The sequence below is a fragment of the Nocardia farcinica genome, from assembly GCF_001182745.1.
Classification (GTDB): domain Bacteria; phylum Actinomycetota; class Actinomycetes; order Mycobacteriales; family Mycobacteriaceae; genus Nocardia; species Nocardia farcinica.
Map to the genome: position 1 here is coordinate 1,080,122 of NZ_LN868939.1, position 56,859 is coordinate 1,136,980.

Sequence of the window (56,859 nt, forward strand, 5' to 3'; positions counted from 1 at the left end):
ACGATGCGGACGCCGCCCTTGGTGCGGATGGGATCGCGGGTGAGTCCGACGGTGCGGACCTCGAAGCTGCCCGGGTTGCGCTGCCACTCGGGGTTGTTGATGTGCGCGATGGCCGCGCCGACCTCCCAGTCGGCGAGCGTGTCGTAGACGGCGGTGTGGACGGTCCTCGTTTCCATGACAGCATCCTGTCATCCTTGACAGGATGCTGTCAATAGCTGCGGGGAGGTTCACCCGGCGGCGCGCGGCGGGCTCACTAAGCTCGGGGCCATGGTCGAATCCGCTCCGTCCACCGTGTACATCGCCTCCCCGGAAGGAGACACCGGGAAGTCGACGGTCGCGCTCGGCGTCCTGCAGATGCTGTGCGCCACCACGGCGCGAGTCGGGGTGTTCCGGCCGATCGCGCGCTCGACCACCGAACCCGACTACATCCTCGAACTGCTGCTCGAGCACAGCACCGCCGATCTGGACTACGCCCAGTCCATCGGCGTCACCTACGAACAGGTGCACGCCGACCCCGACGCCGCGATCAGCGAGATCGTCATGCGCTTCCACGAGGTCGCCGACGCCTGCGACGCGGTGGTGGTGATCGGCAGCGACTACACCGATGTCGCCAGCCCGAGCGAGCTGCGCTTCAACGCCAGGATCGCGGTGAACCTCGGCGCGCCGGTGCTGCTGGTGGTGCGCGGCTCCGGCCGCACCCCGGTGGAGGTCAAGCAGCTGGTCGAACTGTGCATGAGCGAGTTGCACGCCGAGCACGCCGCCGCCGTCGCGGTGATCGCCAACCGTTGCGATCCCGACCAGCTCGACGAAGTGTGTTCGGTCCTTGGCGCGTTCGACGTCCCGTCCTGGGCGCTGCCGGAGGTGCCGTTGCTGATCGCGCCGACGATGGCCGAGCTGTGCGAGGCGGTGGGCGGCGAGATGTACAGCGGCGACCCGGAACTGTTGCAGCGCGAGGCGCTGAAGATCATGGTCGGTGGCATGACCGCCGAGCACATTCTGGAGCGGCTGGTCGACGGCGTGGTCGTGATCGCACCGGGCGACCGGTCCGACGTGCTGCTCAGCGTGGTGAACGCCCATGAGGCCGAGGGCTTTCCGTCGCTGTCGGGCATCATCATGAACGGCGGGATGCGCCCGCACCCCGCGGTTGCCCGGCTGATGGCCGGTCTCAAGCCCCGGCTGCCGATCCTCACCACCGACCTGGGCACCTACGACACCGCCAGCGCCGCCTACCGCACCAGGGGACGGATGTCGGCGGGCAACCCCCGCAAGGTCAACACCGCGCTGGCGCTGATGGAACAGCACGTCGACGCGCCGGAACTGCTGAGCCGCATCCGCGTTCGCCGCAGCGACGTGGTGACCCCGCAGATGTTCGAATACCAGCTCATCGAGCGGGCCAGGGCCGACCGCAAGCGCATCGTGCTGCCCGAGGGCGACGACGACCGCATCCTGCGCGCCGCGGGCCGGGTGCTCCAGCGCAAGATCGCCGACCTGGTCATCCTCGGCGACGAGACCGCGATCCGGGCGCGCGCCGCCGAACTCGGCGTCGACATCGCCGAGGCCGAGGTGCTCGATCCGCGCACCTCCGGACACCTGGAGTCGTTCGCCGCCACCTACACCGAACTGCGCAAGCACAAGGGCATGACGCTGGAACGCGCGCGCGAAACCGTCGCCGACATCTCCTATTTCGGCACCATGATGGTGTACGAGGGCATCGCCGACGGCATGGTTTCCGGCGCCGCGCACACCACCGCCCACACCATCCGGCCCTCCTTCGAGATCATCAAGACCGTGCCGGGCGTGCAGACGGTCTCCAGTGTGTTCCTCATGTGCCTGGCCGACCGGGTACTCGCCTACGGCGACTGTGCCGTGGTGCCCGATCCCACCTCCGAGCAGCTCGCCGACATCGCCATCTCCTCCGCCCGCACCGCCCAGCGCTTCGGCATCGACCCGCGGGTGGCGATGCTGTCGTATTCGACCGGCGAGTCCGGCAGCGGCGCGGACGTGGAGAAGGTGCGGGTGGCCACCGATCTGGTGCGCGAGCGCGCGCCGGAACTGCTGGTGGAGGGCCCGATCCAGTACGACGCGGCGATCGAGCCCACCGTCGCCGACGCCAAACTGCCCGACTCCGAGGTCGCCGGGCGCGCCACCGTGTTCGTCTTCCCCGATCTCAACACCGGCAACAACACCTACAAGGCCGTGCAGCGCAGCGCGGGCGCCATCGCGATCGGCCCGGTGTTGCAGGGCCTGCGCAAGCCGGTCAACGATCTCTCCCGTGGCGCGCTGGTCGCCGACATCGTCAACACCGTGGCCATCACCGCCATCCAGGCGCAGGGCATCGCGGAACAGGAGGGCTGATGACCACCGCATCCGAACACCTCGTCCTCGTGCTCAATTCGGGGTCGTCCTCGATCAAGTACCAGCTGGTCGACCCCGAGACGGGCGAGGTGTCCGCCGCCGGGCTGGTCGAGCGGATCGGTGAGGACGACAGCGCGATCGAGCATCGCTGCGGTGCGCGCACCATCGGTCACGAGGGCCGCATCCCCGACCACCGCGCGGGCCTCGAGCGGGTGTTCGAGATGTTCGCCGAGACCGGGTTCGACCTGGCGGGCGCCGGCCTGCGCGCGGTCGGGCACCGGGTGGTGCACGGCGGGGAGATGTTCCACGAGCCCACGCTGGTGACCGACGAGGTGGTCGCCGCCATCGCGGATTTCGCCGAACTCGCGCCGCTGCACAACCCCGCCAATGTCACCGGCATCGAGAACGCGCGTCGCCTGCTACCGGGCGTCCCGCAGGTCGCGGTGTTCGACACCGCCTTCTTCCACGGCCTGCCCGACGCCGCCAAGACCTACGCCATCGACGCCAAGATCGCCGCGGAGTACGGCATCCGCCGCTACGGCTTCCACGGCATCTCGCACGAGTACGTGTCCGGCCGGGTCGCCGAGCTACTCGACCGCGACCCGGCGCGGCTGCGCCAGATCGTCTTCCACCTCGGCAACGGCGCCTCGGCGTCGGCCGTGCGCGGTGGCAGCCCGATCGACACCTCGATGGGCCTGACCCCGCTGGAGGGCCTGGTCATGGGCACCAGGGGCGGTGACCTCGATCCCGGCATCCTCGGGCACCTGGCCCGCGCGGCCGGCTTCGACGTCGACCGCATCGACAAGCTGCTCAACCGCGAGGCCGGCCTCAAAGGCATGGCGGGCGTCAACGACTTCCGGGAACTGCGCCGCCTGATCGACGAGGGCGACGCCGCGGCGAAGCTCGCCTACGACGTCTACGTGCACCGGCTGCGCCGCTACCTCGGCGCCTACCTGATCGCGCTCGGCGGCGTCGACGCCATCACCTTCACCGCCGGCGTCGGGGAGAACAGCGCCGACGTGCGCGCCGACGCCCTGGCCGGACTGGAGAACTTCGGCATCGCCGTCGATCCCGCCCGCAACACCGCGAAAGACCGCGGCGCCAGGGTCATTTCGCCGCCGGCGGCCCCGGTGACGGTGTTGGTGGTGCCGACCAACGAGGAGCTGGCCATCGCCCGCGCGGCCGACCGCCTGGTCGCCGCGGGCTGACGCCGGGCCGCCCCGCGGATCAGAACCAGGTCTTCGCCCGGATGGAGTTGGCCAGGTCGACCAGCGCGTAGCGATGGTCGCGCCCCGGGGCGGCGCGGGCCAGGGCGCGCAGGCCCGCCTCGGTGCCCGCGCGCAGGTCCCGTTCGGTGAACGGGGCGCCGAAGAACGTGGCGTCGGCGCGTTCGGGTTCGTGGCCCGCGCCGAGCCAGGCCAGCGCGGCGCCGAGCACCAGCACGCGCAGCTGGAGCGCCCTGGCCTCCCCGGCAGGCAGGGTCTGCACCCGGGCCGCGGCGACATGCAGGGTCGACTCGGGCAGTTCGTCGATCGGCGCCGCGGTGAGCAGCAACCACACGGCGGTGAGGCGGGCCGTGGTGTAGGCGCGGGAGGCGGCGGGCACCTCGTCGAGGGCGCGCACGGCCGCGTCCACCCGGCCCGCGGCGGCCAGTTGCCGCGCCAGGCCGAACGCCGCGCTCACCACCGCACGGTCGGTGCGCCACACGGTTTCGTAGTACTTCTCCGCGTAACTGCGCCACTGCTCCGGCTCGGCCGTCTCCCAGTGCTGCAGGACCAGTTCGGCGGTGGCGGCGAGGGCGAGCTTGGGCGCGATCTCGCCGGGCAGCACCCGCAGCACGTCCTCGAACGCGGCGAAGGCCGACTCGTAGTGCTGCTCGCGCAGTTCGGCGAGCCCGGTGTACCAGTGCACCCGCCAGTCACCGGCGCCGAGCCGGGCCAGCAGCCGCAGCGCGGCGGCCGCATCGCCCATGTCCAGCCGGATGCGGACCTCGGCCAGCGTCAGCTCGACGCCCAGGGTGTCCGGGGCGGTGTCCGGGTCGGCCTCGGCGCGGGCGCGGGCCTCGCCCAGCGCGTCGAGCGCCCGGGCCGGATCGGGTTGCATGGCGGCGGCCAGCAGCGCCGCGGCGGGCTCACCCGGATCGATCAACGGGATGGGCAGCGCGGCGGCCACGTCGGCCGCGGACAGGCGCGGATCCCGCCCGGCACCATCGGCGTAGGCGTCGGTCTGGCTGATCAGCTCCTCGGTGCCGAATCCGGCGCGCTGTGGACTGAACACTGTGGACAGCTGTGGATGTTCGGCGCCGGTGTCCAGCGCGAGGATTTCCCGCAGCACCCCGGCCAGCTGGGCCGACATCGCACGGGCGGACGGGAAGCGGCGGGCCGGATCGGGGTCGGTCGCGCACAGCAGCAGCCGGTGGAAGAACTCGTAGCGGCGCAGCACCTGGTGCTGGTCGGGATCGGGGATGCCGTCGCGGTAGCGGCCGTGCTCCATCGGCAGGTCGAGGGTGAGCACCGCCAGCGTGCGGCCGACGGTGTAGATGTCGGTGGCGACCGTGGGACCGGTGGTCGCGATCTCCGGCGCTTGGAAGCCCTTGGTGCCGTACAGGTTCCCGTACGCTTCCAGCGGAGTGACGGCACCCAGGTCGATGAGCTTCACCTGGTCCTCGGTGACCATGATGTTGTCCGGCTTGAGGTCGTTGTAGGCCAGCCCGATCGAATGCAGGTATTCCAGCGCGGGCAGGATCTCCAGCAGGTAGGCGATGGCCTCGGTGACCGGCATCCGCTGCGGCCGCCGGTAGTCGTCGAGCAGCGCGCGCAGCGACCGGCCGCCCACGTACTCCATCACGATGTAGCCGATCGGCACGCCGTCCCGGCCCGGGTGCTCGACGAAGTTGTGGATCTTGACGATGCTCGGGTGCGCGACCTCGGCCAGGAACTGCCGCTCGGCCACCGCGACCGCCTGCGCCTCCGCGTCACCGGCGTGCAGCAGACCCTTGAGCACCACCCAGCGGTCGCTCACGTTCCGGTCGATCGCCAGATAGATCCAGCCGAGCCCGCCGTGGGCGAGACAGCCCTGGATCTCGTACTGGCCGGCCACCATGTCACCGGCGTGCAGCGAGGGGCGGAAATCGTAGGGCGCGCCGCAGCGTTCGCAGAAACCGGTGGTGCTCGCCGCGTGCGCGGCCGTCGCGCGGCCGACCGGATTGGTGCAGCGCCCGCAGTAGCGCCTGCTCTCGGCGACGACCGGATCGGTGAGCACGGCCGCCAGGGGGTCGGCGGGCGGCACGGGCGGCACCGGCACCAGACCGCCGCCGAGCCTGCGCACCGTGGGCCGGGACCGGGACGTTCGCACGCTGCGGCCCGATGTCGTCCGGGCACCGCCGGAATCGGGGCGGTCCATCGCGCCCGTCGGCGCCACGGCCCGGGTGCCGGGGCCGTCGTCGTCCTCGAACGGGTGTGGGGTGTGCGAATCGTCCGCGGGGCCGGGCGTCCAGCCGGTCGCGGCCGGGTCGATGGGCACGGCATGCGGCTCGGGCGTATCGCGCGACGCGACGGGCCGGGCGGCGAGTGCGGTCACACCCGGGTCGAGTCCGGTCGGCGACGGTGGCGCGGCCGGTGCCGCGCCGAGTCGAGCGGCCGGTTCCGCGTGCACCGGTTCGGTCGGTGCGGCCGGATCCTCGGCGCGGTGTGGATCGTCGGCGTGGTGCGGTTCGACGGCGCGGTGCGGCTCGTCGGAGCGGTGTGGATCGATGGCGCGGTGTGAATCCTCGGCGCGGTGCGGTTCGTCGAGGCGGTGACGGCCGCCGGTGCCGGAGCGGTGCGGGACCGGGGGAGGCGCGGCGTCCGCGGGCTGGTCGGGTTCGGTCATCGCGGATCAGTCCTGATAGGTCGCGGCAGGCGGGGCGGGCGCGGGGCCGAGGACCGACAGCCACTGCCGGTACAGGCGGGTCCAGGTGCCGTCGGAGCGCAGGCGTTCCAGCGTGCGGTTGACGAAGCGCACCAGGTCGTCGGCCTCGCGCGGAATGCCGATGCCGTAGGGCTCGACGCTGATGCTCTCCCCGACCACCTCGGTGTAGGGGTCCTGCGCGGCCAGGCCGGCCAGGATCGCGTCGTCGGTGCTCACCGCGTCGACCTGGCGTTGTTGCAGCACCACCAGGCAGTCCGCCCAGCTGGGCACGGTCAGCACGGTCGCGGCGGGCTGCTCGCGGCGCACGTGCTCGAGCGAGGTGGTGCCGCGCACCACGCACACCCGCTTGCCCGCCAGGTCGGCCAGCCCGCGGATCCCGGAGTCCTTCATCGCCAGCACCCGCTGGTCGGCCCGCAGGTACACCGTCGAGAACGCCACCTTGCGCCGTCGCTCGCAGGTGATCGTCATGGTCTTGGCGACCAGATCCACGGTGCGGTCCTGCAACGCCTGCTCGCGGTCGGCCGAACCCATGGACCGGAATTCGATCAGATCGGGATTGCCGAGCAGATCGCGGGCGATCTCGCGGGCGATGTCGGCGTCGAAGCCCACCACCGCCCCTGTGATGGGATCGCGGAAGCTGAACAGATTGCTGCCGGTGTCCAGACCGACCAGCAACCGGCCGCGACGGCGGATCGCGTCGAGGGTGGGCCCGGTGGTGGCGCCGGTCGGCCGCAGGCTGGCGGTGGGATCACCGCAGTCGGCCTCCGGCTGAGCGGGCAGTGGCGATTCCGGGGGCAGCACCGTCGCGCCCGCGGGCAACGGTGTCTCGGTGTAGGTGCCTGCCGGTGGCCGCGCGACCGGGGCCGGGCCGTCGGCGCAGCCGGTCAGCGCGGCCAGCGCGACCAGCAGGGCGGCGGGCAGGCCGCGCCGGGCTCTCATCGGTACTCCCGCAGTCGCGGCCAGATGCCCACGCCGACACAGCCGATCGCCACCATGCCGAGCACCAACGCGCCGGGAGCGAGGAAATCCAGCGCGCGGGCGGCACGCGAAATCTCGCCGCGCAGCGCGTTCCTGGTCTCGGCCAGCCCGCTGTCGAGGGCCCGGTCCAGCGCGGCGACGGCCGCGGCCGACTCCTGCGCGCCCGGCCCGGTGGCCACCACGGCGGCGCCGGTGTAGTCGCCGTTGGCCAGGGCCTCGTTCATCCGCTGGTGCGCGGCCCGCCAATGGTCCAGCGCGGCACGCGCTTCGGCGAGCCGGTCGGTCGCGGGCGCCTCGGCCGGGTAGCCGTCGAGCAGATCGGCGAGGCGCGCGATGCCCTCGTCGTACACGCGGTCGTAGTCCCCGGAAGCGTCCCGGCGCACCAGCTTCAACATCTCCGCAGACCGGGCCTGCTGGGTGAGGATGCGGCTCTCGGTGAGCCGCGAACCCGGCACCGCGCCCTCGTCGCGCCCGTCGATCATGGCCAGCGCCGAGATCGAGCCGGCGAGCACCGTCCAGGCCAGCAACACCAGCACCGCGGCCGAGGCCGACAGCAGACCGGCGTTCAGGGTGCGCCGCCAGCGCCGCGCCAGCATCGCCTGCACCCACACCAGCGCCGCCAAGGCCAGGAGCAACAGCCCGATCGCGGGCCACGGCGGACGCACATGGTGGCGTCCGGCGGCCTCGACCGCCGCGGCCCGATGGTCCTCGAGTTCCTCGGCCATCGGCAACAGGGTGGCCTGCATCTGGTGCGATGCCTCGCTGAGATAGGCCGCGCCGACCGGGTAGCCGCTGCGGTTGTTCGTCCGCGCGGTCTCGATCAGGCCGGTGTAGACGGGCAGACCGGTGGCGATGCCGGTGCGCAGTCGGGTGTCGGCATCGTGGCCGCCGGAACCGATCACCAGTTCCGCCGCCGCCTCGCCGACGGCCTGCGTGTAGCGGTCGCGCACGGCTTGCGGTTCCAGGCCGCCCGCGATGAAGGCGGTGCTCGCGGCGGCGTCGGCGATCGACAGCGACGTGTAGAGCCGGTGCGCGGAGTGGGCGTTCGGCTCGGTGTCGACGAGCAGGATGTCGAGCGCCTCCTGCCGCTCGCCCACCGTGGACGCGGTCACCACCGCGGCGGCCCCGCACAACAGCATCAACAGCAATCCGACCGCAATCAGCCAGCCGGGCGAGGAGGCGGCGAAGGCGCGCACATTGGCCGGGCTCAGCTGGTCGCGGACCACCACCGCCGACGCGCCCGCGAGCGGTTTGCGCGCCGGGTCGGCCGCGGCGCGATGCTCGCCCCCGGCCGGCCGGGCGGCGCGGCGACCCGCCCTGATCCCGCCCGTGTCATGTCCCACCTCCGCGGTCCGCGCCTCACCTGTGCGCCTGCGTCGCAGTTTATTGTGGTCCTACCGATGCCGCGGTGCGTCGATCACCCCGGGGCGGGTGCGACGGGGGAACGCCGCCGCGGCGCAACGAGGATGGTTTGTGATGCGTGGTGACGGTGACGGGTGGTCGGAGGGCCCGGACGGGCTACGGCACTGGGGCAAGTACGGCGCTGCCGGGTTGTTGCTGCGGGCGCCGTTGGCGGGCGGCGGCTCGGCGGTGCTGTTGCAGCATCGGGCGCCGTGGAGCCACCAGGGCGGCACCTGGGCGCTGCCGGGTGGCGCCAAGGACAGCCACGAGTCCTCCGTGCACGCCGCCGTGCGCGAGGCGTGGGAGGAAGCGGGCATCGACCCCACCGCCGTGCGAGTGCGCGCCGAACGGGTGACCGCGTCGGCGTTGAGCGGCTGGACCTACACCACCGTCGTCGCCGACACCGACCAGACCCTGCGCACCAGCCGCGACCGGGAGAGCCTCGAACTGGCGTGGGTCCCCGAGGACGAGGTCACCGACCGCCCCCTGCACCCCGGCTTCGCCGCCGCCTGGCCCGCCCTGCGCGCCACCCCGGCTCGCGCCTGCCTGAGCGAGCTGGACGACGCCGACACCGTGGCCGCGGCCCTGCCCCGCACCGTCGACCTCGCCGACCAAGGCTTCCTCTGGTTGCACTCCGACCCCGACGGACCCGGCGGCTACGCCCGCATCGTCGCCGACACTGCCGCCACCGCCGACACTGCCGACACCGCCGAGTCCGGCGGTGCGCCGGAGGCGCAGACGGGCGCGCTGGTGCGCACGGTGTCGCTCACGGTGCGGCAGATCCTCGCCTGAGCACAGCGTGCCGCCGCCTCCGGCCGCCGACCTGCTCAGGAGGCGGCGAGCAGGGCTGATTTCAGCGCTCGCGCCGCCGCCTCGGGATCACGTGCCTCGGTGATCGCGCGCACCACCACGATCCGGTCCGCACCGGCGGCCAGCAGTTCCGGCAGCCGTTCCAGGTCGATGCCGCCGATGGCGAACCACGGCCGCGTCGGGTGCGAATCCGCGGTGGAACGCACCAGGTCCAGGCCCGCGGCCTGCCTGCCGGGCTTGGTCGGCGTCGACCAGACCGGGCCGGTGCAGAAGTAATCGATGTGCTCGTCGATGGCGGCGAGCCCGGCTTGGGCCCGGTTGTGGGTCGAACGGCCGATCACCACGTCGGGGCCGACGATGCGGCGCGCGTACCAGGGCGGCAGATCGCCCTGGCCGAGGTGCAGCACGTCCGCGCCCGCGGCCAGCGCGATGTCGGCGCGGTCGTTCACCGCGACCAGGCCGCCGTGGCGGCGCGCGACGGCCTTGAGTTCGGCCAGCGCGCCGAGCTCGGCCTTCGCCTCGAGCGGCCCGAACTTGGCCTCGCCGGGCGAGCCCTTGTCCCTGAGCTGAATGATGTCGACACCGCCCGCGAAGGCGGCTTCGGCGAACTTGGCCAGATCGCCCTTCTCCCGGCGCGCGTCGGTGCACAGATACAGCCGTGCCGTGGCGAGTCGGTCCCGGGGTGGCAGCGGTCGCTTCGGGTGGGAGGGATGCACGTCGTCGACGGTAGCCGCGCTACGGTGGGGAAGCGAGCAGAGGGGGACCCGAGCGCTATCCAGGAAGGTGGCAGACATGCGGACTCTGGCCGTCGTCGGCGGCGGCGCCATAGGTTTCGCGGTGGCCTGGCGGGCCGCCGAAGCGGGATGGCGGGTCACGCTGTTCGACGCCGCCGCCGGGTCCGGCGCCTCCCGGGTCGCGGGTGGCATGCTCGCGCCGCTGTCGGAGGGCTGGCCGGGGGAGGACCGGGTCCTCGAGTTCGGCGCCGCCTCGCTGGCGCGCTGGCCCGATTTCGCCGCTCGGCTGCGCAGCGCCACCGGCATCGATGTCTTCGTCGCCGACGCGACCCTGACCGTCGCGCTCGACGCCGCCGACGCGGCCGACCTGCGCACCGTCGCCGACTGGGTCGGCGAACGCGGCCACGACCTGCGCCTGCTGGATCGGGCGGGCGTCCGCGCGATCGAACCCGCCCTCGCCCGGACCGTGCGCGCGGGCATGCTCTCCGCCGAACCCGCCATCGACAATCGGCAGCTGTTCCGGGCACTGCACGCCGCGGCCACGGCGGCCGGGGTGGACGTGCGCGCCGAGTCCGTCACCGACCTGGCGGCCCTGTCCTTCGACCAGGTGGTGCTGGCCGCGGGCGCCGCGTCCGCCGGGTTGTGGCCGGGCCTGCCGGTGCGGCCGGTGAAGGGCGAGATCCTGCGCCTGCGGCACCGGCCGGGCGCGGCGCCCGCACCCCGCCGGGTGGTGCGTGCCCGGGTGCACGGCCGCCCGGTCTACCTGGTGCCGCGCGCGGACGGCATCGTCGTCGGCGCCACCCAGTACGAAGCCGGGTTCGACACCACCGTCACCGTCGGCGGTGTCCGTGATCTGATCGCCGACGCCGAGGCGGTGCTGCCCGGCATCGGTGAATACGAGCTGGCCGAGGCGAGCGCGGGCTCCCGCCCCGGCACCCCGGACAACCTGCCCCTCATCGGCAGGCTGTCCGAGCGGGTCGTGGCCGCCACCGGCCACGGCCGCAACGGCATGCTGGCCGTGCCGCTCACCGTCGACGCGACGATGGCCGCGCTCGGTGACGCGCCGCTGCCCGAGGCCGCGGCCGCCGACCCGCACCGCTTCACCCCGACGCCCGCCCCGGCGTCGCTGTCCGCGTCAGGAGGAATTCGATGACCGCACCATCCATCCCCATCGGTGTCACGGTGAACGGCGAGGACCACGAGTTCGCCGAGCCGCTCACCGTGCGGGAACTGCTGGACCGGCTCGCGCTGCCCTGCCAGGGCGTCGCGGTGGCCGTCGACGGCGCGGTGTTCCCGAAGTCGCGCTGGGACGAACAGGTCGGGCGCGGCTGGTCCATCGAGGTGCTGACGGCGGTCCAAGGTGGCTGAGCATCCCGACCTGCCGCCGCTGCGCATCGCCGACCGGGAGTTCGGTTCCCGTCTCATCATGGGCACCGGCGGTGCCGAGAACCTGGCCGTGCTGGAGGAGGCCCTGGTCGCCTCCGGCACCGAACTCACCACGGTCGCCATGCGCCGCGTCGACGCCGCGGGCGGCACGGGCGTGCTCGACCTGCTGAAACGGCTCGAGATCACCCCGTTGCCGAACACCGCGGGCTGCCGGACCGCCGCCGAGGCGGTGTTGACCGCGCAGCTGGCCGCCGAAGCGCTCGACACCACCTGGGTCAAGCTCGAGGTCGTCGCCGACGAACGCACCCTGCTGCCGGACCCGATCGAATTGCTCAGCGCCGCAGAGCAATTGGTCGATGCCGGTTTCACCGTGCTGCCCTACACCAACGACGACCCGGTGCTGGCCCGGCGGCTGGAGGACGCGGGCTGCGCGGCGGTGATGCCGCTGGGCGCCCCCATCGGCACCGGCCTCGGCATCGGCAACCCGCACAACATCGAGATGATCGTCGCCGCCGCGGGCGTGCCGGTGATCCTCGACGCGGGCATCGGCACCGCGAGCGATGCCGCGCTGGCGATGGAACTCGGCTGCTCGGCGGTGCTGCTGGCCACCGCCGTGACCCGGGCCAAGCGACCGCCGCTGATGGCGGCGGCGATGGCCGATGCCGTACGGGCGGGTCTGCTCGCCCGCGAGGCGGGCCGCATCCCCAAGCGGTTCTGGGCTCAGGCGTCCTCCCCGCAGCGGTAAGGGCCGCAGCGGTAGGGGCAGGCCCCCGGGGCACTGGGGGATCGGGTCATTCTCGAGGATGACCGAATTCCACCCCAGGTGGGGACGCGCGCGAGCCCGTCGTAGGGAATGCTGGACAGCATGATCGAAGTGAGGGGTCTGACCAAACACTACGGCCGGACCGCCGCCGTCGAGGATCTCACCTTCACCGTGAAACCGGGACAGGTGACTGGCTTCCTCGGGCCGAACGGCGCGGGCAAGTCCACGACGATGCGGATGATCCTGGGGCTGGACACCCCGACGGCGGGCACCGCGCTCATCGACGGCAAGCCGTATCACCAGCTGAAACAGCCGCTGCGCACGGTCGGCGCGCTGCTGGACGCCAAGTGGGTGCATCCGAACCGGTCGGCGCGCGCCCACCTGGAGTGGCTGGCCGCCTCCAACGGCATCGCGAAATCGCGGGTCGAGGAGGTCCTGCGGCTGGTCGGCTTGTCGGAGGTGGCGGGCAAGAACGCGGGCGGCTACTCGCTGGGCATGTCCCAGCGGCTGGGCCTGGCCGGCGCGCTGCTCGGCGATCCGAGGGTGCTGCTGTTCGACGAGCCGGTCAACGGCCTCGACCCGGAGGGCATCCTGTGGATCCGCCGGTTCATGCAGCGGCTGGCCTCCGAGGGCCGCACCGTGCTGGTGTCGAGCCACCTGCTCTCGGAGATGGCCCAGACCGCCGAGCACCTGATCGTGATCGGGCGCGGCAAGCTCATCGCCGACACCCCCACCAAGGAGTTCATCGAACGCGCCTCCGAGCAGACCGTGCGGGTGCGCAGCCCGCAACTGGACCAGCTGCGCAGCCTGCTCACCTCCAACGGCATGACCGTGCGTGAGGACGGCACGGGCGCCGAGGGGCCCGCGCTGCTCGTCGCGGGGGTGACCAGCGACGCCGTCGGCAAGCTCGCCGGCGCCAACGACATCACCCTGTTCGAACTCTCGCCGCAGCGGGCCTCGCTGGAGGAGGCGTTCATGCGGATGACCGGCGGCGCCGTGCAGTACCACGGCGAGGGCGCCGAGGCGGTGGGTGTGCCCGGACCGGGTGGCCCGTACACAGCGATGGGAGGTGCGCTCTGATGGGCGTGTTGGCCGCGGAACGGATCAAACTGACCTCGACCAGGTCGCCCTGGTGGTGCACGGCGTTGACGGTCGTGTTCGCCCTCGGCATCACGGCGTTGTTCGCCCTGCTGCTGAACGTCTCCATGAGCGCCTACCGGGAAGACCCGTCGCTCGGTCCGGAGCCGCCGTACGCCGAGAACGCGATGGCGGGCCTCGGCATCACCGGCGTCGCCTTCATTCCCGGCTTCGGCTACATCCTGATCATGATCCTGGCGGCGCTCGCGGTCACCAGCGAATACCGCTTCGGGACCATGAAAGCCACCTTCCTCGCCGTGCCCAACCGCACGTCGGTGCTGGTCACCAAGGCGGCGATGATCGCGGTGGGCGCGGCCGTGCTCAGCGCGGTGCTCACCCTGCTGAGCTTCTTCATCCTGCAGGTGATCACCACCGACGACGTGGGCGCCAAGCTGAGCCTCAGCGAGGGTGACACCAAGATCTTCTACGCCGTCCCGATCTTCGTCGCCCTGGTGGTCTTCCTGGCCGTGGGTGTCGGGGCGCTGGTGCGCCAGTCGGCGGGTGCCATCTCGCTGCTGATCGTCTGGCCCGTGCTGATCGAGCCGATCATCGGCGCGTTCGGCAAGTACGGACGTAATATTCAAGTGTTCCTGCCGTTCCAGAACGCGAACCGCTTTCTCGGCCTCGACGACAACAGCCTGCCGTGGCACTGGGGAGCCTGGCCCGCGCTGCTGTACTTCGCGGCGTTCGTCGCGATCGTGTTCGCCGCGGCGCTGGTCGTGGTGAACAAGCGGGACGCGTGATGAAGCCACCCGAGTAGCGCCCTCGCCGCTCGGGTTCCGCGGTGACGACCTTGTCGGGAGGTACGCACCGCGCAGGCACGATCCGTCACTGCCCGGCGGTCGTGCCCCCACCGGCCCGGTGTGTGAAGGCAATTCGCCTTCCACGCCGGGCCGTCGGCATTGTCGGTGGGATACGCTTCGGTGCGTGAGCGAGACACCCGGGGACGGTGCCGAGCCTCGGCGGGGGCCCGAGACCGAGGATGCCGCGCCCGCCCAGGACGGCCGCCCACCCAAGCCGCCGCGGCGCGAACGCCTGGCCGCGCTCGTCACCGACACCAACCGGCGCCCCGAGCTCATCGACGCACTGCGCTCGGTGCGCCGCAAACTCCCCGGTGACCCCTCCTTCGGCGATCCGCTCTCGGTCTCCGGCCCCGGCGGTGCCCGTGCGGTGGCGCGGGCGGCGGAGAAACTGGTCGGCGACTCGCCGACGGCGGCGCGGGAACTCGGCCTCGGCGCCCTTCAGGTGTGGCAGGCCGTGCTCGAGCGGGTCGGCCGCGGTCGCGGTGACACCGAGGTGACGGTGATGTTCACCGATCTGGTCGCGTTCTCCAGCTGGTCGCTCACCGCCGGCGACGAGGTGACGCTGCGCCTGCTACGCGCGGTCGCCACGGCCATCGAACCGCCCGTCGCCGAGCATCGCGGCAGCGTCGTCAAGCGGATGGGCGACGGCATGATGGCCGTGTTCGCCACCGCCGACGACGCCGTGCGCGCCGCCGTCACCGCCAAGGACAACCTGCGCGGCGTCGAGATCGAGGGCTACCAGCCGCGCATGCGGGTGGGCCTGCACACCGGCATGCCCCGCGAGATCGGCGGCGACTGGCTCGGCGTCGACGTCAATGTCGCCGCCCGCGTCATGGCCGCGGGCGGCAACGGCTACACCATGCTCTCCGACGCCACCCTGCGCGCCCTGCACCCCGACACCCTCACCGCCCTGGGCCGCACCACCAAGCCCTACCGCCGCAGCCTCTTCGCCGCCCCCCTCAACGGCGTCCCGGACGACCTGCGGATCTACCGCCTCACCCGGGTGTCGTCGCGAGCGTGAGCGTCAGGCCAGTAGTTCTTCGGCCCGGCCGACCTCCAGCGCGCGGCGCAGCCATTTCTGGAGCTGGTCGAGGTCTCGGCAGGAGAGAATGGTCTCGCGGACCTGATCGGACACGGTGATGCCGCGGGCGTCGAGAACAGTCAGGACCGACTTCGCCTCGCCGATCGCTTCGCCCTGCGCTTCGCCCTCGGCGAAGTACTTGCGCGCGAAGTCGCTGGTGAAGTTGTAGTCACGCAGACCGGTGGACATGAATGCCTCCCAAGCAGGACGAACCGCGCGCGGCAGCATCGTCAGGATGAAGTCATGGTATCGCAGGGCCGGGTCGGCTCCGAGTGTTCGAAGACCGATCGCCAACGCGCGCCAGATTTCGGTGTGGTCGGGGTGGTCCGGATGGGCCACCGCCGACAGCACGGCCAGTTCCGGAAGTTCGGCCGCCAGATCGGGATCGGTGACCACCGGCACCGATGAGGGATCGAGCACCAGCGGTGCCAGGGTTGTCGGCGGGTTGCCGTAGCCGAAGTGCAAGGGTTGTGCCGCCCACGTGGCGGTACGGGGATCGGGACAGATGACAAGGAGCAGTACCGGACACCTCAGCCGCGCTCGCAGCGACGCGGTGTAGACCGGCCAGGACCAGAGCTTGTCACCATCGCGGCGGAGCTGGATCTCCACCACCACCGCGAGGACGGTGTCACCTCCCCGCCGGAACGCCAGCACCGCATCGGCGTAGTACTCGGTGGGCGCCAGTACAGCGGCACGTTCGGAGCGAGGTTCCACCGTTTCGTAGCACGGTAGTTGGCAGCCGAGCGCGGACAACAGCGGCGCGACCAGATCCGGTCGCGCGTTGAACATGTCGATCACCACTTCATGCGGAGCCGAAGGCATGCGCGCACAGTAATCGTCGGCACCGACAGGTGTTACGTACCAAACGATTTCGTAGTCAGGAGTCCTACTCGGTGTTCACTGGCCATGGGGACTGCCCGCGACTTCGCGGCAACTGCCCGTGCCGTTGCCTGTCTACCGGACGACCTGCGAATCCATCCCTCGCCCGGGTGACGCCGCCGCGTTGACAATCAGGCCAGCAGTTCCTCGGCCCGACTGACCTCCAGCGCGGGGCGCAGCCATTTCTCGAGCTGGTCGACGTCTCGGCAGGAAAGGATGGTCTCGGCGAAGTACTTACTATTGCGCCGCAATCGGTTTCGCGGGGCGCGAGCCGGTGGGCAGCGCCTCACACTCCCATCTCGTCGAACAGGTCGGCGTTTCGGTCGAGGTGCTCCGGTGTGGCTCGATGGGCCGCGAGTCCCACGGTGTCGAACTCGTCGGCGCCACCCCCCATTGCGTGCCCACGCCGACATGGTAGTCGGTGTGGATCACCGCGAACGACGGCGCGGGCGAGTCGGACAGCTCCGCGGCGGGCAGGCGCACCACCCCTTCGCGGGGGAACAGGCCGGGAGCCTCCCGGGGCAAGCTCCAGCCATTCCGTCGCGCCGCGCCTGCCAGTAGGCGGTGTAGTGGTGCGTCAGGTGGAACAGCGCCAGCTCGGCGGTGAGGGGACCGGCTCGCCACCCCAGGCCGCGGCGGCGGAGGCGTCGTGTGGTCCGCACAGGATCAGTGCGGTGATGGCGTGCGGCACGGCGTCAGGACAGCCCCCACGCCAGAGCGCCCGCGGCGGCGAGGACACCGCAGACACCCAGGCCGATGGCCAGCGGCCGCGCGGTCTTCCAGGTGGAGTAGGCGCCGCCGAGAAGGAAGCCGGACAGCGCGAGCAGGACGATCATCGTGACGTCGGTGGACATTGGTCCGATTCTGCCGTGTCGGCGGTCGCGGGGGTGCACCATAGCGGGTGATATGCCCCGAACCAGCGCCGAAGCGACCCGGTATCAGCGACCTGACCTGCTCGAACAAGTAACAAGCACGCGAGCTTGATTTTTTTCCGGCTGGGTGTGATGCTGGGGCGGACGCGAACTCCACCGACAGGGAGGCCCCGGCTGATGGGTAGGTTGGCCGCCGATCCGGAAGTGATCAGGATCGGCAACTGTTCCGGGTTCTACGGTGATCGGCTCGCCGCGATGCGCGAGATGCTCGAGGGCGGCGACCTCGACGTCCTCACCGGCGACTATCTGGCCGAGCTGACGATGCTCATCCTCGGCCGGGACCGGATGAAGGACCCGAGCCTCGGCTACGCCAAGACCTTCGTCAAGCAGATCGAGGACTGTCTCGGCCTCGCGCTGGACAAGGGCGTGCAGATCGTCGCCAACGCGGGTGGGCTGAACCCGGCGGGCCTGGCCGAACGGCTGCGCAAGGTCGCCGCCGACCTGGGCCTGAACGCGCAGATCGCGCACGTCGAGGGCGACGACCTGCTGGCCCGCGCGGGCGAGCTCGGCTTGGGCTCCCCGCTCACCGCCAATGCCTACCTGGGCGCGTGGGGCATCGTGGAATGCCTGAACGCCGGGGCCGACGTCGTGGTCACCGGCCGGGTCACCGACGCCTCGGTGATCGTCGGGCCCGCCGCCGCGCATTTCGGCTGGGGCCGAACCGATTACGACGCCCTCGCCGGTGCGGTGGTGGCCGGGCACATCATCGAATGCGGCACCCAGGCCACCGGCGGCAACTACGCCTTCTTCACCGAACTGCCCGACCTGGGCAGGCCGGGCTTCCCCATCGCGGAGATCCGCCGCGACGGGAGCAGTGTCATCACCAAGCACGCGGGCACCGGCGGCGCGGTCACCGTGGACACGGTCGAGGCCCAGCTGATGTACGAGATCCAGGGCGCGCGCTACGCCGGACCCGACGTCACCGCCCGGCTCGACAGCATCCGCCTGACCCAGGAGGGGCCGGACCGGGTGCTGGTCGACGGTGTCGTCGGCGAGGCGCCGCCGCCACAGTTGAAGGTCTCGCTGAACACGCTCGGCGGATTCCGCAACGAGATGAGCTTCATCCTCACCGGCCTCGACATCGAGGCCAAAGCCGCACTCGCGCAACGCCAACTGGAAGACTGGCTACCGGTGCGGCCCGCCGAACTGGAATGGACGCTGGCCCGCCTGGACCGCCCCGACGCCGACACCGAGGAGCAGGCCAGCGCGCTGCTGCGCTGCGTGGTGCGCGACCCCGATCCGAACAAGGTCGGCCGCGCCTTCTCCAGCGTCGCGGTGGAACTGGCGCTGGCCAGCTACCCCGGGTGCAGTTTCACCGCACCGCCCGGCAACGGTTCCCCCTACGGGGTCTACACCGCGGGGTACGTCGAGGCCGGACAGGTGCCGCACGTCGCGGTCCTGCCGGACGGCGCCCGCGTCGACGTCGCGCAGGCCACCGACACCCGGGCGCTCGCCGACGTACCGGAACCGGCACTGCCGCAACAGTTCCCGGTCGGCGAGACCCGCCGCGTGCCGCTGGGCACGATCGCGCTGGCCCGCAGCGGCGACAAGGGCGGGGACGCCAACATCGGCGTCTGGGTGCGCACCGAGGACCAGTGGCGCTGGCTGGTGCACACCCTCACCGTCGACCGGCTGAAAGCACTGCTGCCCGAGACCGCGCAGCTCACCGTCACCCGGCACGTCCTGCCGAACCTGCGCGCGGTGAACTTCCTCGTCACCGGCCTGCTCGGCAAGGGCGTGGCCTACCAGGCCCGCTTCGATCCGCAGGCCAAGGGACTCGGCGAATGGCTGCGGTCCCGTCACCTCGATATCCCCGTGGAGCTGCTGTCATGAATGTCGGTCCGTGGAACACTCCCGAACGCCGCGAATTGCGCGCCACCGTGCGCGGATTCGTCGAGCGGGAGGTGCTGCCCTACCTCGACGACTGGGAACGCGAGGGCGAGATCCCGCGCGAGCTGCACAAGAAGGCGGGTGCGCTGGGACTGCTCGGTATCCAGTTCCCCGAGTCGGCCGGCGGCGCCGGGGGTGACGCGCTGGATTCGGTGATCGTCTGCGAGGAGATGCACCAGGCGGGTGCCTCGGGTGGGCTGTTCGCCTCGCTGTTCACCTGCGGTATCGCGGTGCCGCACATCATCGCCTCCGGCAACACCGATCTCATCGAGCGGTTCGCCGAGCCCACGCTCGCGGGCGAGAAGATCGGTTCGCTGGCCATCACCGAGCCCGGCGGCGGCTCCGACGTCGGCCACCTCACCACCACCGCGCGCCGCGACGGTGACCATTACATCGTCAACGGCGCCAAGACCTACATCACCTCCGGGTGCCGCGCCGACTTCGTGGTCACCGCGGTCCGCACCGGCGGGCCGGGCTCGGCGGGCATCTCGCTGCTGGTGGTGGAGAAGGACACGCCGGGTTTCACCGTGAGCCGCAAGCTCGACAAGATGGGCTGGCGGGCCTCCGACACCGCCGAACTGTCGTATGTGGACGTGCGGGTTCCGGTGGAAAACCTGGTGGGGCCGGAGAATTCGGGCTTCTACCAGATCGCGGCCGCGTTCGTCAGCGAGCGGGTCGGGCTGGCCGTGCAGGCCTACGCCCAAGCGCAGCGCTGCCTGGACCTCACCCTGGAGTGGGTGCGCAACCGCGAGACCTTCGGCCGTCCGCTCATCAGCAGGCAGGCCGTGCAGAACACGGTGACCGAGATGGCGCGGCGCATCGACGTCGCCCGCGTCTACACCCGCGAGGTCGCCCGGCGCAGCGCCGAGGGCGAGACCGATCTGATCGCCGAGGTCTGCTTCGCCAAGAACACCGCCGTGGAGGCCGCCGAATGGGTGGCCCACCAAGCCGTCCAGCTCTTCGGCGGTCTGGGCTACATGCGTGAATCCGAGGTGGAGCGCCAGTACCGCGACATCCGCATCCTCGGTATCGGCGGCGGCACCACCGAGATCCTGACCGGCCTGGCGGCCAAGCGATTGGGGTACCAGTCATGACGATCCTGCGCAGCACCCTCGACAGCGCGGCACCGGAATACACCGCCGCCGCCGAGGCGATGACCACCAAACTCACCGAGATCGAAGCCGAATTCGCCAAGGCGGTCGCCGGTGGCGGGCCAGAGAAGCTGGCCAGGCATCGCAAGCGCGGCAAGCTCACCGCCCGCGAACGCATCGAACTGCTCATCGACGAGGACTCGCCGTTCCTGGAGCTGTGCCCGCTGGCCGCCTGGGGCAGCGAATTCCACGTCGGTGCCAGCGTGATCGCCGGGATCGGCATCGTGGAGGGCGTGGAGTGCATGATCGTCGCGCCCGACCCGACGGTGCGCGGCGGCACCTCCAACCCGTGGACGTTGCGCAAGAACCTGCGCATGAACGACATCGCCATGGAGAACCGGCTGCCGGTGATCGGGCTGGTCGAATCCGGCGGCGCGGACCTGCCCACCCAGAAGGAGGTCTTCGTCCCCGGGGGGCGGATGTTCCGCGACCTCACCAAGCTCTCCGCGATGGGCATTCCCACCATCGCGCTGGTGTTCGGCAATTCCACCGCAGGCGGCGCCTACATCCCCGGCATGTCCGACTACACGGTGATGATCAAGGAGCGCTCCAAGGTGTTCCTCGGCGGCCCGCCGCTGGTGAAGATGGCCACCGGGGAGGAATCCGACGACGAATCCCTCGGCGGCGCCGAGATGCATGCCCGCACCTCGGGCCTGGCCGACTACCTGGCCGCCGACGAGCAGGACGCGATCCGCATCGGCCGCTCCATCGTCAAACGGCTGAACTGGCGCAAGCAGGGCCCGGCGCCGCGCGGTCCGGTGCTCGAGCCGCGCTACGACCCCGAGGAACTGCTCGGCATCGTGCCCGCCGACCTGAAGATCCCGTTCGACCCGCGCGAGGTGATCGCGCGCGTGGTCGACGACTCCGACTTCGACGAGTTCAAGCCGCTCTACGGCAGCAGCCTGGTCACCGGCTGGGCGCAGCTGCACGGCTACCCGGTGGGCATCCTCGCCAACGCGCGCGGCGTGCTGTTCTCCGAGGAGGCACAGAAGGCCGCGCAGTTCATCCAGCTCGCCAACCAGTCCGACACGCCACTGCTGTTCCTGCACAACACCACCGGCTACATGGTCGGCAAGGAGTTCGAGCAGAAGGGCATCATCAAGCACGGCGCGATGATGATCAACGCGGTGTCGAACTCGAAGGTGCCGCACATCTCGCTGCTGATGGGCGCCTCCTACGGCGCGGGCCACTACGGCATGTGCGGCCGCGCCTACGATCCGCGCTTCGTCTTCGCCTGGCCCAGCGCGAAATCCGCGGTCATGGGTGGTGCGCAGCTGGCCGGTGTGATCTCGATCGTCGGCCGCGCCGCCGCCGAGGCGCGCGGCAAGCCGTTCGACGAGGAGGCCGACGCGGGGATGCGCGCGATGATCGAGGCGCAGATCGAGGCCGAATCGCTGCCGATGTTCATGTCCGGCAGGCTCTACGACGACGGCGTGATCGATCCCCGCGATACCCGCACGGTGTTGGGCATGGCGCTCTCGGCCATCCACAACGCCCCGATCAAGGGCGCCGAGGGCTTCGGCGTCTTCCGGATGTGAGGCACGCGATGACGATTTCCACTGTGCTGGTCGCGAATCGAGGCGAGATCGCCCGGCGGGTGTTCGCCACCTGCCGCCGGATGGGACTGGGCACCGTCGCGGTGTACTCCGACGCCGATGCCGCCGCACCCCATGTGCGGGAGGCCGACGCGGCGGTCCGGCTGCCGGGCAACACCCCGGCCGAGACCTATCTGCGCGGGGAGCTGATCATCGAGGCGGCACTCGCCGCGGGCGCCGACGCGGTGCACCCCGGCTACGGCTTCCTCTCCGAGAACGCCGAGTTCGCCCGCGCCGTGCTGGACGCGGGGCTGGTGTGGGTCGGGCCGCCGGTCGCCGCGATCGAGGAGATGGGCTCGAAGGTCGCCTCGAAGAAGCTGATGGACGCCGCGGGTGTGCCGGTGCTGGCCGAACTCGATCCGGCCGAGGTCACCGAGGCGCATCTGCCGGTGCTGATCAAGGCCTCCGCGGGCGGCGGTGGCCGCGGCATGCGGGTGGTGCGCGAGCTGGCCGATCTCGAACCGCAGATCGCCGCGGCCCGCCGGGAAGCCGAATCCGCCTTCGGCGACCCGACCGTGTTCTGCGAGCGCTACCTCGAGACCGGCCGCCACATCGAGGTGCAGGTGCTCGCCGACACGCACGGCACCATCTGGGCCGTCGGCGAGCGGGAATGCTCCATCCAGCGGCGGCACCAGAAGGTCGTCGAGGAGGCGCCCTCGCCGCTGGTCGAACGCGTCGACGGCATGCGGGAGCGGCTGTTCGACGCCGCCCGGCTGGCCGCGGGCGCGATCTCCTACACCGGCGCGGGCACCGTGGAATTCCTGGCCGACGACGCGGGCGAGTTCTACTTCCTGGAGATGAACACCCGGCTGCAGGTGGAACATCCGGTCACCGAGTGCACCACCGGGTTGGACCTGGTGCGGCTGCAACTCGAGATCGCCGCGGGCGCGGCGCTGCCCGCCCGGCCGCCCGCGCTGCGCGGACATTCGATCGAGGTGCGCCTCTACGCCGAGGACCCGGCCCACGAGTGGCAGCCGCAGAGCGGCACCGTGCACCGCCTCGACATTCCGCTGGTGTGCACCGAATTCGATCTGCTCGACCGGGCCGGCGTGCGGCTGGACACCGGTGTGGTGGACGGTTCGGTGGTCGGCGTGCACTACGACCCGATGCTGTCGAAGGTGATCTCCTACGCCGAGACCCGCGCCGAGGCCGCCCGCCTGCTGGCCTCGGCGTTGCAGCGGGCCCGCATCCACGGTCTGGTCACCAACCGGGACCTGCTGGTCCGGGTGCTGCGCCACCCGGCCTTCCTCGCCGGTGACACCGACACGGCATTCTTCGCCACCCACGGCCTGGACACCCTGTCGGCACCGCTGGTGAGCGCGGCCGACGAGCGGCTGTCCATCGTGGCCGCGGCCCTCGCCGACGCCGCCGCCAACCGGGCCGCCGCCCGGGTCGGCGGCGGGTTGCCCAGCGGCTGGCGCAACCTGCCCTCGCAGTCGCAGCGCAAGTCCTACGAGAGCCGGGTCAGCGGCGTGCACGACGTCGACTACCGGTTCACCCGTTCCGGCGTGCTGGTCGACGGGCACGACGGTCTCGAACTGGTCGAGGCCGGCCCCGAGCGGGTCGTGCTGGCGGTGCCGGGCGAGCGCGGCCCGGTGCGGCGGGTGTTCGACGTCGCCCGCTACGGCGATCTGGTGTGTGTGGACTCGCCGCTGGGTCCGGTGAGCGTGCGCAGGCTGCCGCGCTTCAGCGATCCGGCCGACCAGGTGGCCACCGGCTCGCTGCTCGCCCCGATGCCGGGCAGCGTCATCCGGCTCGGCGCCGCCGTCGGTGACCGCGTGGACGCGGGTCAGCCGGTGCTGTGGCTGGAGGCGATGAAGATGGAGCACACCATCGCCGCGCCCGCCGCCGGTGTGCTCAGCGCGGTGAACGTCGCGGTCGGCCAGCAGGTCGACATCGGCACGGTATTGGCCGTCGTGGAACCCGCGGCCGACGACACAGAGAAGGACTGAGCCATGAGCTTCATCGAGAGCGACGAGCGCAAGCAGCTGCGGGCCGCGGTGGCCGCGCTGGCCGCCAAGTACACCTATCGCGACTACGTGCTGCCCAAGGCCCGCAAGAACGAGCCCCTCACCGAGTTGTGGGACGAGGCAGGGAAATTGGGCTTCCTCGGGGTGAACCTGCCCGAGGAGTACGGCGGCGGCGGTGCGGGCATGTACGAGCTGGCACTGGTGATGGAGGAACTGTCCGCCCAAGGCGCGGGCCTGCTGCTCATGGTGGTCTCCCCGGCCATCTGCGGCACCATCATCAGCCGCTACGGCACCGACGAGCAGAAGCAGCAGTGGCTGCCCAAGCTCTCCGACGGCTCGGCCAAGATGGTCTTCGGCATCACCGAACCCGACGCCGGGTCCAACTCCCACCAGATCACCACCACCGCCCGCCGTGACGGCGACGACTGGCTGCTGACCGGCCGCAAGATCTTCATCTCCGGCGTGGACCAGGCCGAGGCGGTGCTGATCGTCGCGCGCACCGAGGACCACAAGACCGGCAAGCTCAAGCCCGCCCTGTTCATCGTGCCCACCGACGCCCCCGGCTTCACCAAGGTGGCGCAGGAGATGGACATCATCGAGCCCGACCACCAGTTCAGCCTGTTCCTCGACGACGTGCGCCTGCCCTCCAGCGCACTGGTCGGTCGGGAGGACGCCGCGCTGATGCAGCTGTTCGCCGGGCTGAATCCCGAGCGGATCATGGGTGCGGCGATGGCCGTCGGCGTGGCCCGCTACGCCATCGACCGTGCCGTCGAATACGCCAAGGAGCGCACGGTGTGGAAGACACCGATCGGTGCGCACCAAGGCATTTCGCATCCGTTGGCGCAGGTGAAGATCGAGCTGGAGATGGCCAAGCTGATGATGCAGAAGGCCGCCACCCTCTACGACGCGGGCGACGAGATGGGCGCGGCGGAAGCCGCCAACATGGCCAAGTACGCCGCCGCCGAGGTCAGCATCAAGGCGCTCGACCAGGCCATCCAGACCCACGGCGGCGCGGGCCTGACCGCCGACTACGGGCTGGCCGCGATGCTCGGCGCCGCCCGCATCGCGCGGATCGCGCCGGTGAGCCGGGAGATGGTGCTGAACTTCGTGTCCCAGCACTCGCTCGGCCTGCCCAAGTCGTACTGATCCGCGCCGTACCGATCCGCCGGAAGGGGAGCACGATGACCGACACCTCCACCGCGCCGCTGGTGCGCTACGACGTCCGCGACCGCTTCGCCGTGCTGACGTTCGATTCCCCGCACAACCGCAACGCGCTGTCCGCACGCCTGGTCGCGGACCTGCTGCGCGGTCTCGACGACGCGGCCGCGGACCCGGCGGTGCGCGGCATCGTGCTCACCCACACCGGCAACACCTTCTGCGCGGGCGCCGACCTGAGCGAAGCGGGCGACACCGATCCCGCGGTCGCCGCCGATCAGCGCACCCGCACGATGATCGGCGTGCTGCGCAGGCTCGTCGAGATCCCCAAGCCGGTGATCGCCCAGATCGACGGCAACGTCCGCGCGGGCGGCATGGGCATCGTCGCGGGCTGCGACATCGTCGTCGCCGGGCCGGGCAGCTCGTTCGCGCTCACCGAAGTGCGCATCGGATTGGCGCCGTTCATGATCTCGCTCACCCTGCTGCCGCGCCTGGAACCGCGCGCCGCCGCCCGCTACTACCTCACCGGGGAGAAGTTCGGCGCCGCCGAGGCCGAGCGGATCGGCTTGGTCACCGTCACCGCCGAGGACCCCGCCGCCGAGGTGGCGCGGCTGTGCGCGGAACTGCGCAAGGGCGCCCCGCAGGGCCTGGCCGAGGCCAAACGACTCGTCAACGCGCCCATCCTCGCCGAATTCGACCGGTCCGCCGAGGAACTGGCGCAACGCTCGGCGAGCTTCTTCGGCACCCCCGAGGTGCGCGAGGGCATGACGGCCTTCCTGCAACGCCGCCCGCCCACCTGGGCAGAATGACGATCATGGCGACACCCCACGAACCCAAGCAGGACCGCAGCCGCGCCACCCGGCAGCGGCTGCTCGAGGCGACCATCGACTGCCTGGCCGAGATGGGCTGGGCCGCCGCCACGGTCGCCGTGGTCGCCGAACGGGCCGGGGTGTCGCGCGGCGCGGCCCAGCACCACTTCCCGACCAGGGAAGATCTCATCACGGCCGCGCTCGAGTACATGTTCGACACCAGGAACGAGCAGGCCAGGCGCGAAGCCGAGGCCATGTCCGAGCAGCTCGACGGCATCGCCCGCACCGAAGCCGTGGTCGAGGGCCTGGTCGAGTCCTACACCAGCCCGCTGTTCAAGGCCGCCCTCCAGGTGTGGACCCACGCCGCCGCCGACCCGGTGCTCCGCGAACGCATCGTCCCCCTGGAAGCCAAATTCGGCCGCGCCTCCCACCGCCGCGCCGTCGAAGCCCTCGGCGTCGACGACTCCGACCCCGTCGCCCACCACCTCGTCCAAGCCACCCTCGACCTGGCCCGCGGACTCGGCCTCGCGGACGTCCTCACCGACGACTCCGCCCGGCGCAAGCAGATCATCCACCAGTGGGCCGTCACCCTGCACTCGGCACTGCACACGGGTGTGGTGTCCGTGGCCGCGGAACCGGCGTAACTCCTGGTTGTCGCCCACGGCGCAACGCTGGCCGTCTTCGAATGGCCGGTCGGCTCGCCGTGGCGCGCTCTTATCGTTGTCGCGGCAGAGTTAAGGCGCTGTCCTCGGTGAGATCTGGGAAGTCCGCCACTTATCGTTGTGATGGCAATGTTAAACCGATTCGATTGCTTCGGTTCTCGGGGAAACCGGTTTATCGTTGTATTGGCAACGATAAACCTCGGGTTGCTGGTGGCGGGATCTGCACCGCTGCTTATCGTCAGCATGCCGCTGATAGGAGTGGGATGTCGAGACCTCAGCCACGTCGCCGAGCGCGGGCCCGGCGAGGACCGCTGCTGGAGTTCGGCAGCTTCCTCGTCGATCGCCGCATCGCGCTCGGACTGACCCAGCTCGACGTCGCCGAGCTCGCCGACGTCGGATTGTCCTCGGTCCGGGCACTCGAAGGCGGACACGATTCCCCGACGCTGGCCGTGACGCTACGCGTCCTCGACGCGCTCGGTCTGACACTGGTCAGCCTCACCGGAACCGCAGCTGATGCCATCACCGGCAGGGCCGCCAGGGTCCGCCCGGCACAGGAGGTCGACGATGAGCAACTGGCCTGAGCCCGGACGCCTCCGCGACGTCGAGTCTGCCGATGTGTACAAGTGCGGTCGCCTGGCGGGAACCCTTCGCAGGGACGGTGACGACGTGGTCTTCACCTACCTCGAGGAGTATCGAGCCGACCCCGAGACACCGCCGATCGCGTTCACCCTGCCCAAGCATTCCGAGGCCGTCCGAACGACCGGCGGTTCGGTCCCACCGTTCTTCGCCGGCCTGCTCCCCGAGGGAGCTCGCTTGGTCGCGATCACGGCGCTCACCAGAACGAGCGAGGACGACCACCTCAGCCTGCTTCTCGCGGTCGGTGCGGACACCGTCGGCGACGTCCAGGTGCTCCCCACCGGGCTGTCTCTCACCGAGCCGCCGCCACTGTTCGGCGAAGATCCCGCCACCGCGGACTTCGCCGAGGTGTTTGCCCGGGCCACCGCGATCACCGGCGATGAGTTCGACCGCACCGCACTGCCGGGGATTCAGGTGAAGGTGTCCGCCCGGATGATCTCCACTCCCGTGCGAACCGGGCATGGGGCAGCCATCCTGAAACTGAATCCACCGGAGTTCCCCCGCCTGGTGGAGAACGAGAACTTCTTTCTCGACATGGCCGCGGAGTGTGGAATCCGGGTCCCACCGCATCAACTCGCGATCGACCGGCTTGGGCGAGCCGGACTGTTCGTCGAACGCTTCGACCGAGTGGTGGAGGGAGACGGGATACGGCGCCTCGCGCAAGAGGATGCCTGCCAGGTACTCGGCAGGTATCCGGCCGCGAAGTACCGGATATCGTTGCAGGAAGCGATCAAGGGACTCGGGCAGGCGGTGGAGGCCGGGGAAGGATCGCGCCGGGCCGCCATTCTCACCATGCTCGAGATCGCGGCGTTCAGTTACCTCATCGGCAACGGCGATTTACACGGCAAGAACCTCTCCATCCTTCGGGCGCCGAGCGGGATCTGGGAGGTCACCCCCGCCTACGACCTGCTCACCACGCAGCCGTACCTGTCCTGGAAAGACCCGATGGCGCTGGCACTGTACGGCCGGAATGCCAGGCTCGGGCACCGATGGTGGATGGAGGCCGCCGAGCGTCTCGGTGTTCCCCGGCGCGCGCTGGCCCGCAGCCTGGCCCGCATCAGTGAGGCGGCCCAACCGTGGATCGGGAGGCTGGGCGAGATCGGGTTCGACGAAGCCTGGACGCGACGACTCGCGGAGCTGATCGAGCAGCGGCGGCAGGAGTTGTCCGCCCCCGAGTGAGTGCGATCGAGTCGTTGCCCCTCTGTGAGGGCCGGTGGATGGGAGACTGGCCGTGGGGGGTCGCGTCATATGGGTGGACCGGATTCGGAGGAACGAGAGGAAGCACCATGACGGCGTCGAGGAGTTTCGGACGGATGGCGGCACTGCTGGCGGGGCCGCTGATGGTGGCCGGTGCCGCCGGGGTGGCGGGCAGCGAGCCGCCCCCGCCGCCCGCGGTGGCAGTCGCGACCGGGGCGAACTGGATGGTCGTGACGGTCACCCCGCTCGGCGGTGACGCGCCGGAGTGGTGCCGCGTCGACCCCTACTTCGGCACCCCCGAAACCCTCAGCCTCGCCGTCGCCCCGACCGGCAACGTGTTCGTCGACGCCGTCCCCGCCGGGACACACACCGTAGCCGCCTGGTGCCCCAACGGCGGCTCCACCACAACAACGGTCACCGTCACGGGCTGATGCTCATCCGGCCGCAGCCCGTCTACGGCTCGACGTAGAGCCGCTCGGTCGGCAGTCGCGGGTATGCCGCGGCGGGGTCGTCCACCACGAGCACCCGCCCCGGCCATATCTGGACGAAGATCAGCGCTGCCGTGAGGCAGGCAACGTACCGTAAAGACATTCCAGCGAGGATCACGGCCAGGCAGACGTCACGTTCGTACGGAAGCGGTGAGGTCACCGGTCGTTCTCCTGGCATGACCATCGAGTGCCTCTCCGGCGTGAGCGCTCGCCTTCCCACGCTTCTCGGATGGCATTCCAGACGTCGCGAGGCATCGTCTCGAAGCACATCCCGAGGTCGGGAGAGCCCGGAAGCTCGATGATTCGACCCGTCGCGAACTGTATCCGGGCGACGTGGATAACGCCTTGTTCGACGAACCATTCGACGACTGTCCCGGATGTGGATTCCGTTCGGAAAAGCCCTCCTGCCGATGACATCTCGATCGCCTCGGTGACGGTCATCGAGGGAGGGAGAGATCTGCAGGCCCTGTTGGCTGGTGGTTCTGGTGCGTCGGCCCATCGCCGCAGCGCGGCGCGGTACCGCTCGAGGAGTTGGGCTGGGAGAGAGCGGTATGTGCCACGGGAACGAGGGAAGGGCACCCGCTGGGGCAATTCGCTGTCCATACTTGCAGCTGGAGCCACCCCGCGCCGTTGGTTTCCATCACCCGGGGTCGGCCGATCGTGTCACCCACGAAGCAAGGGGCGCACCGAGAGTGAGGGGGATCAGCACGCCATGGGCAAGTCGGTGACCAGGGGAAGTGCCGACGATCGGGAGCGTGAATCGTCACCCACGCCGGGGCAGGTGGTCCCTGACGGGCCGGTGGTGACGGGGGTTCGGCACCGCCAGCTCGGCCGGATTCTTCGCGAAATGCGCAGCGAAACCGGGCTTTCCATTCTCACGGCAGCAAAAGCGGTAGGAATGGGGTCGGGATCGCTTCAGCGCCTCGAGTGCGGACAGGCGTCCAAGATCCACGACGCCAAGCTGGTCAAGCTCTGTCGGCTCTATCAGGGGATGGACCGGCTCGAGGAACTCAAAACGCTTGCTGCGCAACGCCGAGAACAGAGTTGGTGGGATGAGCGTACGGATATGCTCGCCCCGAGTTTCAAGGTCTATCTGGGACTGGAAGCCGCAGCCGAGCGGCTCACCGTGTATCGCCCGGACATCATCTCCAGTCTTTACCAAACCCAGGAGTACGCAGAGGTTTTGGATCGAATCTACTTCCACGACGATTCGCCTGGCGAACGGGCGCAGCGAATGGAAGTGCGCAGAAAGAGGCTTGGGTTGATCAACCGCTCCCTGTCACCGCTGGAGGTCGACTTGGTGCTCGACGAGGGAGTCTTGCGCCGGATCGTCGGAGGCGCCCGACTGATGAGCCGACAGCTTCGACATCTGGCAGATATGCCGCCGAATGTATCGTTACGGGTGTTGCCGGATTGTGCGGGATACCCGATGGGCAAGGCGGTCGATGCGTTCACGCTCCTCGACTTCGGCGCGAACAGCGGGAAAGCGAATGAGCCGCCGGTGGTCTATGTCGAAAGCTTCGCTGGCAGTATGCATTTGGAAACGCCTCGCAGTGTGCGCGCCTACCGGGAGGCGTTCCGGCGCATCCAGCGGGTAGCGTTGGATCGGAGTGAGAGTAAACGCCTGCTCAGGCGGGTAGCAAAGGAGTACGGGCCGTGAGCACGAACCTGTCCCGGGCGCGTTGGTTCAAGAGCAGCCACAGTGGGGGGAACGACAACTGCCTGGAAGTTGCGTTCCTGGATGGCGGCATGGTGGGGGTCCGCGACTCGAAGGACCCGTCCGGGGGCGTGTTGGTGTTCACTCCGGCGGAGTGGGACGCTTTCCTGAACGGCGTGCAGGGCGGCGAGTTCGATCGTCCGTGAGCGCTCGAGGCGCGTCGAGGTGGAGTTCGGCGGGTGCCCGCCGCCGCGAGCACGACGATGCGCAATTGGTATCCGATCGGATCGCACACCGCTGCCCACCGGCGGTCGGGGTGCCGGTGGGCAGCGGGGTGGGTGGTTCTATTTCGGGGTGGTCAGGTCGTAGAGGGTGACGCCGTCGACGACGGTGGGGGTGAAGTTCTCCTCGACCCAGGTGCTGATGCGGGAGCTTTCGGAGGTCGATCCGCCCGGTCCGCCGCGGCCGCCGCCGATGAAGTAGTGGATCTTGCCGTCGCGGACGTACTGCTGGAATTGCTCCAGCGTGGGGGAGGGGTCGCTGCCGTTGAAGCCGCCGATGGGCATGACGGGGAGTTCGGTGGCCAGTTGGAGGCCGGCGGCGCTCTGGGAGCCGATGGCGGCGGCGGCCCAGGTGTAGGTGTCGGCGTCCGTCTCGATCAAGCTGACGACCTGCTCGCTGGGGGTGCCGGCGCCGAGTAGTCCGCCCATGCCGAACAGTTCGCGGCCCGTCCCACCGGCGGTGCCGCCGTCACCCGGGACGCCGTTACCCGGCGCGGTGCCGGGATTCGCTGCGCCACCACCGGGCGCGGCACCGGCGTTCGGCACGGTGCCTCCATCGGGCATGGTTCGCCCACCGCCGTCGGAGCGGGTAACGCCGTCGGGGCCGCCCATCAGCCGCATGCCGTCGCCGCCCATGCCAGGCCCGCCGGGCCCGCTCACCTGTGGACCGGCGGTGGGGATCGACCCCTGATGCGAGGTCCCCACCGTCTGCACGGTGTAGGCGACCGGCCCGGCGAGCCCGGCCAGCGCGGCCGCCACCGCGACACCGGCCGCGAACTCGCGCCGGACGGGCACGAGCATGCCCACGGTCGCGAGCCCACCCACCACGAGCACGGTCCACCGCAACCACGGCAGGAAATCCGCGCTGCGCGACAACAGCAGCCACGCCGTCGCCGTGGTGAGCCCGACCGCCGATGCCAACGCGATCCGCACCCACCACCGATCGCGCTCCCGCCAGGCCTGCACGGCTCCGGCGCCGACCAGGACGGCGACCGCAGGTGCCAGCGCGACCGTGTAGTACTGGTGGAAGATCCCCGCCATGAAGCTGAAGACCAGCCCGGTCACCACCAGCCAGCCGCCCCAGAGGATCAGGGCGGCGCGGCGGCCGTCGGTGCGGGGTGCCCTGCCGCGCAACACCGACCCGGTGACCATGAGCACCAACGCCGCCGGGATCAGCCAGGCGATCTGACCGCCTTGCGCGGGCTCGAACAGCCGGGTGATTCCCGTGCTGCCCCACATGCCGTTGCCGCCGGGCGGCAGCTCGCCGCCGGGACCGACGCTGCCGGTCTCGTTGCCGTTGAGCCTGCCGAGACCGTTGTATCCGAGGGTGAGTTCGATGATGGAATTGCGTTGCGAGCCACCGATCCACGGCCGGGACGACGCCGGCCACAGCTCCACGGCCAGCAGCCACCACCCCGCGGCGACGACCATCGCGGCGCCGGCGGCGAACAGTTGCGCGATCCGTTGGATCAGCCGCGGCGGACCGGCGACCAGGTAGGTCAGTGCCAGTGCGGGCACCACCAACAGCACCTGCAACTGCTTGGCGAGGAAACCGAATCCGATGAACGCGCCGGTGAGTATCAGCCAGCGCCAGCGGCCGTCGGCGACCGCGCGGGTCGTCGCCCATGCCGCAGCGACCATCAGCAGCACCAGCAGCGCGTCGGGGTTGTTGAAACGGAACATCAACGCGGCCACCGGGATGACGGCCAGGACGAGCCCGGCCAGCAGGCCCGCGGCGGCGCCGAAGTTGCGGCGCACCGTCGCCCACAGCAACGCCACACTGCCCACCCCCATGAGCACCTGCGGTACCAGGATGCTCCAGCTGTTCAAGCCGAACAGGCGCACCGACAGCGCCATCGGCCACAGGGCGGCGGGCGGTTTGTCGACGGTGATCGAGTTCGCGGCATCGGAGGAACCGAAGAAGAACGCCTGCCACGACCGCGAACCCGCCTGCACGGCAGCCGAGTAGAAGGCGTTGGCCCACCCGTTGGCGGACAGGTTGTACAGGTAGGCCACGGTGGTGCCGACCAACAGCAGGGCCAGCAGGAGGTACTCGCGGTCGAGCCGCCGTCGCCGCGGAACCGGCTGCGCGGCAGCGTGTTCGGGCGGGGAGAGGAGTGTGGTCACCGGGCGGCTCCTGTCTGGCCGGTGCGGATCGGGGTCGCGGCCGGTGGATTGCGGAACACCCAGCGCAGCCCGAGGAAGCGGGCCAGCGTCGCGACGAGGTTGGCGGTGACGAGCACGACCAGTTCGACGTGCACCGGCGCGGCGGGCGCCCAGCGGTGCAGCGCGAACAGCGAGCCGCTGGTCACCAGCAGGCCGAACCCGAAGATCAGCATTCCTTGGAACTGGTGGGTGAGCACCCGGCCTGGCCCGCGCACCCCGAAGGTGAACGCGCGGTTGGCGGCGGTGTTGGCGATCGCGGTGAGCAGCAGGGTCAGGAAGTTCGCGCCCTGCGCGCCCGCGACCGGCTGCAACACCAGATACAGCAGCATGTAGGCGAGCGTGGACAGCACGCCGATGATCGCGAACCGCACCACCTGTCCGACCATTCCCAGCGGCACGCCCGGCACCAGCGGCTCACGGCCGATCGCGGCGCGGAGCTCGTCCAGCGGCAGCGCGCCCGTGGAAATGGCGCGCGCGAGCCGCCACACCCCGCGCAGATCCTTGATCGCGGTGTCGACGATGTCGACGCGGCTGTCGGGATCGTCGATCCAGTCCACCGGCACCTCGTGGATGCGCAGCCCGGCCCGCTCGGCCAGCACCAGCAGTTCGGTGTCGAAGAACCATTCGCCGTCCTCGACCAGCGGCAGCAGTTGCCGCGCGACCGCGGTGCGCACGGCCTTGAAACCGCATTGCGCATCGGAGAAGTGCGCGCGCAGGGAGGCTTTCAGGATCAGGTTGTAGCAGCGGGAGATGATCTCGCGCTTGGGTCCGCGCACCACCCGCGACGAGGTGTCCAGCCGGGTGCCGATCGCCAGGTCGGAGTGGCCGGACACGAGCGGGGCGACCAGCGGCAGCAGGGCGTCGAGGTCGGTGGACAGGTCGACGTCCATGTAGGCGACCACCTGGGCGTCGGAGCGTTCCCACACCGCCCGCAGCGCCCGCCCGCGGCCCTTGGCCTCCAGGTGCACCACCCGCACGCCCGGATACCGGGCGGCGAGTTCGTGCGCGACGCGCAGGGTCGCGTCGGTGCTGGCGTTGTCGGCGATGGTGATGCGGGCCGGGAACGGGAAGCCGCCGCGCAGGTACTCGTGCAGCCGGTGCACGCAGTCGCCGAGGTCGGCCTCCTCGTTGTAGACGGGGATCACCACGTCCAGCACGGGCGGGCGGCCCGTGGCATCGATGTCTTGCGCCGTCCTGGCGACGGCCACGGTCTCGGTCATGGCCACCACCTTCGGTGGCGTCGCTCCGGCGCCGCTGGGACCGAGCTGGGAGGTTCCTGGGAACCGGTCAGGCGGGTTTGCGCATCCGCAGCACGGTGTCGGCGCGGGTGCCGATCTGCCCTTCGGGGCCGGTCATCTCCTGCTCGATCCGTTCCGCGGTCTCGACCGTCCAGCGGCCGTCCGGATCGAGCAGCGCGAGGGTGCCCTCGAGCGTCGGGAACTCGAACGACGGCGGCTCGGTCATCCAGCTCGGCCAGCCGGCGTGCGCGACGACCACCAGCAGTCCGCCCGGCGCGACGGCCGCGGCGGCGCGGGTGAGGATGCCGTCGCGCTCGCCCGGCGCGGCGACCGGCGAGTGCAGGAACTGGGCGGCGACCAGGTCGAAGGAGCCGGCGGGGAAGGACTCGAGCAGGTTGTGCCTGGCGAAGGTGATGCGGTGGTCGACTCCGGCTTCGACCGCGTGGGCGGCGGCGCGTTCGAGCGCGACGGTGGAGATGTCGACGGCGGTGACCCGCCAGCCGCGCTCGGCCAGCCAGATCGCGTCGGCCCCCTCCCCGCATCCGAGGTCGAGCGCGGTGCCGGGCGTCTGGTGCTCGACCTCGCGGGCGAACAGGGCGTTCACCTTGCCCGACCACACCGCGTCGCGCTCGCGGTAGAAGTCTTCCCAGAACTGTTCGGGGGTGGTCTCGGTCATCGGCCGTCTCCTCCTCGCGTGATGGTCTGCGGTGGCTCCGCGAGGGAGATCGTGCCCGGACATGCGGGCTGACGGCAAAGTTTGTTGCCGGTTCGGCAAATGTGCCGGACGCGATCGCGGCCCCGGCCTGCCGCCGCGGACGACGCCGGGGCTCGAAGAGCCGTTGCCACCGGGAACGCCGTTGTTCGGGACGGTCACGTCGTTGGGACCGGGGTGGTGACGACTGTCCTCAGTATGGACCCGGGCACCGACAATTCCGGTGCGCCGCTCCCGCTGACCGGTCGGCGTGTCTCGCCGCTCAGGGCAGATGCAACCGCCACAGCGGCGACACCGGGCCGTGGCCGGCGCCGAGATCGTAGGCCGCGGCCAGGCAGCGCCGGGTCCACTCCTTGCCGAAGGCGACCGCCTCGGGCACCGGGTAGCCGTGTGCGAGAGCGCAGGCCACGGCGGCGGCCAGGGTGTCGCCGCCGCCGTGGTCGTTGCCGGTGGCGATCCGCGGCGCGGTGAACTCCTGGAAGGTGGTGCCGTCGAAGAGCAGGTCGGTGCTGACCTCGGAGGAGCGCAGGTGCCCGCCCTTGACCACCACCCAGCGCGGGCCGAACGCGTGCAGCGCCTCGGCGGCGCGCCGGGCCGACGCCTCGTCGGTGACCCGGATGCCGGTGAGCAGGCGGACCTCGTCCAGGTTCGGCGTCACGACGGTGGCCAGCGGGAACAGGGTGTGCCGGACGGCGTCGAGCGCCTCCTCGTGCAGCAGCGGGTCGCCGTGCATGGAGGCCGCCACCGGATCGACCACCAGCGGGGTGGGGCCGTCGCCGCCGATGCCCACCTCCCGGCAGACCGCCGCGACCGCCTCGATGATCGCCGAGGAGGCCAGCATGCCGGTCTTGGCCGCGCCGACGCCGATGTCGCCGGCCACCGAGCGCACCTGATCGGCCACGATCTGCGGCGGGATCTCGTGGAACCCGCTGACCCCCACCGAGTTCTGCACCGTCACGGCGGCCACGGCGACGAGGGCGTGCACTCCGCACAGGGTCATCGTGCGGGAGTCGGCCTGGATTCCGGCGCCGCCGCCGGAATCGGTGCCTGCGATGGTGAGGACGCGCACCGGCGTCTGGCCTTCGGCGGGGAGCGGCAACAGCTTCACAGATGTGCACCATACGGTGGCGCGGCGGGGAATGGGGCAGCCGGTGCGCGGTGCCAATTGAAAATGATTACCATTTACAGAATGACGACTTCACCGCCTTCCGACCTGCTGCCCGTCACCGTGCTCTCCGGCTTCCTCGGCGCGGGTAAGACCACCCTGCTCAACCACATCCTCGCCAACCGGGAGGGTCGCCGCGTCGCGGTGATCGTCAACGACATGAGCGAGGTGAACATCGACGCCGCGCTCGTCGCGGGCCAGGGCCACCTGGACCGCACCGAGGAGAAGCTGGTGGAACTGACCAACGGCTGCATCTGCTGCACCCTGCGCGAGGACCTCATCGAGTCGGTGGGCAAGCTCGCGCGCGAGGGCCGCTTCGACCAGCTGGTCATCGAGTCGACCGGCATCTCCGAGCCGATGCCGGTGGCGGCGAGCTTCGAATGGGAATTCGAGGACGGGTTCCGCCTCGGCGATCTCGCGCGGCTGGACACGATGGTCACCGTGGTGGACGCCTCGACCTTCCTGGCCGAGGTTGTGCGCGGCCACACGCTGGCCTCGCGGGATCTCCAGGCCGGGGAGGGCGACGAGCGCACCATCGCCGACCTGCTCGTCGACCAGGTGGAATTCGCCGACGTGCTGTTGCTCAACAAGACCGATCTGGTCAGCGAGAACGCCGCGGGCACCGTCGAGGCCACCCTGCGGCGGATGAACCCGCGCGCCCGCGTGCTGCGCACCGCACACGGCGTGGTCGATCTCGCCGAAGTGCTCGGCACCGGGCGCTACAACCCGGTGCTGGCCGCCGCATCCGAGGGCTGGACCGAGGAACTGGCGGGCGGGCATGTTCCCGAGACCGAGGAGTACGGCATCCGCAGCCTCACCTTCACCGCCGAGCGGCCGTTCCATCCCGCGCGCTTGGCGGCCGTGCTCGACCAGCTGCGGGGACTGTTGCGCAGCAAGGGTTTCTGCTGGATCGCCAGCCGCAGCCAGTTCGCCGCGCTCTGGTCGCAGGCCGGTCCGAACCTCAGCTTCGAACCGGCCTCCTGGTGGTCGGCGTTGGACATCCCGCCGGGGCAGGAGATCGTCTTCATCGGTGTGAAGCTCGACGTCGACGGGCTGCGTGCCCAGCTGGCCGACGCGCTGCTCACCGACGCCGAGTTCGCCGCGGGCCCGGCCGCCTGGGCGACCTACCCGGATCCGTTTCCGGCGTGGGGCGAGCTGCACGAGCACGCCTGAGCGCCGCTAACGCGGGGCGAGGAACAGGGTCTGGGTGCTGCGTCCGAGCGGGCCCTTCTCGTCGAACAGCGCCGACTCGGCCATGCCGAGACCGCTGGGCTGCGGATGGGTGACGGCGTCGAGGCACACCCACTCGCCGACCGGCTGGCGGTGCAGGGTGACGGTGAGGTCGGTGTTGATGAACAGGAACCGCGACCAGTCCAGCACCGCGCTCACGCCGTTGCCCGAATCCGCCGCGGCCAGGGTGCGCTCCAGCGCGCTCGGGGTGGTGCCCGCGACGATCGGGTACTTCAGCCGGATCCAGCACACGGCGGGGCCTGGTTCGGTGAACGAGCCGGAGATGAAACGGTATTCGATGGCGGTGTGGAAGCCGACCGGCTGGGTGGCGGGGAACGGCGCGGGCGGCGGGGCCGTCTCGGGCCCGGGCCGGGTACCGGTGGGCTGGAACTGTTCGGGCAGTTCGAGTTCCGGCTCGGCGCGCCGGAACCGCCACGCGTTCGCCTTCATCACCGGCCCGCGGTCGGCGGACAGCGTCGCCTCCACGAGTTCGACACTGCGACCGGGCCGGGCGACGCGGGTCTCGACGGTGAGCGGGGCCAGCGGCACCGGCCCCAGGATCTCGACCGCCACCCGGCCCACCTGGAAGCCCTCGCGCGGCTCGCACCGTTCGATCGCGTGCCCGAGCAACGCCGAGGGCGGGCCCGCGTGCTGGGCGTCCGGGGACCACGGGCCGCGGGTCAGCTCGGTCGAGAGATACCGGTCGGGCCGGTCCGGGTCCGGCAGATAGAAGGCGTCGTTCACGGTCGATCCCGTCCATCGGGCCGGCGGCGTCGCCGGTCGCGGATAGTTCCTACGGGAAGGATTCTGCCACCGCCGCCGCCGCGCCCCGGCCGAGGCCGGTCACCCTGACCCGCTGACCGACCAGGGCGCGGCGCGTGATCGACGCCGTGTTCGGGTGAGCGGCCCGGCGGGGGAGCCGAGCCGCGGCACCGGTCAGGACACGACGGGCAGGTAGACCTTGCCGCCGGATTCGGCGAACTCGGCGGACTTGGCGGCCATGCCGGCCTCGATGGCCGCGACGTCGGTGAGGTTGTTGGCCTCGGCGTACTCGCGGACGTCGGCGGAGATGCGCATCGAGCAGAACTTCGGGCCGCACATCGAGCAGAAGTGCGCGGTCTTGGCGGGCTCGGCGGGCATCGTCTCGTCGTGGTACTCGCGCGCGGTGTCGGGATCGAGCGAGAGCGCGAACTGGTCGCGCCAGCGGAACTCGAAGCGCGCCTTGGACAGCGCGTCGTCGCGCTGCTGGGCGTGCGGGTGGCCCTTGGCCAGGTCGGCGGCGTGCGCGGCGATCTTGTAGGTGATCACGCCGGTCTTCACGTCGTCGCGGTTGGGCAGGCCCAGATGCTCCTTGGGGGTGACGTAGCAGAGCATCGCGGTGCCCGCCTGGGCGATGATCGCGGCGCCGATGGCCGAGGTGATGTGGTCGTAGGCGGGGGCGATGTCGGTGGCCAGCGGGCCGAGGGTGTAGAACGGCGCCTCCTCGCACAGCTCCTCCTCGAGCCGCACGTTCTCCACGATCTTGTGCATCGGCACATGGCCGGGGCCTTCGATCATCACCTGCACGCCATGGGATTTCGCGATCTTGGTGAGTTCACCGAGGGTGCGCAGCTCGGCGAACTGCGCCTCGTCGTTGGCGTCGGCGATGGAGCCGGGCCGCAGTCCGTCGCCGAGGGAGAAGGTGACGTCGTAGCGGGCCAGGATCTCGCACAGTTCCTCGAAATGGGTGTACAGGAACGACTCCCGATGGTGCGCCAGGCACCAGGCCGCCATGATCGAGCCGCCACGCGAGACGATGCCGGTGACGCGCTTGGCGGTCAACGGCACGTAGCGCAGCAGCACGCCCGCGTGCACGGTCATGTAGTCCACGCCCTGCTCGGCCTGCTCGATCACGGTGTCGCGGTAGATCTCCCAGGTGAGCGCGGCCGGATCGCCGTTGACCTTCTCCAGCGCCTGGTAGATCGGCACGGTGCCGACCGGCACCGGCGAGTTGCGCAGGATCCACTCGCGGGTCTCGTGGATGTTCTTGCCGGTGGACAGGTCCATGATGGTGTCGGCGCCCCAGCGGGTGGCCCACACCATCTTCTCCACCTCCTCGGCGATCGAAGAGGAGACCGCCGAGTTGCCGATGTTGGCGTTGATCTTCACCAGGAACTTCTTGCCGATGATGGTCGGCTCGAGTTCGGGATGGTTGTGGTTGGCCGGGATGACGGCACGACCGGCCGCCACCTCCGCGCGCACCAGTTCCGGTTCGACGCCCTCGCGGGCGGCGATGAAGCGCATCTCCGGGGTGACGATGCCGGCGCGGGCCCAGGCGAGCTGGGTGCGCGGGCCCTCGACGGTCGGCTTGTCCCAGCTGTCGCGCAGCTTGGGCAGACCGGCCTCCAGGTCGATGGTGGCGTTCTCGTCGGTGTACGGGCCCGAGGTGTCGTACACGTCGAAGGTCTCGCCGTTGGTGAGATTGATGCGCCGCACCGGGATTCGGAGCCCGTCCACCTCGCGGTAGTGCTTGACGCTGCCCTCGATGGGGCCGGTGGTGACGGTGTCGACGGGTGCGGTGACGCGATCGGCGGATGCCATGGTTGTTCCTCCCTACGCCGGCATTACCCGGTCAGGTTCATACGGTCGACGGCCCTGACCGCCCGAATGGGCTAGCCGTCCTCTCAGCCCGCTGGTGCGAGCCCCCGTTGGCGATGAAGTTGTCCGCGCCCGACCATACCCGCCACCGCCACCGACGCGCCCGGGGATCGGGAGCACGAGTGCGGCGGCGGGCCGTGTCGCCCGCCGAAAGCGTCCTCGGTCAGCCGTTATAGGCGTCGCGCATGGCGTCGAGGTCGATCTTCTTCATGCCGAGCATCGCCTTGGTCGCGCGATCGACGGCCGCCGGGTCGCCGGTGAGCAGGGCGTCGGCCTCGGCGGGCCAGATCTGCCACGGCACGCCGTAGCGGTCGTTGAGCCAACCGCAATCGATCTCCTTGCCGCCGTCGGCCAGCAGTGCCGACCACAACCGGTCCACCTCCGCCTGGCTCTCGCAGTTCACCAGCAGCGACATCGCGTGGGTGTAGTGGTACTCGCCGCCGCCGTTGATGGCGGTGAAGCGCTGGCCGTCGAGTTCGAAGTCCACGGTCATCACGGTGCCCGCTTCCCGCATGCCCGATTCGGTGAAGCGGCGGATCTCGGTGATGCGCGAATCGGGGAACAGCGAACAGTAGAACTCGGCCGCCTCCTCGGCCTGGGTGTCGAACCAGAGATTCGTGACGATCTTCTGCATGGTGTGCTCCTGCCGTCGGGTGTGCTCGTAGTACGGACTGCGCGGCGCGGCGGAACTCATCGCTATTGTCGGTTTCCGTGACCCGTGAGGAAGCGCCCGCCCCGCCCGCCACGGAATCGATCGCCGCCGACGATCGCCGCGCACTGCTCGATGCGGCCACGGAACTGTTTGCCGATCAGGGGTATTCACGCACCACCGCGGCGCAGATCTGCGGGCGCGCCGGGGTGGCGCCGGAGCTGTTCGACGCCGCCTTCGACGGTACCGCCGACTGCTACCTGGTGTTGCTCGAATCGGCCGCGGCCAGGATCAGGGACCGGGTGAGCACGGCCGCCCTCCGCTACGCCGACCGGCACTTCACCGAACGGGGCGCGGTGGTGGTCGCCGCCTTCGTCGGCGCGCTCGCGGAGGACCCGCGGCTGGCGAGGGTGGCGTTCGGGGAACCCGCGGAGGTCTCGCCCGCGGTGCGGCGCCAGCGGCGGGTGCACCGGCGGTGGGCGGCGGCGTTCCTGGACACCCAGTGGCCGCCCGAACCCGAGGCGGGGGAGCGGGCGGCGCGGCGGCGCTTCGCGGTCGCGATGGCCACCATCGGCGGGATGTTCGAGCTGGTCGCGGACTGGACCCGGCACCGCGAGGAGTCCGGGGCCGACGCGCAGGCGCTCGTCGACGACCTCACCGAGTTCGTCGGCGTGGTGTACACCGGGCGCGTCCACCGCCGCTGAATACGGCGCTCACTTGCGCAGCGCGACGGGCTCGCGGTCGACGGCCGGGTCGTGTGGCGCGGGAGCTTCCTGCTCGGTGAGCCCGAAGCGCGCGTGCAGGGCGGCCAGCGGCTTGGGCGCCCACCAGTTGACGGTGCCGAGCACCCGCATCAGCGCCGGGGCGAGCAGCGCGCGGATGACGGTGGCGTCGCTGAGCACAGCCAGCGCGCAACCGATGCCGAACAGCTTCATCGCCGTCACCCCGGAGGTGGCGACCGCGAAGAACACGATGCTCATCAGCAGCGCCGCGGCGGTGAAGATGCGCCCGGTGCGGGCCACGCCGAGCGCCACCGCGTGCGTGTTCCCCGCGGCGGTTTTCGGCCCCGCCAGCCATTCCTCCCGGATCCGGGACAGCAGGAACACCTCGTAGTCCATCGAGGCGCCGAAGGCGATGGCGAACATCAGGATCGGCATCGCCAGGTCCAGCTTGCCGGTCGGGGTGAAGCCGAGCAGCCCGCTCAGGTGCCCCTCCTGGAACACCCACACCATCGCGCCGAAGGTCGCCGCCAGCGACAGCATGTTCAGCGCCAGCGCCTTCACCGGGAGCAGCAGGCTGCCGGTGAACAGGAACAGCAGGATCAGCGTCGTCACGGCGATGAGGATTCCCGCCGCGGGCAGCCGCTCGGCGATCGCGGCCACCGAATCCCGGTTGAGCGCGGCGGGCCCGCCGAACAGGGTCGGGCCGGGTGCGGGCACCTCGCGCAGCCGCGCCAGCTGCGCCTTGCCTTCGCTCGAGTACGGGTCGAGCCGGGTGCCGACCGATACCAGCGCGCCCGCCTCGCCGACCATGCCCGGCGGCGGTGCGGCGACCTTCGAGCCGTTGAGGTACACGCCCGCCCCCGACAGCACCGCGGGCACGTCGGGCACCGTGGACAGTGCGGCGGCGTAGCCGGCGAGCGCGGCCTCCTCGCCGCGGAATTCCGGGAGCACCACGAATGTGCTCGTGCCCAGGTCGGCGGCGAAGTTCGCGCGCAGTTCGTCACCGACCTGCCTGCTCGGCGCGGCCTGCAACGCGCGGTCGTCGGGGTAGCCGAACTGCGCGCCAAGGAACGGCGAGCCGAGCAGCAGCAGCACCACGGTGGTGACCACCGCGATCGGCGCCGCGCGCCGCATGACCGCCACCACCCAGCGGTACCAGCGGCTGTGTTCGGCCTGCACGGCCTGTGGTGCGGGACGGCGCAGCAGCCTGCGCAGCACCGGCCGCAGATCCCAGGCGTTGATGCGCGCGCCCAGCAGCATCAGCAGCGCGGGCAGCACGATCACCGCCGCGGCCGCGGCGGCCAGCACCACCGCGACACCCGCGTAGGCGAAGGACTTGAAGAAGTACTGCGGGAACACCGCCAGCGCGGCCAGCGACAGCGCCACCACCAGGGCCGAGTAGATCACCGTTCGTCCGGCGGTCTGCACCGCGCGCACCACCGCCGCGGCGGGTGCGAGCCCCCGCGCCAGTTCCTCGCGATAGCGGCTGACGACGAACAGGCTGTAGTCGATGGCCAGCGCCAGGCCCAACGCGGTGGTCATGTTCAGCGCGTAGATCGACACGTCGGTGACGGCGGTGAGCGCGCGCAGGATGCCCAGCGCGGCCACCACCGCGAACAACCCGATCGCCACCGGCATGGCCGCGGCGACCACGCTGCCGAACACCAGCACCAGCAGCAGACCGGTGAGCGGGATCGCGATCGCCTCCGCGACGATCAGGTCCTTGCTGATCTGGGTGTTCATGTCGGCGAAGGCCGCACCGAGTCCGCCCGCCCGGACCGTCACGCCGTCGGCATCGGTCTGCACCTGGTCGCTGATGCGGGCCGCCCGCTCGGTCAGTTCCGAGTCGTCCCCGGCGATCTCGGCGACCACCAGCCCGCTGCGTCCGTCCTTGCCGCGCAACGCGTTCGCCAGATCGGGCCGGGTGGACCAGTAGGACTGGATTCCGCTGACCTCGGGATGCTCACCGAGTTGCGCGACCGCGCGCTCGGCGGCCGCCCGCGCGGCCGGACTGTCGACACCGTCCTCGGCGGTGATCAACAGGATGTAGTTGGGCGCACCGCCGGGGAAGTGCTGGGAGATGTAGTCCGCGGCCCGCACCGATTCGAGCTCGGAGGTGACGAAGCCACCCGACTTCATGTGCGAGGACGCGCTCGCCCCGAACGCGCCGCAGACCAGCATGAGCAGCAGCGCGGCCGCGATCACGACACGGGGACGCGTCGTCGCGAACCGAGCGAGGGTGGTCAACATCGACGCGAACTCCCCGTCCGAAGGAATGATTCTCGAACGGTAAACCGGACGGTCGTCCGAACAGAATCCGCTGCGGCCGTGATGCTGACCACCTCTGAAGACCTGAGTGATGCAGATCACTCCGCGTGGGAAGTGGCTGCCGCACAAGGCGCTCCGCGGCTACCCGCGGTCGGGGGTCACCAGGGTGGTTCGCACCGGGGTGGTGTTGCGGGTGAGGTCGAGGACGGGGCAGTGCGCGTCGACGGCCTCCTGGAGCTCGAGGTAGCGCTCCCGCGATTCCGGTCCGGTGATCTCCACGGTCACCCGCACCTCGCCGAACCCCGGCCGCACGGCGTCGTCGAAGCCGAAGAAGCCGCGCACGTCCAGATCACCCTCGGCCGCGGCACGGATCTCCTCGACCGCGATACCCAGCTTCTCGGCCCACACCCGCCAGGTCACCACCTGGCAGGACAGCAGCGAGGCCAGGTAGTACTCCACCGGATTGGCCGCGGTGTCGGCGCCGCCGAGCGCAGGCGGCTCGTCCACCTCCACCCGGAAGTTGCGCAGCGCCACCGAACTGGCGACCGCGTCGTGCGCGGTGGCCTCGGCGCGGAACACGACGGCGGCCTTGGCGGGATCGGACTCCACCGCATCCCGGTTGGCGGCGATCACCGCGCCGAGCGCGGACGTGGACGTGGTCATCGGCGAACTCCTTGGGCGAGGGCGGACGGGTCGATTCCCCGAATCGGTGCGTCGAGCGTAGGTCGGCGCACCCGGTCCGCCACGCCGCGTGACCCCTAGGTCAAGGCGCTGACCTGCACATTCGAATTCGATTCGCGCTGAGGGAAACTGCCCACCCGGCCCACCCGGAGGCGATCAGGATTCGGGTACCGTCCGGAGACGGACGCTAGACTCGCACCGTGACTTGTCGGCTCGGCGCCCCCGGAATGCGAATGACCGCCGATGAGCCGAATCGGGATGAGCCGAATCGGGATGAGCCGAATCGGGAAGACGGCGCGCCCGAGCGCCCGTTCCCACCGGAACCACCGGCGTCACTCACCGACCCCGCCGCCATTCGAGCCAATGATTGGCAGGCCTTTTCGAACCTCACTACGCTCGAGGATCACTGGAGCCTCAAAGCCTGGGCAACCGGATATTCCGCCTTCTATTGGTATCTGACCTTCGATGAAGAACCGCTCGCAGCACTGGCTGAGTGGTGCCGGTCGAATTTGGATACCACGTGTCTGGATCCGGTGCCCTCGGACGGTCTACACATGACGGTACTGAAGGTCGGATCTACCGACGAGCTGACCGAGACGGATGTGGCCCGGATCGTGGCAGCTGCCGAGGCAGCGCTCGCCGATTCGGCACCCATCTCGCTCGATGTCGGGCCGCTGACCGGATCGCCGAGTGCCATTCGCTTCTCGGTCGCACCGTGGAATCGGTTGACCGAGCTTCATTGCCTACTGCGGGAGACCACCATCACCTGCCGCCCGGAAGCAGCGCCCGCTCCTACTTCCCGATTCCGCCCCCACGTGGGCATTGCCTACCACAATCGCCGCCGCGACGCAGGGCCGATGGTTCGCTCGATCGCCGAGTTGCGGAGTGCTCCGCCCGTAACCGTGACGGTGGGTCAGGTGAGATTGGTGCGATTGTGGCGGGAAGGCCGTCGGTATCGGTGGCAGGACCGCGCGGTCATATCTCTCGGGTCGTCGAACCGCCGCCGGTGACAGCGACCGTATCGCCGGCCGGCCACTCTCGGAGCGCTTCCAGATAGCTGCGCCCTCTTCTGCGGTCGACCGCGGTCACCGCCTCACCCAATTCATGCGCGCGTTGCCACACGGACCGGATCGGACGCGCCCGCGAGACTTCGAGTGCCTCCTCGCCGAGCGCGACGGCACGTTCGACATCTCGGGGGCGGCGACGCACAAGAGCGGTGGCCATGTCCAACCGCACGAGTGCCCGGCTCCACGCCGACTCGGACGATTCGACCAGCACCTCGACTTGTCGACCGTAAGCGAGTGATTTGTCGTACAGCCCGGCGGAAAGGTAGGCCGTCGCCGCGTTGGCCTTCCATCGAGCGTCTCCGTAGGTATCGAACGACATCGCCGGCGTCAGGCCGGACGGCGTTTCGACCGAGGAAGTCAGTGCGACGGCCGACTCGATAGCCCGTTCCACCCCGAGTACATCGCCCAGTTTTCCGAGTGCTCGGGCCAGGCCGTTCGTGTACAGCCGGATGGCCTGTCCGCCGTCCGGCAGCAGCGCGATGCCCTCGGCAGCCAGTGCGGCAGCCTTGCGGAAATCGCCCTTGTAATAGGCGCAGAAGCTCTGCGTGCCCCGGACCCACGCCTTCAGCTCGATGTCCCCGAGGAAGTCGGCGAGGCCGAGGGCTTCCCGGCTGTACAACTCCGAATGATGGAAGCGGCCGCAATTGACCGACATGTAGCCGAGGATGCCGGCCAACTGACCGCTGATCCGATACAGCCGTTGCAATTGTGCTGGTTTGTGGCAGGACTCCACCAGTCGGTCGACCTCCCGTCGCAGGGCATGTACGCCGGGTAACAGGCGGACGGGTCCCTCGTGTTCGTACCGGTCGAGAAGATTCGAGAGCGCGAGGTCGACGGCCTCGAGCACGGTGTCATCGAGGTGGAGGGATTCGATACGGTGCATCCGCCGAATGAGTTCGGACGGGTCGTCGAGCGCTATGCCGTCACTCGCTACCGCTGGTGATGTGGCGTCCCTTTCACGCTGTCGTTCCGCCTGCCCGTGGCGAGCCCGCCACACATTCTCGCCCTCCGCCACGATCTGCTCGAACCGGCTGCGATCCGCAGGAGTCGCTCGCTGCTCGTAGGCGGTGTCGAGGATCGCTTGGGACTGATGCAGGATTCGGTGACAGGTTCGGTCACGCGGCCTGACTGGCCGGTGGGGTCATGATTACTTCGTATTCGACGGGCGTCAAACGCCCGAGGCCGGTCTGCCGGCGCCGCCGGTGGTAGGTGCGTTCGATCCAGGTGACGATCGCGATGCGCAACTCCTCACGCGTGGACCAGGATCGGCGGTCCAGGACGTTGCGCTGCAAGAGCGCGAAGAAGCTTTCCATCGCGGCGTTGTCACCGGCCGCGCCTACCCTGCCCATCGACCCTGTCATGCCGTGACGAGTCAAGGCGTGCACGAACTTCCGGCTTCGAAATTGCGACCCGCGGTCGCTGTGAAGCACACATCCGGCAACGTCGCCGCGCCGGGCGACAGCATTGTTGAGTGCCCGGACCGCAAGCACCGACTTCATGCGGGAGTCGATGGAATACCCGACGATCCGGTTGGAGAACACGTCCTTCACTGCGCAGATGTAGAGCTTGCCCTCACCGGTCCAATGTTCGGAAATGTCCGATAGCCACAGCTGGTTCGGGGCATCGGCGGTGAAGTTGCGGCGGACCAGGTCCTCGTGCACCGGCGGGCCCGGTCTGCCCTTCCCGCCGCGCTTCTTGCCGAACACGCTCCACCAACCTCGTGCCGAGCAGATCCGCCACGCGGTGCGATCGGCCATCGGCTCGCCCGCGGCCCGAGCCTCGTCAGCGAGAAACCGGTACCCGAACTCCGGATCGTCACGGTGAGCATCGAACAGCGCGTTCGCTCGATACGCCTCGTCGAGTTCGGCAGTCGTAACCGGTTCGGCGAGCCACCGGTAGTAGGGCTGGCGGGCCAGCCCCAACACCCGGCACGTCACCGCGACGGGAATCCCGTCGTCGGCCAGCTCACGGACGAGCGGGTAGGTCATTTTCCCGGCAGATTCGCCTGCGCAAAATAGGCGGCGGCTCGTTTGAGAACCTCGTTCTCCTGCTCCAGCAGCCGAATCCGGCGCCTGGCTTCCCGAAGCTCCGCCGCCTCGCTTGAGGTCATGCCCGGTTTCACACCATCGTCGACATCGGTTTGCCGCATCCATTTCGACAGCGTCATCGGGTGGATCCCGAAATCCGCGGCGACCTGCTCCAACGTCACCCCGTCATCACGGTTGCGAGCCACCCGGACGACATCGTCACGGAACTCGCGGGGATAAGGCTTGGGCACAGCGACATCCTTCCAGCCCACCCGAAGGCAAGCCACATCAGGTGTCACCTACCCCTGCAGCAGCCCCCTTGGGTGCGTCCCCGCGGAGTAACGGCACCCAGATTGGCCCGCCAGTGTGCGACCGTGGTCGTCTCCACGCCCAACAGGGCCGCGAACTCGCGGACCGACCTGCGCATTGCCTCTTGCAGTGCCGCAGCCTCGAATCCGGTCCACTCGCGACCTCTGACCATTCCCCCACCCGAGACGAAGCGATTCGAGCCGACAGCGACAACGGTACGCCAACACCACGCCAACGTGCGGCCATATGCGCCAAAAGTTTTGGGCGGCAAGGTAAAGGCAGCACCTGGTAGCGAGCGACGACGTGTGACGAGCGCATGACGCACCCGCTCGCCGAGGGCGGCGGGCCGGTGGCGAAAGCCCTCGCTGCCAGGTGCTCCCACTCGTACTGTGATGGAGGACTGCAGATGCTCGCGGTCGGATGGATCGATCCGTCGTCACCGACACCGGAATGGGATGCCGCTCAGGTCCGTCGGTTGGCGCGGCGACTTGGTTTCCGATTGCGGTGGGCCGATCCCACATCGGTCCTCGGCCTGGCCGAACAGGTCGAGTCGGCGGGGGTCGACGCCGTGTTGCTTCCGTCGACCGGGCACGTCGACGCACTGACGCTGGACCGAATCATGGCGGTGGCCGACGTCGAATGCGCAACCCCGCGAGAGTCGTTCCCGCGGTGGTCGCCGATCGCCCGAGTCCGGCGATGAGCATGGCTCAGCTCGGTCTGGCGTTTGTGGTGGGCTTACCACTCGGGGTGGTGCTGGCCATGATCTTCTGGCCGTCGGACTACGACGACCCACCTGGTCCGGGGCGACCGGATTGAGCGCCGTGCGTCTCCCGATCCAGAGCGGCACCTCACCTGCCCAGGTGGATGGGGAAGTGGGACAGGTCGTTCTGGGTGAGGACGGGGAGGTTGGGGATCTGGTCGAGGGGGAGGGCGGGGTGGAGGTGGGGGAAGCGGGTGAACAGGGCGGGGAGGGCGATGGCGGCTTCCAGGCGGGCCAGGGCGGCGCCGGGGCAGATGTGCGGGCCGTGGCCGAAGGAGATGTGCCGGGCGGCGGTGGCGCGGGTGATGTCGAAGTCGTCGGCGTCGGCACCGTGCACGGTGGTGTCGCGGCCGATCGCGCGGTAGGACATGACCACGCCCTCGCCGCGCGGGATCACGGCGTCGCCGAGGTCGATGTCCTCGGTGGCGAAGCGCATCAGCAGATGGATGACGGGCCCGTCCCAGCGCAGGGTCTCTTCGATGGCGGTCTCCCAGCCGATCTCGCCGTCACGGACCAGCCGCAGCTGCTCGGGATGCGACAGCAGCGCGCGCACCGCGGTCAGGATCAGGCTCACGGTGGTTTCGTGGCCCGCGGCGACGAGCGCCTGGAGATTGCCGATCACCTCCTCCTCGGTGAGCGGCGTCTCCCCGTCGGTGGCGTAGATGAGTGCGGAGGTGAGGTCGTCGCCGGGTTCGGCGGTCTTGCGACGCACCATCTCGGTGAAGTATCCGTGCATCTCGTCGATCACCCGCAGCCGCTCGTCCTGCGGGGTGAGGATCGAGAAGAACGCCTTGTACCAGGTGAGCAGCTGTTGCTGGTCCTCGCTCGGCACCCCCATCAGCGCGCTGATCACCCGCATCGGCAGCGGGTAGGCGAACACCGATTTCAGATCCACCACCGCGCCGTCGGCGCCCGCGCGCTCGAGGTCGTCGAGCAGCTCGGCGACGTAACGTTCGATGGTCGGCTTCAGCGCGTCGAGGCGGCGCCGGGTCAGCGCCTGGGTGGTCTTGATGCGCAGGCGGCGGTGTTCCGGGCCGTCCACGGTGAACATCGAGCGGTCCACGTCGATCATGCCGATCAGCGGCCACTGCCTGGTCACCGTGCCGGACTGCCACAGCGACCAGGCGTTGATGTCCTTGACCAGCCTGGTGTCGGCGAGCAGCTGCCTGGCCAGCGTGTGACCGGTGACGGCGAGGGCGGGAACGCCGAGCAGGTCGATCCTGGTGAGCGGGCCGGCCGCGCGCAAGCGGCTGGTCTCCCCGGCCAGGTCGGTGATCATCGGGTCGATGATGAGGGTGTCCGAATGGGGGCAGGCGTTCACGAGAATCCTCCGACGGCGGGAACGGGAGTGAAGTGGACCGGCAGCGAGACCATTCCGCGCAGGAACGGAGACGGGCGGCGGGTCAGGTCGGGCACCGCGACGGCCAGATCGATGTCGGGCAGCCGGTCCAGCAGCACCTCGATGGCGGTCCGGGCGATCACCTCGGCCATCTGCTGCGCCGGGAACGGGCAACGGTATTCGCCGTGGCTGAACGCGAAATGCGCGCTGTTGCCGGTCTGCGCCGGTTCGGCGCCCGCACCGGCGAACTGGCGCACGTGCGGGTCGGCGTTGGCCGCGGCCAGGCCGAGCAGCAGCATGTCGCCGGAACGGATCACCTGATCGCCCAGGCGGGTGTCGCGGGCGGCCCAGCGCCCGGCCAGGATCTGGGTGGGGGTGTCCTCCCAGAGCACCTCGTTCATGGCCTGGCCGATGCTGTGCCTGCCGCCGCCCAGCGCGGCGGCGAACCGGTCGTCGGTGAGCATCAGGCGCACCGAGTTGCCGATCCAGTCCGCGGTGGGCAGGTGCCCGGCTGCGGTGACCGCCATCAGGTCGAGCACGTACTCCTCGTCGGTGAACGTGTCGTGATGGGCGAGCATCCGGGTGACCAGGTCGTCGCCGCGGCGGCCGCGCGCCAGCGCGAGCAACCGGCCCATCTGCTCACCGAAGGCCAGGTGCGCCGACTGCGCGTCGGCGCCGCCGTCGGCCAGCGCCTTCATCGTCCAGGCCAGGTGCGGGCCGTCCTCGGCGGGGAAACCGAGCACCGAGGCCAGTGCGAGCACCGGCAGCGGCTCGGCGTATTCGGCCACCAGGTCGGCGCGCCCGCGCCCGCAGAAACCGTCGATGAGCCGGTCGGCGAGGTCTTCCACGGTGCGGCGCAGCGCGAACGGGTCCACCGCGTCCAGGGCGGGTTCGACCATCGCCAGGTGCCTGCGGTGTTCGGCGCCCGCGGTGAAGTAGATCGAGGGCATCGGCCTGCCGACCATCGGCAGCAGCGGCCAGTCCTCGGCGATGTTCGGCCACTGGTTCCACCGGCCGACATCGCGGGGGAACAGCTCCGGGTCGCTGGTGACCTGGTGCAGCTCGCGATAACCGATCACCAGCCAGGCCGGGATGCCGCCGACCAGTTCGACCGGGACGACCGGGCCGTGGTCGCGGCGCATCCGGCTGTAGAGGTCGTGCGGGTCGCCGTGGAAAACGGGGCCGTTCAGCGGTACCGCGTTCCGGTGCGCGGGGCAGCCACCCGGGGCGGTGGTGAGATCGGGGACGTTCACGCCGGGCCCCCCGAGGACCGGACCGGTTGCGGTGCGGTGACCGACGACATCTGCCTGGTGCGCGCGTAGAGCTGCTCGACCAGGGTGACGAGCACGCGCTTGCAGGATTCGCGTGAGCGGGCATCACAGTCCAGCAGCGGCACGTCCGGGTCGAGGTCGAGCGCCTCGCGCACGCTGTCGAGCTGCTGCGGCGCGCCGCCGAAGTTGTTGCACGCCACCACGAATGCGGTGCCCTGGTGCTCGAGCCGGTCGATGGCGTACCAGGAGTCGGCGATGCGGCGGCGGTCGACGAGCACGATCGCGCCGAGCGCGCCGGCGAACAACCGGTCCCACAGGAACCAGAACCGTTGCTGCCCGGGCGCACCGAACAGATACAGCACGTTCTCGGCGTCGATGGTGATGCGGCCGAAGTCGAAGGCCACCGTGGTGGTCGACTTCCCCGGCGCGGCGGTGGGGTCGTCGATGCCGATGCCCGCGTCGGTCATGGTGGCTTCGGTGTCGAGCGGCCGGATCTCGCTGACCGAGCGGACCATCGTGGTCTTGCCGACGCCGAATCCGCCCACGATGACGATCTTCAGGCCCTGGCTCGCGGTGCCGAGCAACGGAGCCTGGGCACGGGCGGGGGTGTTCTCAGAGACTACGGAGTCCAACGAGCACCTTCTCGAGGGTGGAGGAGTCGAGCACCAGGTGGTCGCCGACGCGTCGTGGATGACGCACGGTGATCTTGCCCGCGTGCAGCAGGTCTGAGAGCAGGATCGTGGTGATGCCGACCGGTAGCCGCAACTCGGCCGCGACCTCCACCACCGAGGTCGGGGCTTGGCACATGCGCAGGATCACCGCGTGCTCCGACGGCATGCCCGGGGCCGGCGCCGATTCGCTGACCACCAGCGTCACCAGGTCGAAGGCGTCGGAATCGGGTCGGCTCCGCCCGCCGGTGAGGGTGTAGAGCCGGTCGGGGTCGTCGTCGCGGCCTGGCCTGCTCACGACCGGCTCGCTCCCGCGACCCGCGGCGCCGCCGACAGCTGGTCGCCGAGCTGTTCGACCAGCTCGCGCATGTTGTGCCCGACCAGTCCGGCATCGGCCTCCTCCTCGGCGAGCACCGCCAGGTGCGCGCCGAGGCCGGCTTCGACGATGAACAGGATGCCGCCGTAGAACTCGGTCATCGACTGGCGCACTCCGCTGCGGCCGTCGCCGAATTCGGCGGAGGCGCCGTGGGCGAGGCTCTGGATGCCCGCCGCGATCGCGGCCAGCTGGTCGGCCTGGTCGATGGTGAGTTCGGGGGTGTGGCAGATCTTCAGTCCGTCGCCGGACAGCAGCAGCGCGTGTCTGCTCTGCGGGGTCCGGTGCAGCAATTGCTCCAGCAACCAGCCGAGCTGGGCGGGACTCGCGGAATTCATCGTTCGTTCTCCAGTGCGACGGGCGTGGACGGTGGCGCCTGGTCCTCGGTGTCGCGTCCGGCGACGGCACGCTGGAAGGCTCCCAAGGCAGCGGGCCGCGCGGACGACGTCGTCGGCGCGGCGGGGGTGCGGACGGTGGCGGCGCCGGGGCGGCGCTCGACGAGTCCCTCCGGATGGGCGGCGGCCAGGGTGCGGCCGCGCTGCCGCTTGGGCAGGGGTGCGTCCGCCCCGGACACCACGACGGGTTCGGGCTCGGATGCCGCGGCGGGCCGCCCGGCGGGCAGCGACGCGGGCTCGACGCGTGCGAGCCGGGCGGTGAGCTCGCGCGGCACCACCACCACGACGGCGGTGCCGCCGATGGCCGAGGGCCGGTAGGAGACGGTGAGCCCGTGCTTGCGGGCCAGGTGCCCGACCACCGCGAGACCGAGGCGGGTGCCGGTGAGCGCGGCCAGGTCGGCGTCGGCCTGACTGTCACCGTCGCGGGCGCCGGACACGGCGAGTTCGGCACGGCGCAAGGCGGATTCGCTCATCACCAGGCCGCTGTCCTCGATGGTGACCACCACACCCGCGGGCACCTCGGAGGCGTAGACGTGCACCTCCGTGGTGGGCGGGGAGAAGTTGCACGCGTTGTCGAGCAGTTCCGCCAGTGCGTGCATCACGCCCTCGGCGGCGTGCCCGGCGACGGCGATCTCGGCGACCGCGCGCAGCCGCACCCGCTGGTAGCCGGCGACCCGGCCCATCGCGCCGCGCAGGATCGACTCCATGCTGATCGGCTTGGCCCAGCGCCGCCCCGAGCGTGCGCCGCTGAGCACCGCGATGCTGTCGGCCAGGCGGCCCGCCTGGGCGGTGCGGTGATCGAGCAGCAGCAGATCGGCCAGCACCTTCGGGTCGTCGTGGCGGTGTTCCATCTCCCGCAGTTCGGCCAGCATGGCGGTGGTCATGGCCTGGATGCGGCCCGCCGCGCCCGCGAAGGCGGCCAGCGCGGCGGTGCGGTGGTGTTCGTCCCGGCGCGCCACCTCGATCGCCCGGGTGGTCGCCGCGCGCTCCTCGGCGATCATGGATTCCACTGCCGCGGCGCGCTTCTCGGCCTCGAGGCGCTGGTCCTCGGCGGCGTCGCGGTGGAGTTCGGCGGCCGCCGCGGCGCGCAGCGCCGACCGCGCCTTCCTGCGGTACCACACCGCGGCGAGCAGCGCCGCGGTGACGAGCACGCCGAGTGCCGCGCCGGTGGCGGCGAACGGGATGCGCAGCCGCTCCTGCGGGATCAGCGACATGGCCGCGGCGGCCGGTCCGGCGCCGAGGGCGAGACCGAGGACGGGGATCACGACGAAGGCTGCTCGTCCTGGCTCCCCGGAGACCGCGGCCCCGTCGGCCGACGGCATGGATGACTCTGACACGTCCTGCACTTTCACGCTCGCGGGAACCGCGCGAACGCCCGGCGATCCCCTTCTGCGTCGCCGAGTGCGATCGAAATCCACCCCCCGACAAGCAGTTACCGCGCACGAGCATAACCACGGCGGTGGGTCGCTGCCACCCGAACGGAAACGCGCTGGCAGGGTGGGTCGCCCGGTGTTCAGCCCGCCCGCGGGGCGGGCCGGACGCGCCCGCGGACCTCCCCGAGACCCAGCCGCGTGCCGTCCGGACCCGGCGCTGTCGCGGTGATGACCACCTCGTCGCCGTCCTCCAGGAAGGTGCGCACCGAATCGCCGACGTGAATGGGCACGGTTGCGCCCCAACTCATTTCGATGAACGACCCGTAGGTGTCCGGTTCCGGCCCGGAGACCGTGCCCGACGCGAACAGATCACCGGGCCGGGTGCCCGCGCCGTTGGCGGTGAGATGCGCGAGCATCTGCGCGGGCGACCAGTACATCCGGGCGTAGGGCGGACGGGAGACCTGGTGCCCGTTCCAGTGCACGGCCAGCTCGATGTCGAGGCTCCACGGGTCACTCGCCCGCAGATAGGGCACGGGGACCGGATGCTGGGGCGGCAACGGAATCCGCGCGTGGGTCAGCGCTGCCAGCGGAGTCACCCAGGCCGCCATCGAGGTGGCGAAGGACTTGCCGAGGAAGGGGCCGAGCGGCTGGTATTCCCAGGCCTGGATGTCGCGCGCGGACCAGTCGTCGACCAGGGCGACGCCGAACAGGTGCGCCTCGGCGTCGTCGACGGCGATCGAGGTACCGGTCGGGGAACCGACCCCGATCACGAAACCCAGCTCGGCTTCGATGTCCAGCCGCGTGGTCGGACCGAAAACCGGTGTGTCCGAGTCGGTTCGGCGTTGCCCGCGCGGCCGGACGATGTCGGTGCCCGAGACCACGACGGTGCCCGCGCGTCCGTGATAGCCGACCGGCAGATGCCGCCAGTTCGGCAGCAGCGGTTCGCTGCCCGGCCGCAGCAGCCTGCCGAGGTTGGTGGCATGATCGATGCTGGCGTAGAAGTCGACGTAGTCGCCGATCCGGACGGGCAGGTCGAGCCGCACGGTGTCGAGGCGGTGCACCGCGGCGTCGGGCACCTGGCCGTCGACCAGCTCGCGCACCCGCTCGCGGGTGCTGTGCCAGCGCGGCGGTCCGGCGGCGAGGAAGGGGTTCAGCTCCGGCTGCGCGAAGAGCGGATCCGCCAGCGCCACAGCCAGATCGATGACGTGCTCACCGAGCCGCACGCCCACCCGCGGTGGCCCGCCCGGTGGGGCGAACACACCGTAGGGCAGGTTGTCCGGGCCGAAGACGGAGTCGGCGGGCACCTCGATCCTCATGCCGGGCCCCGGCCCGACCAGGTCCAGGCGTACCCGGGGTCTTCGCAGGCCAACGCCCCCTCGCCGAGCTCGAGCGGCCGGAAGGTGTCGACCATGACGGCCAGCTCGTCGAAGAACTCCGCGCCGATGCTGCCCTCGTAGGCGCCCGGTTGCGGACCGTGGGCGTAGCCACCGGGATGCACCGACACCGAACCCTGCCCGATGCCCGAGCCCTTGCGCGCCGCGTAGTTCCCGCCCGCGTAGAACATCACCTCGTCGGAATCCACGTTGGAGTGGTAGTAGGGCACCGGAATCGACAGCGGGTGGTAGTCGACCTTGCGCGGCACGAAATCGCAGACCACGAAGCCGTTGCCCTCGAAGGCCTGGTGCACCGGCGGCGGCTGGTGCACCCGTCCGGTGATCGGCTCGAAATCGGCGATGTTCAAGACGTACGGATACAGGCAACCGTCCCAGCCGACCACGTCGAAGGGATGCGTGGCGTGCACCATCCGCGTGCCGACCACCCGTCCGCCCGCGCGGTGCTTCACCAGCACCTCCACGTCGGTGCCCGTCCGCAGCAGTGGCTCGACGGGCGCGCGCAGATCCCGCTCGCAGTAGGGCGCGTGCTCGAGCAACTGCCCGAAGCGGGACAGGTAGCGCTTGGGCGGGGTGATGTGCCCGGTGGCCTCCACGACGTAGGTGCGCAGCGGGTCGGGGCCGGCGGGCAGCCAGCGGTGCGTGGTCGCGCGCGGGATGAGCACCTGGTCGCCCTGACGCACCGGCAGCGCGCCGAACACCGTCTCCACGATCGCGGCGCCGGATTCCACGTAGACCAGCTCGTCCCCGAGTGCGTTGCGGTACAGCGGGGAGGCGCCCTTGGCGGCGACGTAGGACAGGCGTACGTCGGCGTTGGCGAGCAACAGCCGCCGGCCGGTCACCGGGTCGGTGCCCGCCGGGGTGTCGCCGGGAAAGAGCTCGTGCGGGCGCAGATGCCGGTGGCGCAGTGGGTGATTCGGAACGGTCGTCTGATCGGGCAGCGGCTGGTCGGCCGCGTCGACGATGGCCGGGGGCAGGCCGCGGTGGTACAGCAGGGCGGAGTCGCCGGAGAAGCCCTCCTCGCCCATCAGCTCCTCGTAGTAGAGCCCGCCGTGCTCGTCACGGTGCTGGGTGTGCCGTTTCGGCGGCACCGCACCCACCTGTCGATAGAACGCCACCGCAGGCACCTCCCGCCGGGACCGGACGGATCAGTCGCCCTCCATGGTAGTGCCCTCGACAGCGCCGACCTGGGGTTTTCCCGGCGGCGACACGATCGGCGGCGCGTCGCCGAGATCGAACTCGGCGATCACCGGCGCGTGGTCGGAGGCGCCCTTGCCCTTGCGCGCCTCCCGGTCCACCCCGGCGTCGACCACCGTCGCCGCCAGCGCGGGCGAGGCCAGCACGAAGTCGATGCGCATGCCCTCCTTGCGGGGGAAGCGCAGGCGGGTGTAGTCCCAGTAGGTGTAGACGCCGGGGCCCGGCGCGAACGGGCGCATCACATCGGCGAAACCGGTGTCGAGGATGGCGGCGAAGGCGTCGCGTTCGGGCTGCGAGGTGTGCGTCTTGCCCGCGAAGAACTCCACCGACCACACGTCGTCGTCGGTCGGGGCGATGTTCCAGTCGCCCACCAGCGCGATCTTCGCCGCGGGGTCGGCGGCCAGCCAGTCCGCGGCGCTCGCGCGCAAGGCCGCCAGCCACTCCAGTTTGTAGGCGTAGTGCGGGTCGTCGAGGGCGCGGCCGTTGGGGACGTACAGGCTCCACACCCGCACCCCGCCGCAGGTGGCCGCCAGCGCGCGCGACTCCACCACCGGTGCGCTGA

General features: G+C 70.5%; 53 protein-coding genes (2 of these 53 only partly in view). 24 read left to right on the top strand and 29 right to left on the bottom strand.

Annotation, left to right across the window (positions count from 1 at the left end; translation table 11 throughout):
- Positions 1–176: the 5' portion of a type 1 glutamine amidotransferase family protein gene (locus tag AMO33_RS21975; protein WP_011211881.1), read on the bottom strand. 451 nt of this gene lie to the left of the window's left edge; the window shows 176 of its 627 coding nt (coding positions 1–176); its start codon is at positions 174–176; its stop codon lies beyond the left edge, outside the window.
- Between the two features lie 91 nt (positions 177–267).
- Between AMO33_RS21975 and pta the strand changes: the two genes are divergently transcribed.
- Positions 268–2,355 carry a phosphate acetyltransferase gene (gene pta, locus AMO33_RS21980; protein WP_060594092.1) on the top strand — a complete coding sequence of 696 codons (2,088 nt, stop codon included), beginning with the start codon at positions 268–270 and terminating at the stop codon, positions 2,353–2,355.
- A complete protein-coding gene (locus AMO33_RS21985; protein ID WP_060594093.1) occupies positions 2,355–3,563 on the top strand; it encodes an acetate kinase in 1,209 nt (402 codons plus the stop codon). Before pta ends, AMO33_RS21985 begins: the two co-directional genes overlap by 1 nt.
- 19 nt (positions 3,564–3,582) lie before the next feature.
- Here the strand turns inward: AMO33_RS21985 and AMO33_RS21990 are convergent, their stop codons facing one another.
- The 3 genes from AMO33_RS21990 to AMO33_RS22000 are packed head-to-tail and all read right to left on the bottom strand — an operon-like array spanning position 3,583 to position 8,585.
- Complete coding sequence (locus tag AMO33_RS21990; RefSeq protein ID WP_240327280.1) at positions 3,583–6,225, bottom strand: serine/threonine-protein kinase; 2,643 nt, start codon at positions 6,223–6,225, stop codon at positions 3,583–3,585.
- 6 nt (positions 6,226–6,231) lie between these two features.
- On the bottom strand, positions 6,232–7,203 hold the full coding sequence (locus AMO33_RS21995; RefSeq protein ID WP_060594094.1) for a glutamate ABC transporter substrate-binding protein: 972 nt from the start codon (positions 7,201–7,203) through the stop codon (positions 6,232–6,234).
- Positions 7,200–8,585 carry a hypothetical protein gene (locus AMO33_RS22000; RefSeq protein WP_174520490.1) on the bottom strand — a complete coding sequence of 462 codons (1,386 nt, stop codon included), beginning with the start codon at positions 8,583–8,585 and terminating at the stop codon, positions 7,200–7,202. Before AMO33_RS22000 ends, AMO33_RS21995 begins: the two co-directional genes overlap by 4 nt.
- Positions 8,586–8,718: 133 nt before the next feature.
- Between AMO33_RS22000 and AMO33_RS22005 the strand changes: the two genes are divergently transcribed.
- Complete coding sequence (locus tag AMO33_RS22005) at positions 8,719–9,435, top strand: NUDIX hydrolase (RefSeq protein ID WP_060594095.1); 717 nt, start codon at positions 8,719–8,721, stop codon at positions 9,433–9,435.
- Between the two features lie 35 nt (positions 9,436–9,470).
- Here AMO33_RS22005 and thiE read toward each other — a convergent pair whose 3' ends face one another.
- On the bottom strand, positions 9,471–10,169 hold the full coding sequence (gene thiE, locus AMO33_RS22010; RefSeq protein WP_011211874.1) for a thiamine phosphate synthase: 699 nt from the start codon (positions 10,167–10,169) through the stop codon (positions 9,471–9,473).
- Between the two features lie 76 nt (positions 10,170–10,245).
- Here thiE and thiO point away from each other — a divergent pair, with 76 nt between their 5' ends.
- From thiO to AMO33_RS22040, 6 genes are all read left to right on the top strand, one after another.
- Positions 10,246–11,340 (top strand): glycine oxidase ThiO, encoded by a 1,095-nt coding sequence (gene thiO, locus AMO33_RS22015; RefSeq protein ID WP_060594096.1) that lies wholly within the window; start codon positions 10,246–10,248, stop codon positions 11,338–11,340.
- Positions 11,337–11,555 carry a sulfur carrier protein ThiS gene (gene thiS, locus AMO33_RS22020; protein WP_011211872.1) on the top strand — a complete coding sequence of 73 codons (219 nt, stop codon included), beginning with the start codon at positions 11,337–11,339 and terminating at the stop codon, positions 11,553–11,555. Before thiO ends, thiS begins: the two co-directional genes overlap by 4 nt.
- Before the next feature lie 58 nt (positions 11,556–11,613).
- The gene (gene thiG, locus AMO33_RS22025) at positions 11,614–12,318 is read left to right on the top strand and encodes a thiazole synthase (RefSeq protein ID WP_050768348.1); all 705 of its coding nucleotides are present in this window, start codon (positions 11,614–11,616) and stop codon (positions 12,316–12,318) included.
- A 120-nt stretch (positions 12,319–12,438) separates the two neighbouring features.
- Complete coding sequence (locus AMO33_RS22030; RefSeq protein ID WP_060595095.1) at positions 12,439–13,416, top strand: ABC transporter ATP-binding protein; 978 nt, start codon at positions 12,439–12,441, stop codon at positions 13,414–13,416.
- Positions 13,416–14,216 carry an ABC transporter permease gene (locus tag AMO33_RS22035; protein WP_011211869.1) on the top strand — a complete coding sequence of 267 codons (801 nt, stop codon included), beginning with the start codon at positions 13,416–13,418 and terminating at the stop codon, positions 14,214–14,216. Before AMO33_RS22030 ends, AMO33_RS22035 begins: the two co-directional genes overlap by 1 nt.
- Positions 14,217–14,400: 184 nt before the next feature.
- The gene (locus AMO33_RS22040; protein WP_170916149.1) at positions 14,401–15,297 is read left to right on the top strand and encodes an adenylate/guanylate cyclase domain-containing protein; all 897 of its coding nucleotides are present in this window, start codon (positions 14,401–14,403) and stop codon (positions 15,295–15,297) included.
- A 3-nt stretch (positions 15,298–15,300) separates the two neighbouring features.
- On the opposite strand, the gene AMO33_RS22045 is transcribed toward AMO33_RS22040, so the two are convergent.
- Positions 15,301–16,155 carry a hypothetical protein gene (locus AMO33_RS22045; protein WP_373368912.1) on the bottom strand — a complete coding sequence of 285 codons (855 nt, stop codon included), beginning with the start codon at positions 16,153–16,155 and terminating at the stop codon, positions 15,301–15,303.
- 776 nt (positions 16,156–16,931) lie between these two features.
- Entirely contained in the window at positions 16,932–17,090 is a 159-nt protein-coding gene (locus AMO33_RS32115; protein ID WP_167547539.1) for a hypothetical protein, read from the bottom strand.
- A gap of 195 nt (positions 17,091–17,285) precedes the next feature.
- Here AMO33_RS32115 and AMO33_RS22050 point away from each other — a divergent pair, with 195 nt between their 5' ends.
- The 10 genes from AMO33_RS22050 to AMO33_RS22095 all read left to right on the top strand — a co-directional run bounded on the left by AMO33_RS22050 (position 17,286) and on the right by AMO33_RS22095 (position 28,664).
- Positions 17,286–19,001 carry an acyclic terpene utilization AtuA family protein gene (locus tag AMO33_RS22050; protein ID WP_060594098.1) on the top strand — a complete coding sequence of 572 codons (1,716 nt, stop codon included), beginning with the start codon at positions 17,286–17,288 and terminating at the stop codon, positions 18,999–19,001.
- Positions 18,998–20,152, top strand: coding sequence for an acyl-CoA dehydrogenase family protein (locus AMO33_RS22055; protein ID WP_060594099.1), 1,155 nt, complete (start codon positions 18,998–19,000; stop codon positions 20,150–20,152). Before AMO33_RS22050 ends, AMO33_RS22055 begins: the two co-directional genes overlap by 4 nt.
- Positions 20,149–21,747 (top strand): acyl-CoA carboxylase subunit beta, encoded by a 1,599-nt coding sequence (locus AMO33_RS22060; RefSeq protein ID WP_011211864.1) that lies wholly within the window; start codon positions 20,149–20,151, stop codon positions 21,745–21,747. Before AMO33_RS22055 ends, AMO33_RS22060 begins: the two co-directional genes overlap by 4 nt.
- 8 nt (positions 21,748–21,755) lie before the next feature.
- The gene (locus AMO33_RS22065; protein ID WP_060594100.1) at positions 21,756–23,756 is read left to right on the top strand and encodes an acetyl/propionyl/methylcrotonyl-CoA carboxylase subunit alpha; all 2,001 of its coding nucleotides are present in this window, start codon (positions 21,756–21,758) and stop codon (positions 23,754–23,756) included.
- Positions 23,757–23,759: 3 nt separating this feature from the next.
- Positions 23,760–24,920: an acyl-CoA dehydrogenase family protein gene (locus AMO33_RS22070; protein ID WP_011211862.1), complete on the top strand. Its 1,161-nt coding sequence runs from the start codon at positions 23,760–23,762 to the stop codon at positions 24,918–24,920.
- Positions 24,921–24,955: 35 nt separating this feature from the next.
- A complete protein-coding gene (locus AMO33_RS22075) occupies positions 24,956–25,738 on the top strand; it encodes an enoyl-CoA hydratase family protein (RefSeq protein WP_060594101.1) in 783 nt (260 codons plus the stop codon).
- Between the two features lie 5 nt (positions 25,739–25,743).
- Positions 25,744–26,382, top strand: a complete 639-nt coding sequence (locus AMO33_RS22080) for a TetR/AcrR family transcriptional regulator (protein WP_041560468.1) — start codon at positions 25,744–25,746, stop codon at positions 26,380–26,382.
- A 281-nt stretch (positions 26,383–26,663) separates the two neighbouring features.
- On the top strand, positions 26,664–26,981 hold the full coding sequence (locus AMO33_RS31695; protein ID WP_011211859.1) for a helix-turn-helix transcriptional regulator: 318 nt from the start codon (positions 26,664–26,666) through the stop codon (positions 26,979–26,981).
- Positions 26,965–28,215: a type II toxin-antitoxin system HipA family toxin gene (locus AMO33_RS22090; protein WP_060594102.1), complete on the top strand. Its 1,251-nt coding sequence runs from the start codon at positions 26,965–26,967 to the stop codon at positions 28,213–28,215. The genes AMO33_RS31695 and AMO33_RS22090 overlap by 17 nt, the downstream gene beginning before the upstream one ends.
- A 107-nt stretch (positions 28,216–28,322) precedes the next feature.
- The gene (locus AMO33_RS22095) at positions 28,323–28,664 is read left to right on the top strand and encodes a hypothetical protein (RefSeq protein ID WP_127516273.1); all 342 of its coding nucleotides are present in this window, start codon (positions 28,323–28,325) and stop codon (positions 28,662–28,664) included.
- A 22-nt stretch (positions 28,665–28,686) separates the two neighbouring features.
- Here the strand turns inward: AMO33_RS22095 and AMO33_RS22100 are convergent, their stop codons facing one another.
- Positions 28,687–28,881: a hypothetical protein gene (locus tag AMO33_RS22100; protein ID WP_060594103.1), complete on the bottom strand. Its 195-nt coding sequence runs from the start codon at positions 28,879–28,881 to the stop codon at positions 28,687–28,689.
- Positions 28,878–29,162, bottom strand: a complete 285-nt coding sequence (locus AMO33_RS31700; protein ID WP_098700232.1) for a hypothetical protein — start codon at positions 29,160–29,162, stop codon at positions 28,878–28,880. Before AMO33_RS31700 ends, AMO33_RS22100 begins: the two co-directional genes overlap by 4 nt.
- Positions 29,163–29,433: 271 nt before the next feature.
- Between AMO33_RS31700 and AMO33_RS31130 the strand changes: the two genes are divergently transcribed.
- Entirely contained in the window at positions 29,434–30,381 is a 948-nt protein-coding gene (locus AMO33_RS31130) for a helix-turn-helix domain-containing protein (RefSeq protein WP_159005596.1), read from the top strand.
- Positions 30,378–30,584 (top strand): DUF397 domain-containing protein, encoded by a 207-nt coding sequence (locus tag AMO33_RS22110; RefSeq protein ID WP_060594105.1) that lies wholly within the window; start codon positions 30,378–30,380, stop codon positions 30,582–30,584. The genes AMO33_RS31130 and AMO33_RS22110 overlap by 4 nt, the downstream gene beginning before the upstream one ends.
- A 138-nt stretch (positions 30,585–30,722) precedes the next feature.
- Here AMO33_RS22110 and AMO33_RS22115 read toward each other — a convergent pair whose 3' ends face one another.
- The 4 genes from AMO33_RS22115 to thiD form a co-directional block, all read right to left on the bottom strand.
- The gene (locus AMO33_RS22115; RefSeq protein ID WP_060594106.1) at positions 30,723–32,786 is read right to left on the bottom strand and encodes a glycosyltransferase family 39 protein; all 2,064 of its coding nucleotides are present in this window, start codon (positions 32,784–32,786) and stop codon (positions 30,723–30,725) included.
- Positions 32,783–34,045 carry a bifunctional glycosyltransferase family 2/GtrA family protein gene (locus AMO33_RS22120; protein ID WP_060595097.1) on the bottom strand — a complete coding sequence of 421 codons (1,263 nt, stop codon included), beginning with the start codon at positions 34,043–34,045 and terminating at the stop codon, positions 32,783–32,785. The genes AMO33_RS22115 and AMO33_RS22120 overlap by 4 nt, the downstream gene beginning before the upstream one ends.
- Positions 34,046–34,112: 67 nt before the next feature.
- On the bottom strand, positions 34,113–34,739 hold the full coding sequence (locus AMO33_RS22125) for a class I SAM-dependent methyltransferase (protein ID WP_060594107.1): 627 nt from the start codon (positions 34,737–34,739) through the stop codon (positions 34,113–34,115).
- A 298-nt stretch (positions 34,740–35,037) separates the two neighbouring features.
- A complete protein-coding gene (thiD, locus tag AMO33_RS22130; protein ID WP_060594108.1) occupies positions 35,038–35,883 on the bottom strand; it encodes a bifunctional hydroxymethylpyrimidine kinase/phosphomethylpyrimidine kinase in 846 nt (281 codons plus the stop codon).
- Between the two features lie 81 nt (positions 35,884–35,964).
- Between thiD and AMO33_RS22135 the strand changes: the two genes are divergently transcribed.
- Entirely contained in the window at positions 35,965–37,113 is a 1,149-nt protein-coding gene (locus AMO33_RS22135; RefSeq protein ID WP_060594109.1) for a GTP-binding protein, read from the top strand.
- Between the two features lie 6 nt (positions 37,114–37,119).
- On the opposite strand, the gene AMO33_RS22140 is transcribed toward AMO33_RS22135, so the two are convergent.
- From AMO33_RS22140 to AMO33_RS22150, 3 genes are all read right to left on the bottom strand, one after another.
- Positions 37,120–37,914, bottom strand: a complete 795-nt coding sequence (locus AMO33_RS22140) for a thioesterase family protein (protein WP_011211851.1) — start codon at positions 37,912–37,914, stop codon at positions 37,120–37,122.
- 192 nt (positions 37,915–38,106) lie between these two features.
- Complete coding sequence (thiC, locus tag AMO33_RS22145) at positions 38,107–39,750, bottom strand: phosphomethylpyrimidine synthase ThiC (protein ID WP_060594110.1); 1,644 nt, start codon at positions 39,748–39,750, stop codon at positions 38,107–38,109.
- Positions 39,751–39,970: 220 nt separating this feature from the next.
- Complete coding sequence (locus AMO33_RS22150; RefSeq protein ID WP_060595098.1) at positions 39,971–40,441, bottom strand: VOC family protein; 471 nt, start codon at positions 40,439–40,441, stop codon at positions 39,971–39,973.
- A 77-nt stretch (positions 40,442–40,518) separates the two neighbouring features.
- Between AMO33_RS22150 and AMO33_RS22155 the strand changes: the two genes are divergently transcribed.
- Positions 40,519–41,160, top strand: a complete 642-nt coding sequence (locus AMO33_RS22155; protein WP_060594111.1) for a TetR/AcrR family transcriptional regulator — start codon at positions 40,519–40,521, stop codon at positions 41,158–41,160.
- 9 nt (positions 41,161–41,169) lie between these two features.
- On the opposite strand, the gene AMO33_RS22160 is transcribed toward AMO33_RS22155, so the two are convergent.
- Positions 41,170–43,428 (bottom strand): MMPL family transporter, encoded by a 2,259-nt coding sequence (locus tag AMO33_RS22160; protein ID WP_060594112.1) that lies wholly within the window; start codon positions 43,426–43,428, stop codon positions 41,170–41,172.
- Positions 43,429–43,587: 159 nt separating this feature from the next.
- Entirely contained in the window at positions 43,588–44,109 is a 522-nt protein-coding gene (locus tag AMO33_RS22165) for an OsmC family protein (RefSeq protein ID WP_011211846.1), read from the bottom strand.
- A 251-nt stretch (positions 44,110–44,360) separates the two neighbouring features.
- On the opposite strand from AMO33_RS22165, the gene AMO33_RS30605 reads away from it, so the two are divergent.
- Positions 44,361–45,137 carry a 2'-5' RNA ligase family protein gene (locus AMO33_RS30605; RefSeq protein ID WP_159005598.1) on the top strand — a complete coding sequence of 259 codons (777 nt, stop codon included), beginning with the start codon at positions 44,361–44,363 and terminating at the stop codon, positions 45,135–45,137.
- Here AMO33_RS30605 and AMO33_RS22170 read toward each other — a convergent pair.
- The 11 genes from AMO33_RS22170 to AMO33_RS22230 all read right to left on the bottom strand — a co-directional run.
- A complete protein-coding gene (locus AMO33_RS22170; protein ID WP_060594113.1) occupies positions 45,103–46,077 on the bottom strand; it encodes a hypothetical protein in 975 nt (324 codons plus the stop codon). The genes AMO33_RS30605 and AMO33_RS22170 overlap by 35 nt on opposite strands.
- A gap of 232 nt (positions 46,078–46,309) precedes the next feature.
- Positions 46,310–47,472, bottom strand: a protein-coding gene (locus tag AMO33_RS22175) for an IS3 family transposase (protein WP_098087181.1) whose coding sequence is annotated in 2 segments (ribosomal slippage) — positions 46,310–47,185 and positions 47,188–47,472 — 1,161 coding nt in all. Because the reading frame shifts where the segments join, the coding sequence is not laid out codon by codon here.
- 906 nt (positions 47,473–48,378) lie between these two features.
- On the bottom strand, positions 48,379–49,569 hold the full coding sequence (locus AMO33_RS22190; protein ID WP_205317793.1) for a cytochrome P450 family protein: 1,191 nt from the start codon (positions 49,567–49,569) through the stop codon (positions 48,379–48,381).
- A 38-nt stretch (positions 49,570–49,607) separates the two neighbouring features.
- The gene (locus tag AMO33_RS22195) at positions 49,608–50,882 is read right to left on the bottom strand and encodes a cytochrome P450 (protein WP_060594117.1); all 1,275 of its coding nucleotides are present in this window, start codon (positions 50,880–50,882) and stop codon (positions 49,608–49,610) included.
- Entirely contained in the window at positions 50,879–51,532 is a 654-nt protein-coding gene (locus AMO33_RS22200) for a GTP-binding protein (RefSeq protein WP_050768181.1), read from the bottom strand. The genes AMO33_RS22195 and AMO33_RS22200 overlap by 4 nt, the downstream gene beginning before the upstream one ends.
- On the bottom strand, positions 51,513–51,866 hold the full coding sequence (locus AMO33_RS22205; protein ID WP_060594118.1) for a DUF742 domain-containing protein: 354 nt from the start codon (positions 51,864–51,866) through the stop codon (positions 51,513–51,515). The genes AMO33_RS22200 and AMO33_RS22205 overlap by 20 nt, the downstream gene beginning before the upstream one ends.
- On the bottom strand, positions 51,863–52,279 hold the full coding sequence (locus AMO33_RS22210) for a roadblock/LC7 domain-containing protein (protein WP_011211841.1): 417 nt from the start codon (positions 52,277–52,279) through the stop codon (positions 51,863–51,865). Before AMO33_RS22210 ends, AMO33_RS22205 begins: the two co-directional genes overlap by 4 nt.
- Entirely contained in the window at positions 52,276–53,658 is a 1,383-nt protein-coding gene (locus tag AMO33_RS22215) for a sensor histidine kinase (protein ID WP_060594119.1), read from the bottom strand. The genes AMO33_RS22210 and AMO33_RS22215 overlap by 4 nt, the downstream gene beginning before the upstream one ends.
- 191 nt (positions 53,659–53,849) lie before the next feature.
- Positions 53,850–55,025 carry a fumarylacetoacetase gene (gene fahA, locus AMO33_RS22220; RefSeq protein WP_060594120.1) on the bottom strand — a complete coding sequence of 392 codons (1,176 nt, stop codon included), beginning with the start codon at positions 55,023–55,025 and terminating at the stop codon, positions 53,850–53,852.
- The gene (locus tag AMO33_RS22225) at positions 55,022–56,218 is read right to left on the bottom strand and encodes a homogentisate 1,2-dioxygenase (RefSeq protein ID WP_060594121.1); all 1,197 of its coding nucleotides are present in this window, start codon (positions 56,216–56,218) and stop codon (positions 55,022–55,024) included. Before AMO33_RS22225 ends, fahA begins: the two co-directional genes overlap by 4 nt.
- Positions 56,219–56,248: 30 nt before the next feature.
- Positions 56,249–56,859: the 3' portion of an exodeoxyribonuclease III gene (locus AMO33_RS22230; protein ID WP_081433338.1), read on the bottom strand. It continues 283 nt past the right edge of the window; the window shows 611 of its 894 coding nt (coding positions 284–894); its start codon lies off the right edge, out of view — the gene reads right to left on this strand; the stop codon is at positions 56,249–56,251.

What these genes read in the sequence shown, in the direction of transcription:
- pta (WP_060594092.1), top strand. Translation starts at nt 268, where the DNA reads ATGGTCGAATCCGCTCCGTCCACCGTGTACATCGCCTCCCCGGAAGGA.
- AMO33_RS21985 (WP_060594093.1), top strand. Translation starts at nt 2,355, where the DNA reads ATGACCACCGCATCCGAACACCTCGTCCTCGTGCTCAATTCGGGGTCG.
- AMO33_RS21990 (WP_240327280.1), bottom strand. Translation starts at nt 6,225, where the DNA reads ATGACCGAACCCGACCAGCCCGCGGACGCCGCGCCTCCCCCGGTCCCG.
- AMO33_RS21995 (WP_060594094.1), bottom strand. Translation starts at nt 7,203, where the DNA reads ATGAGAGCCCGGCGCGGCCTGCCCGCCGCCCTGCTGGTCGCGCTGGCC.
- AMO33_RS22005 (WP_060594095.1), top strand. Translation starts at nt 8,719, where the DNA reads ATGCGTGGTGACGGTGACGGGTGGTCGGAGGGCCCGGACGGGCTACGG.
- thiO (WP_060594096.1), top strand. Translation starts at nt 10,246, where the DNA reads ATGCGGACTCTGGCCGTCGTCGGCGGCGGCGCCATAGGTTTCGCGGTG.
- thiS (WP_011211872.1), top strand. Translation starts at nt 11,337, where the DNA reads ATGACCGCACCATCCATCCCCATCGGTGTCACGGTGAACGGCGAGGAC.
- thiG (WP_050768348.1), top strand. Translation starts at nt 11,614, where the DNA reads ATGGGCACCGGCGGTGCCGAGAACCTGGCCGTGCTGGAGGAGGCCCTG.
- AMO33_RS22030 (WP_060595095.1), top strand. Translation starts at nt 12,439, where the DNA reads ATGATCGAAGTGAGGGGTCTGACCAAACACTACGGCCGGACCGCCGCC.
- AMO33_RS22035 (WP_011211869.1), top strand. Translation starts at nt 13,416, where the DNA reads ATGGGCGTGTTGGCCGCGGAACGGATCAAACTGACCTCGACCAGGTCG.
- AMO33_RS32115 (WP_167547539.1), bottom strand. Translation starts at nt 17,090, where the DNA reads ATGTCCACCGACGTCACGATGATCGTCCTGCTCGCGCTGTCCGGCTTC.
- AMO33_RS22050 (WP_060594098.1), top strand. Translation starts at nt 17,286, where the DNA reads ATGGGTAGGTTGGCCGCCGATCCGGAAGTGATCAGGATCGGCAACTGT.
- AMO33_RS22055 (WP_060594099.1), top strand. Translation starts at nt 18,998, where the DNA reads ATGAATGTCGGTCCGTGGAACACTCCCGAACGCCGCGAATTGCGCGCC.
- AMO33_RS22060 (WP_011211864.1), top strand. Translation starts at nt 20,149, where the DNA reads ATGACGATCCTGCGCAGCACCCTCGACAGCGCGGCACCGGAATACACC.
- AMO33_RS22065 (WP_060594100.1), top strand. Translation starts at nt 21,756, where the DNA reads ATGACGATTTCCACTGTGCTGGTCGCGAATCGAGGCGAGATCGCCCGG.
- AMO33_RS22070 (WP_011211862.1), top strand. Translation starts at nt 23,760, where the DNA reads ATGAGCTTCATCGAGAGCGACGAGCGCAAGCAGCTGCGGGCCGCGGTG.
- AMO33_RS22075 (WP_060594101.1), top strand. Translation starts at nt 24,956, where the DNA reads ATGACCGACACCTCCACCGCGCCGCTGGTGCGCTACGACGTCCGCGAC.
- AMO33_RS22080 (WP_041560468.1), top strand. Translation starts at nt 25,744, where the DNA reads ATGGCGACACCCCACGAACCCAAGCAGGACCGCAGCCGCGCCACCCGG.
- AMO33_RS31695 (WP_011211859.1), top strand. Translation starts at nt 26,664, where the DNA reads ATGTCGAGACCTCAGCCACGTCGCCGAGCGCGGGCCCGGCGAGGACCG.
- AMO33_RS22090 (WP_060594102.1), top strand. Translation starts at nt 26,965, where the DNA reads ATGAGCAACTGGCCTGAGCCCGGACGCCTCCGCGACGTCGAGTCTGCC.
- AMO33_RS22095 (WP_127516273.1), top strand. Translation starts at nt 28,323, where the DNA reads ATGACGGCGTCGAGGAGTTTCGGACGGATGGCGGCACTGCTGGCGGGG.
- AMO33_RS31700 (WP_098700232.1), bottom strand. Translation starts at nt 29,162, where the DNA reads ATGACCGTCACCGAGGCGATCGAGATGTCATCGGCAGGAGGGCTTTTC.
- AMO33_RS31130 (WP_159005596.1), top strand. Translation starts at nt 29,434, where the DNA reads ATGGGCAAGTCGGTGACCAGGGGAAGTGCCGACGATCGGGAGCGTGAA.
- AMO33_RS22120 (WP_060595097.1), bottom strand. Translation starts at nt 34,045, where the DNA reads ATGACCGAGACCGTGGCCGTCGCCAGGACGGCGCAAGACATCGATGCC.
- AMO33_RS22125 (WP_060594107.1), bottom strand. Translation starts at nt 34,739, where the DNA reads ATGACCGAGACCACCCCCGAACAGTTCTGGGAAGACTTCTACCGCGAG.
- AMO33_RS22135 (WP_060594109.1), top strand. Translation starts at nt 35,965, where the DNA reads ATGACGACTTCACCGCCTTCCGACCTGCTGCCCGTCACCGTGCTCTCC.
- thiC (WP_060594110.1), bottom strand. Translation starts at nt 39,750, where the DNA reads ATGGCATCCGCCGATCGCGTCACCGCACCCGTCGACACCGTCACCACC.
- AMO33_RS22150 (WP_060595098.1), bottom strand. Translation starts at nt 40,441, where the DNA reads ATGCAGAAGATCGTCACGAATCTCTGGTTCGACACCCAGGCCGAGGAG.
- AMO33_RS22160 (WP_060594112.1), bottom strand. Translation starts at nt 43,428, where the DNA reads ATGTTGACCACCCTCGCTCGGTTCGCGACGACGCGTCCCCGTGTCGTG.
- AMO33_RS22165 (WP_011211846.1), bottom strand. Translation starts at nt 44,109, where the DNA reads ATGACCACGTCCACGTCCGCGCTCGGCGCGGTGATCGCCGCCAACCGG.
- AMO33_RS30605 (WP_159005598.1), top strand. Translation starts at nt 44,361, where the DNA reads ATGACCGCCGATGAGCCGAATCGGGATGAGCCGAATCGGGATGAGCCG.
- AMO33_RS22170 (WP_060594113.1), bottom strand. Translation starts at nt 46,077, where the DNA reads ATGCACCGTATCGAATCCCTCCACCTCGATGACACCGTGCTCGAGGCC.
- AMO33_RS22190 (WP_205317793.1), bottom strand. Translation starts at nt 49,569, where the DNA reads ATGATCACCGACCTGGCCGGGGAGACCAGCCGCTTGCGCGCGGCCGGC.
- AMO33_RS22210 (WP_011211841.1), bottom strand. Translation starts at nt 52,279, where the DNA reads ATGAATTCCGCGAGTCCCGCCCAGCTCGGCTGGTTGCTGGAGCAATTG.
- AMO33_RS22215 (WP_060594119.1), bottom strand. Translation starts at nt 53,658, where the DNA reads ATGCCGTCGGCCGACGGGGCCGCGGTCTCCGGGGAGCCAGGACGAGCA.
- fahA (WP_060594120.1), bottom strand. Translation starts at nt 55,025, where the DNA reads ATGAGGATCGAGGTGCCCGCCGACTCCGTCTTCGGCCCGGACAACCTG.